The sequence below is a fragment of the Halomonas ramblicola genome, assembly GCF_030409215.1.
Lineage (GTDB): Bacteria > Pseudomonadota > Gammaproteobacteria > Pseudomonadales > Halomonadaceae > Halomonas > Halomonas ramblicola.
This window is the reverse complement of record NZ_JAUFPL010000034.1, coordinates 56,875-112,718: the sequence shown is the minus strand read 5'-3', so window position 1 is coordinate 112,718 and position 55,844 is coordinate 56,875. Positions and strand designations below refer to the sequence as shown.

Sequence of the window (55,844 nt, the reverse complement as noted above, 5' to 3'; positions counted from 1 at the left end):
CGGATGGCGAGATGGCCCTGCAAGCCTATCGGCAGATCTGGCCGGCGGACTGGGTAGTGGGAGTCTATCTGCCCCTTCGCCAGGTCGAGGCGCCACTGGCCCAACTGATCCGTCGCCTGGGAGGGCATGGCCTGCTGTTGGCACTCCTGCTGCTGCCGCTCATCGGCTGGCTGCTGTGGCTCGTGCTGCGTCCGCTCCATCGGCTGGAGGGGCAGCTCGACGAGATCGGCCGTGGTCAGCGGCAGCGCCTCGCGCTCGATACCCGCATGTGTGAGCTGAGTCGCATCGTCGAGGCCTACAACCGCACCGAGGACGAGCGGGAGCAGGCACTCGCCCGGCTCCATGATCGCCAGGCGTTTCTCGATGCGGTGCTGGCATCCTCGCCCCAGGGCATGTTCGTCACCGATATGGACGGACGGATCACCTACATGAACCAGGCCCTCGTCGAGCTGACCGGCTATCGCGAACCGTGGTCCGACGGCCTTGGCTGGGTCAGGCCGGTCCATCCCGAGGACCGGCCCTCGGTGACCGATCAGTGGCGTTACAGCCTGGCGAGCGGCGAGGACTTTCTCCGACAGTTCCGCTACGTGCACCGAGATGGCGAGGAACTCTGGCTCGAGGTGCATGCCGGCCAGGTGGCACTGGATGGACATACCATCGGTTTCGTCGGGTCGGTCAAGGATATTACCGAAAGACGCCACCAGGAGGCCTTACGACGCTGGGAAGCCGAGCACGATCCCTTGACTGGCCTGCTCAACCGCCGCGGTTTCGATCGCCGCCTGGAGGAGGCACTCGCCGACTGGCAGGAGACCGGGACGCCGGCGGCCCTTCTGATGTTTGACCTGGACCATTTCAAGCGAGTCAATGATGAGGGCGGACACGCCCTGGGGGACGAGATGCTGCGGCGTATCGCCGAGGCGGTTGGCCTGACGGTGCGGCGCAGCGACCAGCTGTCCCGTCGCGGGGGGGACGAGTTCGGCGTTCTGTTGCCGGGCTGCACTCGGCATCAGGCCGTGCGCATCGCGCAGACACTCTGCTCCAGGGTGGAGGCAATCGTCGTCGAGCATGGGGGACGCGAGTATCGGGTCACCCTGAGCATTGGCGTCACCCTCTTGCGTGAGGGGGATCGGACGGTCACCGAGGTACTGCAGCGGGCGGATGCGGCAAGCTATCGTTCGAAGGCGAGTGGGCGCAATCGGGTCACGGTGGCGTGAGACCCGTGGCCCCATCGAAGGCCGCCCTTTCCATGACCAATGCCCTGCGCGCCTGGCGAATCAGCCAGAGCCCGGCCAGCGAGACGCCGGCGAGCAGCGCGAAGAGGGTGGTGTAGTGGCCGATCAGGCCGTGCAGTGCCGTGACCAGGGGCAGGCCGAGCAGCACGCCGCCGTAGGTGAACACCAGGCAGCCGCCGGCGGCGTCGGCGATGCGGCTGGGCGGGGCGAGCTGGGTGATCTCGGCCATGAAGACGCCGTTCCAGCCCAGCGACGACAGGCTCAGCAGGCAGAGCAGCGCGGCCACCAGGGCATTGGGCCAGGCCGGCGTCATGGTGGCCACCAGCAGGGCGCCGGCGGCGGTGGTGCAGGCGATGATGGAAAGCGTGGTCAGGCGGTCGCCGAGCCGGTCGCCGACCCAGCCCCAGCCGATGCGCCCCACCACGCCGCTGACCTGCACGGCGGCCATCACCAGCCCCGCCTCCACCAGGCCGAAGGCCAGGTCCTCCACCAGCAGCGCCACGGTGAAGGCCGACACCGAGAGCTGGATCGCCGAGAAGCACAGGCTAAGCAGGGCGACGTGGCGCAGCGAGCGCTGGCGCCACACCACGGCGAGCCCCGCGAAGGGCGTGGTCAGCCAGGGCGTGCGCGGGTCGCGCCGGTCGTCCCAGCCCGGTCGGGCCCGCTGCAGCGCGGCGATGCCCAGCGCCGCCAGCGCGGTGAGCGTGAGCAGCCCGGCCTGCCAGCCCACCGCCAGGGCCAGGGCGGGGGCGCTGGCGCCGGCGATCACCCCGCCCAGGGGCACGCCGGACTGCTTCAGCGAGAAGATCAGACCGCGCCGCTCGGCGGGGGTGAAGCGCACCAGCAGCACCGAGGCGGAGGGGTTGGTCATGCCGTAGCCGAGCCCCGCGATCAGCGAGGCCAGCGCGAAGGTCGGCAGCGAGGGGATGGCCAGCAGGGCCGCCCCGCCGCCCAGCAGCGCCAGGGAGAGCTGGCTGGTGCGGCACGGGCCCAGGCGCCGGGTGAGCGGGCCGCCGACCAGCGAGGAGAGCATGGCGCCGGCGAAGATCAGGCTGACCTGCAGGCCCACCGTGGCCGAGGAGACGCCCAGCGCCGCCGCCAGTGCCGGGGCGATGGCGGCGGGGAACAGCGCCACCAGCGACGAGAAGGCCAGCACCAGGGTGGTGGCCAGCAGGACGACGACCGGCACGCCGTCAGCTCACCCGTTCCCGGGGCACCTGGCGCAGGTGGCTGGCGGTCTGCCCCCCGGGCAGGGCGGCGACCAGATCGGCGGCGGCGAGCAGCCGGGGCAGGTCGATGCCGGTTTCCACGCCGCCGCCCTGCAGGGCATAGAGCAGGTCCTCGGTGGCGGTGTTGCCGGTGGCGCCCGGGGCGAAGGGGCAGCCGCCGAGGCCGGCGCAGGCGCTGTCCACCGCCGTGGCGCCGTGGTGGATGGCGAACAGCGCATTGGCCACCCCCATGCCGAAGGTGTCGTGGCCGTGGAAGGCCCAGTCGAGCCCGTGGCGGGCGTGACGCTCGCGTAGCCGGGTGAAGTGGTCGGCCACCTGGTAGGGGCTGGCGCGTCCCGTGGTGTCGCACAGCGCTACTTCCAGCGGCAGCTCGCTGGCCATTGTGAGCGCCTCGCCGAGCACGCGATCGACCCGGGGCCAGTCGATGGTCCCCTCATAGGGGCAGTCGAAGCTGGTGCCCAGGTCGAGGCGCAGCCGGGTGCCCTCGGTCTGGCGCAGGCGCTCGATCACCCGGCCGAGGTCGGCCAGCGACTCGTCGACGCTGCGCCGCACGTTGCTGCGGTTGTGCGACTCCGACACCGAGACCACATAGACCACCTCGCGGATGCCATGGTCCAGCGCCAGCTCGGCGCCCCTGAGGTTGGGCACCAGCGCCGAGAGGCGCAGCCCCGGGCGGTCGGCGAAGGCGGCGACAAGCTCGCCGGTATCGGCCATCTGGGGGATGGCCTTCGGGCTCACGAAGGAGCCGATCTCCAGGCGGGTCACGCCGGCGTCGAGCAGTGCCGCGATGCAGCGCTGTTTCTCGGCGGTGGGCAGCGGGTCGCGGATCGACTGGAAGCCGTCGCGGGGGGCGACCTCGACGATCTCCACGCTGGCCGGTGGGGTCAGGGACGTCATGCCTTGGCCTCCTTGGATGACGGGGTGGAGCGCCCGCGCAGCCAGTTGATCACCCCGCCGGCGAAGAGGATCGCCACTTGACGCGGGCTCAGCTCGTGGGCCAGCACCAGGGGTTTACCGTCCAGGCGCGCCCGGACTTCGCCACCGGCGGCGAGCTGGTCGGGCAGGTCATCGATGACCAGTGTCTGGCCCGGGGCGAGGCGGTCATAGTCGGCCGGGTCGGTGAAGGTCAACGGCAGCACGCCGAAGCAGGGCAGGTTCTGCCAGTGGATGCGCGCGATGCTCTTGGCCACCACCAGCTGGAGGCCCAGCAGGCGCGGCACCAGGGCGGCGTTCTCGCGGCTCGAGCCCTGGCCATAGTTGTCACCGCCGACGATCGCGTGGCCGGCCTCGCCGCGCTCTCGGGCGCGAGCTACATAGCCCGGGTCCAGGGCCTCGAAGGTGTGCTCCGCCGAGGCGAAGACGTTGCTCCACAGCGGTAGCACCCGGGCCCCGGCGGGCATGATGTCGTCGGTGGAGACGTTGTCGCCGCTCTTGAGCAGAATGGGTGCCTCGATGCGCGTCGGGAGCGGGGGGATTGGTGGCAACGACGGCGTGTTGTCGGTGGCCAGCAGGGTCACTTTGTGCGCCTGTTCTGACGGCAAGGGGGGGACGAACCAGGACTCCCGGGTGGTCATGTCGCTGGGTTCGCGTGGGTGCGGACAGGGCATGGCGAGGGTACGCGGGTCGGTGATCACCCCGGTGAGTGCCGAGGCGGCGGCGGTTTCGGGGCTGCACAGGAAGACGCTGTCCTCGAGTGTGCCGGAGCGCCCGGGGAAGTTGCGCGGCACGGTGCGCAGGCTGTTGCGGCCCGCCGCCGGGGCCTGGCCCATGCCGATGCAGCCATTGCAGCCGGGCTGGTGCAGGCGGGCGCCGGCCTCCACCAGGGCGGTGAGGTGATCCTCGGCGATTAGTGCCGCCAGTACCTGGCGGGTGGAGGGGTTGATATCCAGCGAGACGTTGGCGGCCACACTGCGGCCCTTGACGATCTCGGCGACCACCGCGAAGTCGCGGAAGCCAGGGTTGCCCGAGGAGCCGATATAGGCCTGGTAGAGCGGCTCGCCGGCCACCTCGCTGACCGGCACCACCTTGTCGGGACTGGAGGGCAGGGCGATGAGCGGTTCCAGGGCGGACAGGTCGATGTGCTCGAGGCGAGCGTAGCGGCAGCCCGGGTCGGCGGCGAGCGGTGTCCAGTCGGCCTCGCGTCCCCGCGAGCGCATAAACTCACGGGTGACCTCGTCGCTGGGGAAGACGCTGGTAGTGGCGCCCATCTCGGTGCCCATGTTGGCCAGCACATGACGGTCCATGGCGTCGAGTGAGGCGAGCCCCGGCCCGTGGTACTCGAGGATGCAGTTCTTCGCCCCGGCCACCCCGTGGCGCCGCAGCAGCTCGAGGATGATGTCCTTGGCGCTCACCCAGTCAGGCAACGCGCCTTCCAGATGCACACCGATGACTTCGGGCATCGGCAGGTAGAGCGGTTCGCCGGCCATGGCCATGGCCACCTCGATGCCGCCGGCGCCAATGGCCAGCATGCCCAGTGCGCCGGCCGCGGTGGTGTGGCTGTCGCAGCCCACCAGGCTCTGGCCGGGGATTCCGAAGCGCTCCATGTGCACCGGGTGGCTGATGCCGTTACCCGGGCCGCTATACCACACGCCGAGGCGTTCGCAGGCGCTCTTCAGGAAGAGGTGGGCGTCGGCGTTGATATGGTCCTGCTGGATCAGGGTATGGTCGATGTACTGCACGCTGGGATCGGTGCGCACTCGATCGAGGCCCATGGCGTCGAGTTCGAGCATCACCAGGGTGCCGAGGACGTCCTGCAGCAGCGCCTGGTCCATGCGCAGCGCAATCTCGCTGCCCGGCGTCATTTCCCCATCGATCAGGTGTGCAGCAATCAGCTTGTGGCTCAGGGTATCAGCCATGGGAAGTCGCCTCTTCGTCGTGGTCGTGGCGCAGGCGCAACAGCGCGCAGGCGGCATCGATCAGGAACTGCAGGCCGAGGGCGGCGAAGCCGATGGGCAGCAGCGCATAGGGATAGACCATGGGGGTGCCCAGCGCACTCGAGACGCGCTCGCCGTGCTCCAGCGCCTGCAACGCCATGATGCCGCCGCGCCACACCAGGATGGCGCAGAACACGGCGCCCAGTAGCCCGGTGGCCAGGTCGATGGCGCTGCGCAGGCGCACCGGCAGCCTGTCCTTGAAGTAGGTGATACGAATATGGGCGTCGTGGCGCTGGGCCTCGGCGGCGCCGATCACGGCCAGGTAGACCAGCAGGAAGGAGTTGATCTCCAGGCTCCAGCTGGTCGGGGCCGCGAAGGCGTAGCGCATGATGGCGTCGTAGCAGATCGACACCATCATGAACATCAGCACCGCCATCGACGTCCAGCGCAGGGCGGCCAGCAGGCCGTCCCAGCTGCGCAGGGCAGTCGCGATCATGTCGTTCTCCCCTATTCCTCACCCAGGGCCAGGGCGATGGCGCGGTTGCCGACCTCCTCGCCGACCTCGCCCTTCCAGTGGTCCCAGACCTCCTCGGCGCCGGCGTTGAAGGTCTCGATGTCCTCCTCGGTGGGCTCGATGATCTCGACGCCGGCCTCCTCCACCTGGGGCCAGTACTCGTTGGGATAGATGTCGTTGTTGCAGTGTTCGATGAAGTTCTCGTCGTACCAGTCGGCGGCCTGCTGCAGCACGGCGCGCACCTCGTCGTCGAGGTTGTCCCAGGTATCGCGCAGCATGAAGGGGGCCACCGAGAAGGCGGTGATCGGCAGCTTGTAGCAGACCTTCACCTGCTCCTGGAGGCTGCGGCCGATCACCGTGGAGATGTTGAAGACCCCCGCGTCCACGGTGCCGCGCTGCAAGGCCATGTAGGTCTCCGAAGAGGGAATGCGGGTGGCGCCGATGTTGTAGGGCTCGAAGGCCTTGGTGGCCTCGAAGCCGACGATGCGCACCTTCTTGCCGCGCACCTCGTCGAGACTGCGGATGGGGCTCGCCTCGGTGCTCCACAGGTACTCCGGCTCGAGGATGCCGCCGCCGGAGGTCAGCATGTAGAGGTTGTCCTCGGCCAGCACCTCGTTGATCAGTTCCATCAGCGGGCTGCCCTGGCGCAGACGCTCAGGGTGGCGGTAGAGCTCGCCGACCACCCCGGGCAGGCCGGTGACGCCGAGGATCGGGATCGAGCGGGTGACATAGGAGAAGGTATGGAACATGAAGTCGATGCTGCGCGAGCGCAGCGCCGGCAGCTGCTCATCCACCTTGAGCAGCTGGCCGGAGTCGTAGAAGTCCACCGACAGCGCGTCGCCGCCGTTCTCCTGGAGCATCTCCACGAAGCGGTTGGAGCCGTAGGTCAGCGCCTTGTAGGAGTCGGGCAGGTAGGTGACGCCGGTGAGCGTGGTGGCGGCATGGCTGCGCGGCGCCAGCAGGCCCTGGGTGCCGAACAGGGTGGCGCCGGCGGTGGCGAAGGTGCCGTACTTGAGGATCTGGCGACGGGATAGGGTCATGGTGTCTCTCCTGCTTGTTGTTGTCACGGATGGCTTTACTTGCACTGACACACCGGGGCTACATCAGCCCCGGCAACCACAGGCTGATGCCGGGGAAGAACACGAACAGCATCAGCACGAGGAACTGCACGGCGACGAAGGGCAGGGCGCTCCTGATGATCTCCTCCACCGAGAGCTCGGGGCAGACCCCGCGCAGGGCATAGAGGTTGAGCCCCACCGGCGGCGTGACCACGGCGATCTCCAGGTTGAGCACCATGACGATGCCGAACCACAGCGGATCGTAGCCCAGGGCGGTGACCAGCGGCAGCAGTACCGGGGTGGTCACCACGATCAGCGACACGGCGTCGACGATCATGCCCAGCAGGATCAGCAGCAGCATCACCGCCAGCAGGATCGCCCAGGCGGGCAGCCCGCTGGCGGTGAGTGCCTCGGTGAGCAGCTGGGGCACGCGCACCATGTTGAGGTAGTCGCCGAAGATCTTGGCGCAGCCGATGATCAGCAGGATGGCGCCGCTGATCCGGGCGGTGGTGCCGAGGATCCCCAGGAACTTGCCCCAGCTGAGGCTGCGGAATACCAGGGTGGCGATCAGGAAGGCGCCGGCGGCGCCGATGCCGGCGGCCTCGCTGGGGGTGGCCAGGCCCGAGTAGATGGAGCCGAGCACGGCGATCACCAGCAGGGCGGCGTGCCAGATGTTGGCGAGGCTTGCCCAGCGCTGCTTCCAGGTGAAGCGCTCCTCGCTGGCCGGCGCCTCGGCCGGGTTCAGGCGCACGCGGACATAGATGAACAGCGACAGCGCCAGCGCCAGCACGATGCCGGGCACGATGCCGCCGATGAACAGGGCGGCCACCGAAACGCTGGAGACCGCGCCGTAGATGATGAAGGGTACGCTGGGCGGGATCAGCATGGCCAGGGCGCCGGCGCTGACCACGGCGCCGGCGGCCAGCGAGCGGCTGTAGCCGCGCGACAGCATCTGCGGCACGGCGATGGAGCCCACCGCGGCGACCCCTGCCAGGCTCACCCCGGAGACGGCGCCGAACATCGCCGAAGCGCCCACCGAGGAGATCGCCAGGCTGCCACGCAGCCAGTTGAGCCAGCGCACCGCGGCGGTGAACAGGCTTGAGCCCACCGGCGTGGCGCCGAGGAAGTTGCCCATCAGGATGAACAGCGGCAGGGCGATCAGCTCGAAGGCATTGAGCTGGCCGAACAGCGAGGAGGGCGCGAAGAAGAAGGCCAGCGAGCCGCGGGCCATGTAGAGGCCGACCAGGCCGGAGAGGCCCAGGGCCAGGAAGATCGGGAAGCCGATGGTAATCAGCCCCACCAGCACGACCAGGACGATGACGGGATCCATGGCGGTCTCCTCAGATCACGCCGTCGGCGCGCAGGGCGTCGAGGGCGTCGGGGGCCAGTCCCAGCCAGCCGGAGAGGATGGCCTCGGTGTGCTCGCCCAGCTCGGGGCCCACCCGGTGCACGCGCCCGGGGGTATCGGAGAGCCGCGGGAAGACGTTCTGCATGGGCAGCGGGCGGCCGCTCCGGTCGGGCACCTCGACGATCGATTCGCGGGCCTGGAAGTGCGGGTCGGCGAGCATGTCCGGGGCGCGGTAGACGAGCCCCGCGGGCACCCCGGCCGCGGCGAGGATGTCGACCACCTGCTGGGCGTCATGCTGGCGGGTCCAGGCCGCCACCAGGTCGTCGATGGCCTGCTGGTGCTCGCCGCGGGCGCGGTGGGTGGCATAGTCGGGGTGGTCGGCCAGGCGCGGCTGGCCCATCGCCTCGCAGAGGCGGCGGAAGACGCTGTCCTGGTTGGCGCCGATGATCACGTCGCGGCCGTCGCGGGCCGGGTAGGCGTTGGAGGGAGCGATGCCCGGCAGGAAGCTGCCGCTGCGCTCGCGCACCTTGCCGGCGCGGGCGTATTCGGGGATCAGACTCTCCATCATTGCCAGCACCGACTCGAAGATCGAGCTGTCGACCACCTGGCCGCGCCCGCTGCGGTGGCGCTGCTGCAACGCCATCATGGCGCCCAGGGCGGCATGCAGGCCGGCGAGCGTGTCGCCGATGGAGATGCCCACGCGCACCGGCGGCCGGTCCGGGTAGCCGCTCAGGTAGCGCAGCCCGCCCATGGCCTCGCACACCGAGGCGAAGCCGGCCCGCGAGGCGTAGGGGCCGTCCTGGCCGAAGCCGGTGACGCGGACCATCACCAGTCCGGGGTTGTCGCGGGAGAGTACCTCGTAGCCCAGCCCCCAGCGCTCCATGGTGCCGGGACGGAAATTCTCAATGACCACGTCGGCCTGGCTGGCCAGCTCGCACAACAGCGCCTGGCCACGCGGCTGGCGCAGGTCCAGGGTCAGCGACTGCTTGTTGCGGGCGATGACGTTCCACCACAGCGGTTCGCCGCTGTCGGGGTCCGCCTCGCCCCACTGGCGCATGGCGTCGCCCTTGCCCGGCGGTTCGATCTTGATCACCTGGGCGCCGAAGTCGGCCAGGACCTGGCCGCAGTAGGGCCCGGCGATCAACTGGCCGAGTTCGAGGACCTTGATGTCGTCGAGGGGGGTCGGGGATACGGTGTCATGCGGGGTCATTGTTGTTGTGGTGCCTCTTGTGGATCAGTGGGTGGACGCCGCCTGGCGCGGGGGCATCGGGTGAACGGACATGCAGGGCCTGGGCGGCCAGCAGGTGGGCGCGCATCAAGTTCTCGGCCCACGCCGGGCTGTCGGCGGCGATCGCCTCGAGGATCTCGCGGTGGTGGCGCATGCTGCGGCGCAGGTTGGCGAGGTCGTAGTTGCCGAAGTTGCGGCGGATCACCGAGGTGCGCACCACGCTCTCGAGCACGGCGGCCAGGCGCTGGTTGTCGCTGGCCAGGATCAGTTCGCGGTGGAAGTCATGGTTGAGCAGGGCGATCTCGTTGCGCACGCCGGGGTCGGTCTCGACCCGTTCGACGAGGGTCTCCATGCGCGCCGCCAGGGCCTCGAGGTGCTGAAGCCGTGCCGCGTCCATGCGCTCGCTGGCCAGGCGCACCGCCATGGGCTCCAGCACCAGGCGCAGCTCGAAGACCTCGCGGGCGTCCTTCTCGGTCCAGGCCACCACCCGAGCGCCATGGTGGGGGATCGCCTCCAGCCAGCCCTCGGAGACCAGCTCGCGCAGCGCCTCGCGCACCGGGGTGCGGCTCACCTCGAGCTCGCGGGCCACGCTGGCCTCGCGGATGTACTCGTGGGCCCGGTAGTGGCCGTCGAGGATCCGCTGCTTGATCACGTCGTGGACCTCGGCGGTGGCCGTACGGACGACCGGGGCGGGCTGTGCCTGGAGCGTTCGCGTCATCGCTGCCTCGCAAGTTGCATGCAATGTTGAGAGTAGATCAGCATCCTGCGCCTTATCACTAGACATTGGTCGATTATTGCATGCAATTTTGGCTCAGGCGGTAGAAGGGTTGCCTGGCAGCGGGGCCTGGCAGTCGGCATCCGGCACGGAAGACCGGATGCCGGGGTTTCCCTGGATTCGGTGGCGTGGCGTCAAGGGTGTGCGCCTGGGTCAGCCATCGGCCAGGCGCTTCTCGGGAACGAAGAAGGGGCGGGTGAAGTCGGCTGCGCCGGCGAGTCGAAGGGCGAGCTCCTCGAACAACGAGATGCGCACTCCGCCATGGTACAGCGCGTAGTAACCGATCGTGGGCAGGCGGGGGGTGGTCTCGAGGATCTCCAGCCCCTGCTCGCGGGCGAAACGCTGGACACAGAGTCTTGGCAATACGCTGATGCCCCGCCCCGCCGCCACCAGACCCACCAGTGCCAGCAGGTTATCGGCGGTCAGGGTGGCGACGGCCATGCCCTGATGGGAGAGCCAGCGATTGATGTCCTGCGCGAACCCTGAGCGCTTGCCCTGGCTGATCAGGGGGTGGCGTTCGAGCGCCCCGATGGGGATGGGGCGGGGGCCGTCCACCAGGCCCTCTCTGGCCATGAAGGCCATCTCCACCTCCTCCAGCAGCCGGGTTTCCACCCCCGGCTGGGCGAAGGCCTCGGGGACCTGCGGTATCACCACCAGGTCCAGTTCTCCATCCTGAAACTGCTGGTACAGGGTACGGCTCATGTCGATGGTGATGTCCAACCGGATGTCGGGACGCTCGGTGGTGTAACCCCGCAGAAAGCCCGGTAGCCAGGTGAGGGCGGCCAGATCGGTGAAGCCGATACGCACACGGTGCAGCGTGCGCTCGGGATGCTCATTGAGCTCGAGGATCCGCTTCGCGCCGTCGAGCGTCGCGTAGGCCAGCTCCAGTAACCGTTCGCCCTCTTCGGTCAGCCGCGCGTTGCGTCGTGAGCGGTCGAAGAGGCGCAGGCCGGTGGCCTGCTCCAGCTCGGAGATGCGCTTGGAAACGGTGGACTGCGTCGCGTTGAGGCGCTGGGAGGCGCGCTCGAAGGTGCCGAGCTCGACCACCTGGACGAAAGTTTCAAGCTGCTTGAGGGTCAACATGGAATCGCCGAATGATGAATGTTGCGACTCTTAATATATGCAATTTATTCGCTTTTTTGAAAGTGTGGAGTGTTTTTAAGTAGTGGGTGAGTGCTCTGCAGCGTCAGGCCAGGGGCTGGCCCCCGGCGATCGACCTGCATGGCTCTCAAACCATAACAGTAACAAGGAGTAAGGCGATGAAGACTCACCCCATGTCGGTGCGGAAGGTGGTGCTGGGCGCTATGGCGACGCTGCTGGCGAGTGGCCTGAGTACGGCGACCCTGGCGGCGGACTACCCCGACAAGCCGATCCAGATGATCGTCTCGTTCGGTGCCGGGGGCAGTACCGATACCATGGCGCGGATCTTCGCCAAGTACGCCGAGGAGGAGCTCGGCCAGCGCATGGTGGTGGTCAACCGGCCTGGCGCCGGCGGCGAACTGGGCTGGGTACACCTGGCCAACGCCGACCCGGACGGCTACACCATTGGCCTGATCAACTCACCCGCAGTGGAGGTCTACCCCTTCACCCGCGAGGAGACCGTCGGTTACTCCCTCGATGAGATCCGTCCGCTGGCCAATGTGATCACCGACCCGGGCGTGCTGGCGGTCGCGGCCGACAGCCCCTACCAGTCCCTGGATGACTTCGTCGAGGCGGTGAAGGACGATCCGGAATCGGTGGTCATTTCCCACGAGGGTGTCGGGGGTGACGACCACCTCGCCGCACTCAACTTCGCCGAGGAAGCGGGCATCGACCTCAATTTCGTGTCCTACAACGGCAATGCCGAGGCGACTGCCGCGCTGCTGGGCGGCCACATTACCGCCTTCGAGGGCAACATGTCGGAAGCGGCGGCCCAGATCCAGGAAGGCAAGGTGCGTGGGCTGGCGGTATGGGCCGACGAGCGGGTCGAGGCCATCGCCGGCGTCCCCACCGGCATGGAGCAGGGTTATGACGTCCAGTCCGCTGCCTCGCGTGGCTTTGCCGTGCCGGCGGATGTGCCCCAGGAGGTCTATGACACCCTTCTGGCCGTTACCCGCGATGTCGTCGACAACCCAGAATTCCGCGCCGAGATGGAGCAGCTCAACATGCCGGTCAATCCCATCTACGGGCAGGATTATGTCGACTTCATCCACGATAGCCACGACCGGTTGAAGGCGCTCTGGGAGAAAGATCCCTGGATCGAGCAGTGATCGTTTGCTTGGAGAGATAGCCCCATGACGCTTGACGCTATCGACCGTTGCGTGGCCGTGCTGGTGGGAGCGATCTGTGCGGCTGCGGTGGTCGCGGGCCTGGGCATGCGCGGCGACGCGGGGGTCTTCCCCGTGATCGCCGGCACGCTGGGGTTACTGGCCAGCGCAGGGATCGCTCTGGGTACCCTGCGCGGTCGCGCCCCCGACGATCTGCCACCCTCGTTGCCCTGGCCGCGATTCCTCGTCTGGTGCCTGTGCGTGCTGGGACTGTTGGGATTGATGGTGACCGCCGGTGCTTTCGTCGCGCTGCCGCTGTTCCTGCTGGCCAGCCTTCGCTGGCTGGGCCACTTGCGATGGCCGGCGGCCCTGGTGATTGCCGTGGTGTTCTCGGCCGTGATCTACGTGGTCTTCGTGTATCTGCTGTCCGTGCCACTGCCCGCCGGCTGGCTGGCACGCTAACGGCGGCCTGCGACCTCACTCGAGAGGCTCCCTATGGATGTATTGCTTCCTGCCCTCGGCAACGTGCTGACGCCGATGGCCCTGCTTACACTGTTTCTCGGCACCCTGGCCGGCATGACGATCGGCTCGCTGCCGGGGCTCTCCTCGACGATGGGCGTGGCGCTGTGTATCCCCATCACCTTCAGCATGCCGCCGGACCTGGCGCTTATGCTGCTCGGCGCCGTCTACGTCAGCTCGGTCTATGGCGGCTCGGTGACGGCGATCCTGTTGCGCACCCCGGGTACGGATGCCTCCATCGCCACCGCGCTCGACGGCTATCCGCTGGCCGCGGCCGGGCGCGGCGGCGAGGCGCTGGGCATGGCAACCCTCGCCTCGCTGTTCGGCGGTCTGTTCAGCGTGGTCGTGCTGATCGCCATCGCGCCGCCGCTGTCGACGGTCGCGCTGGCCTTCGGTCCCCAGGAGTACACCGTGCTGGCGATCTTCGGGCTGGTGACCATCGTCGGCGTGGCGTCGGACCGTCCGCTCAAGGGAGTGCTCTCGGCGGCGGTGGGGCTGGTGCTGGCCAGTGTGGGACTGGACGCCTTCACCGGCATGCAGCGCTTCACCTTCGGTTACAGCGAGTTGTTCGAGGGCGTGCCGCTGCTGCCGGTGCTGATCGGGCTGTTTTCGGTTTCCCAGGCCTTCAATCTCTGTGTGCCCGAAGGCGGTGGTGTGCTGGCAGGCAAGGGACAGCAGCTCAAGGGGCGCCGCCTGCCGATGTGGCACGACATCCGCCGCAGCTTGCGTACCCTGCTGCGCTCCTCGGTCATCGGTTCGGTAGTGGGCATCCTGCCCGGGGCCGGTACCAGCATCGCCTCCTTCATCTCCTACAGCGAGGCGCGTCGTCATTCCCCGACGCCCGAACGCTTCGGCAAGGGAGAACTGGAGGGGGTGGCGGCCTCGGAGTCGGCCAACAACGCCGTGACCGGCGGTACCCTGATTCCCACCCTGACGCTGGGCATTCCCGGCAATGCGGTCACGGCGGTATTCGTCGGCGGCCTGACCATCCACGGCATGATCCCGGGGCCGAGCCTGTTTACCGACCACGCCGAGACGACCTACACCCTGATCCTGTCCCTCTTGCTGGCCAATGTGCTGTTCGCTGTTCTGGGGCTGTGGCTGTGTCGCTACCTGGTGGTGGTGACCAAGGTACCGGGTGCGGTGCTGGGACCGATGATCCTGGTGTTCAGCGTGATCGGCACCTATGCGCTGCGTAACGAGGTCTTCGACGTCTGGCTGGCGGTGGCCTTCGGCGTGGTGGGCTTTTTCATGGAGCGCTGGCGCTACCCCGCCGCGCCCCTGGTGATTGCCCTGATCCTCGGGCCCATCCTCGAGGTCAACTTTCGCCGCTCGATGCAGATCTCTCACTGGGACCTGACCACCTTCTTCACTCGGCCACTGTCACTGACGCTCTGCTTGCTGGTGGTGCTGGCAGTGGCATATCCGCTCTGGAACCAGTGGCGCCGTCGCCGCAGCGTCCAGCACTGACTCCCACTGCTTTTTCTATGAAGGTCAGGCACTCCTGTCCCTGATCGAAGGAGATATCATTCATGACGACGACTTCGGCCCCTATTATGTCCATACCCCAGACCATCCCGGCGGAGGGGGTCTTCCTGCCGGAAGACCTTCTGAGCCAGGTACGGGAGTCCTTCCTGCACGTCGATGCCTGCCCCTTCACTGGCAAGCGAGTCTTCTTCGAGAATGCCGGCGGTTCATTGACACTCAGGTCGGTCGTCGAGCGCGGCGCCGAGGTCGCCGGCATTCCCGATAATGAGCACCGCGACAATCCCGCCTCCCGCGCCGTGTCGGAGATCGTTTCTGCCGGGCGCAATGATCTGGCCAACTTCATGGGCGCCAGCAGCGGCGTCATCTTTGGCGGTGAGACCGGCACCGAGTGCCTATTTCGTGTGATCCGGGCAGCGGCGCTTTCCGCCGAGGAGGGTGGCAGCATCGTCGCCAGCTCGGTGGAGCACCCTGCAACCTATGATGCTACCGCCCAGTGGGCGCGCCGCACCGGTCGCGAGTGGATCGAAGTACCCTTCGATGTTGAGACTGGTCAGGTGACAGCAGCACATTACGCCGACTGCGTGCGTCCGGACACCCGCCTCGCGACCATCCTGCATACCAGCCCGATAACCGGTATGAGCATGGACATTGCCGAGATCGTGCAAGCCATCAGGGCCGTGGCCCCCGAGTGCGTGATCATCGTCGACGGCATCCAGCACGCACCACACGGGGCTCTAGCCGTCGACGCCTATGGTGTCGACGCTTATGTTATCTCTCCTTATAAATCCTTTTGCCGCCTCAATAACGGTTACGCTTGGGTTTCCGATCGCCTGAGCGTGGTCGATCACGACCGGCTATTGGGCAAGCCCGCGGATGCCTGGGAGTTGGGCAGCCGTGATCCCTCGGCTTTTGCCGGCTTCAGTGCGGTGACCGATTACCTCGCCTGGCTGGGCGGACACTTCACCGAGGAGTCGTCACGCCGCGCCTGCCTGGTGGCCGCGGGTCGGGCAATGCAAGCCCACGAGCGCGCCCTGGTGCACCGGCTGCTGCACGGCGGCGCGGGCCTGCCGGGGTTGTGCGACTATCCCGGACTGCACCTGATTGGGCCGGCGGATTCCCCATACCGCGAGGGGGTGGTGTCGTTCGCCGTCGAGGGGGTCGAGGCCAAGCAGGTCGTCGCCGAGCTCGGGGAGCGGGGCATACGCGTCCACGCGCGAAGCGACGACGTCTTCTCCGGCAACATCCTGCGTCCGCTGGGGCTGCAGGCGGTCACTCGAGTCTCGCTGGCACACTACAACAGTGCCGATGAGGTCGACGCCTGCCTGGCGGCCCTGGCCGAGGTGCTGCCGCGGTCGTGAGCATCCGAGTCGCGGTCGTGGCACTACGACTACACGAAGTCCGGATCGTCGGTTTTAAGGATGATGTCGCCCTCCTCGCCGGGCACGGCGATGGAGAACTCGCCGCCGCCGAGGTAGGTGACGGCGTGGCCCTCACGGGTGCGCAGGGCCGGCTGGCCGTGGACGGGGCCGGCGTGCTGGAGCTCGCTGAGCTCCCGGACGCTGACGAAGACGTCGATCATGTACTCGCGGCCCTGGTCGTCGAAGGCCATGATGGTGCGTTCGTGTTCGCTCATCGCGGAGACTCCCCGGTCGGTGCTGCCTGTCAGTATCGGATAGCGTGCCGGGGAATGGCGAGTCGTCGGCGTCGGGCGGGGGAGGGCGCCGCCCGGGGAAGGCGGCGCCGGGGCTGGCTCAGGCCGCCAGGCGGCTGGCCACGGCGTCGAGGAAGCCCTGCATGTCGACCAGGGTCTCGGCCTTCGGGTCGCGGGTCTTGCCCTTGAGGTCGCCGGTGATGATGCCGGCGTCCACGGTGTCGATCAGCGCCGCCTTGAGGCGGATGGCGTAGTCGTGCAGGGCGTCGCTGGCCTCGCGCTCGGCCAGCGTCTCCAGGGCGTTGGCCACGGCGAAGATCAGCGCCGAGGAGTTGAAGTGCGCCTCGCGGCCGTCTGTCTCCAGGTACTTGAGGTAGAGGTCGTGGGCGGTGCCGTGGGGCGCCTCGAAGAGCATGGTGCCGTCCTTGCTCTCGATGATCGAGCTGGCGGTGGCCAGGCTGCCGCCGAGCGCCGCGGAGATGTCGGAGAAGATGTCGCCGTCGAGGTTCTGGGCCGGGTAGAGGGCGTTGCGCGGCGGGTCGGTGATCATCTTGGTGAGCTGGCTGGAGGGCCGCATGATCATGAACGACGGCGGCGGGGTATCGGCCTTGGCGAGTTCGCGACGCACCTCGGTGATGACGGCGCTGAACACCTCGTCGTAGTCCATGTACTCGCGCTTGAGGCCGAAGTAGACCTCCTTGCGCTTGCGCGAGGCGTCGCGGAATACCTGGGTCACCCAGTCCTTGATCGCCTCGCGGTCGTTGGACATCAGCAGGATGGGGTCGCCCTTCTTGACGTGGCGGGCGTGCTTCTCCTCGCCGTCGACGACCACCTTGAGGATGCCGTCCTCCTCGGCGGGGGCGTTGAAGCTGCCGTACTGGTCGCCGCCGCCGGCGCTCATCCGCGAGATCGATACCTGGGCCTTGCGGTCGGGGATGCCGTAGCGCTTGAGCTCCTCCACCAGCTTGTGGAGCTTGCGGCCGGTGGTGTTGTCGGGCACGCCCCACAGCGCGCGCTGCGGCGGGGTGGCGACGATCCGCGCGGCCTGGGCGTCGATCAGCTCATAGAAGTACTGCAATCCAAGCGATTCCACCTGCTGGCGGTAGTGTTGCTCGTAGATGCCCTCGATGGCGGCGCGCATCACGCCGTCGTAGCCGGCGATCACGGTGTCCTTGAGGCCCAGGTAGATGTCGCGCTTCTCGTCGATGGCGCGCTGGAAGAAGCGATGCGCCCAGGCCTTCACCGCCTCCAGGTCGTTGGTGGCCAGCAACCAGGGATCGCCCTTGCTGACCTCGCGGCGGTGCAGTTCCACCGGGTCGCCGCTGGCGCCCACGAACATCAGCTTGACGATGCCGGTGGCGCGGGAGAGCTCGTTGTAGCTGTCCTTGCTGCCGCCGGTCTCCATGGTCTCGACCTCGAGGTCGCGGTCGACCCAGTCGGGGCGCTTGAACTGCAGGTTGCGGAACTGGATGTCCTCGCGGGTGATGTTGCCGCCGATGCCCTTGCGGATGGCGCCGTTGGGCGACTTGGTGGCCAGCGGATGCAGCTTGGTGCCGTCGAGGTCGGGATGCTTGGCGAGCAGCTCGCCGAGCTGGGCGCGGTTGACCGTCATGCCGGCATTCTTGACGCCCACGCCATGGGCCTTGAGCGCCTCGATGGCCTCGAGCACCACCTGGCCGTTGGTGACCAGGCGGTTCTCGGCGGAGAGATCGACCTCGATCAGCTCCATGTCGAGACGAGAGGTCACGAAGGTGTCGAGGATCCTCTCGAAGGCGACCTGGGCCATCTCGTCGCCGTGGAGGATGACCAGGGGGGAGTCGACTCTGATCTTGCTGCTCATGGCCTCATCTCGTGTTGCACGCAGGAAGGTGGGCACAGGGTACGCCGGAAGGGGCCGCGGCGCCATGCCTCGAAGGGCGACCAGGACGCGGCGCGGCGGGGAGGGACTATCAGGTGCCGCTGCCCGCCCAGCGCTCGTCGGGGTGCACCTCGTTGGCGGGCAGCACCGGGTCGTAGCCGTCGTGGCGCAGCGCCTCGATCACCTCGCGGGTGTGCTCGTTGCCCAGGGTCTCCAGGGTGGCCTCCACCTCGGTGGCGCGCAGCGAGAGGTCGGTGAAGGTGCGGTGGTGGGCGATGTGGATGACGTTGGCGCGGTGCTCCGCCAGGTGGCGGGTCAGCTCGGCGAGCGCGCCGGGCACGTCGGGGATCGCCACCCGCACCCGCACGATGCGTCCGCTGCGCACCAGGCCGCGCTGGATCACCGAGGAGAGCGCCAGCATGTCGATGTTGCCGCCGCACAGCACCAGGCCCACCTTGCGCCCGCGATAGCGTTCGGGCTCGGCCAGCACCGCGGCCAGGCCCGCGGCGCCGGCGCCCTCCGCCACGGTCTTCTCGATCTCCAGCAGCAGCAGGATGGCGCGCTCGATCTCGGGTTCGTCCACCAGCACGATGTCGCGGACCCGTTCGCGGATGATGGGCAGGGTCAGCTCGCCGGGCTGCTTGACGGCGATGCCCTCGGCCAGGGTGGCCTGGCCACAGTGGATCGGCTCGCCGGCCAGCGCCTGCTGCATGGACGGGAAGCGGGTGGTCTGCACGCCCACCACCTCGATATCGGGGCGCAGGCTGGTGGCGGCCACGGCGTTGCCGGCGATCAGCCCGCCGCCGCCGATGGGGATCACCAGGGCATCCAGGTCGGGCACGTCCTCCAGCATCTCCAGGCCGATGGTGCCCTGGCCGGCGATGATGCGTTCGTCGTCGTAGGGATGCACGAACACCAGGCCGCGCTCGGCGGCCAGGCGGTGGGCGTAGTCGCCGGCCTCGGCGACCCCCTCGCCCTCCAGGTGCACCTCGGCGCCCAGCTGCCGGGTGTTGCGTACCTTGAGGTTGGGGGTGTTGCGCGGCATGACGATGGTGGCGCGGATGCCCAGGCGGGCGGCATGGTAGGCCACCGCCTGGGCGTGGTTGCCGGCGGACATGGCGATCACGCCGCGCGAGCGCTCCTCGCCGTCCAGCGTCAGCAGGTGGTTGAGGGCGCCGCGCTCCTTGAAGGCGGCGGTGAACTGCAGGTTCTCGAACTTCAGGTAGAGATCGCAGCCGGTGATCCGCGACAGGGTGCGCGAGAGCAGGCAGGGGGTTCGCTCCACGCTGTCGCGGATGCGCACGGCGGCGGTGCGGATGTCGTCGAGGGTCACGCTCATGTCGGAGGCTCTCCTTTGCCGGGAAGCTGTCATGATGCGACGCCACGGCGTGGATGTCGAAACTCGGCGCATCGGATAGAGTCCATGCCATGGTCAACCCTGGAGGAGACGAACATGAACGCCAGCAAGATCCTGGAGCAGTTGATGCGGCAGGCCGGCGGCAAGTCGGGTAGCGGAAGCGGTGGTGTGGACGTCAAGGGCATGCTGGACGGCCTGTCCCGCCAGTTGGGCGGCGGCTCGGCAACGGGCCAGCAGGGCGGTGGCAGCGGCGTCGATGTGAAGAGCCTGCTGGGCGGCGGCGCCCTGGGGCTGCTGGTGGGCTCCAAGCGCGGCCGCAAGCTGGGCGGCAAGGCGCTCAAGTACGGCGCCATCGCCGGGGTGGGCGCGCTGGCCTGGAAGGCCTGGCAGAACTCGCGCGATAAGGGTGGCGACGCCGCCGACGGGGGCGACCCGGTGGAGCGCCTGGGCGGCCAGGCCCGCGAACGGCGCAGCCTGGAGCTGCTGCAGGCGATGATCATGGCGGCCCGCGCCGACGGCCACATCGACGACCAGGAGCGGGAACTGATCGCCGGGCAGATCGATGCCCTGGGCGCCGACCGCGAGCTGCATGACTGGGTGGAGCGCCAGATGCAGGCGCCGCTGGACGCCCAGGCCCTGGCGGATGAGGTCGACTCGCCCCAGGCGGCGCGCGAGATGTACCTGGTCAGCGTGGCGGTGATCGATGACCAGAATCCCATGGAGCGCGCCTGGCTGGACCAACTGGGGCAGGCCCTGGCGCTGCCCCGCGAGCTCACCGGCGAGCTGGAACGCCAGGCCCGGGAGGCCGATTGATGGCCGACCCCTTGCTGTGGCTGGCCTCCGGTCTGGGCCTGGGGCTGTCGCCCTGGGCCGCCGGTACCCTCGGTTCCCTGCTCGGCCTGCCCCTGGCCTGGTGGCTGCTGGGGCGCCGGTGGCGTGTGCAGCTCGCCGTCACGGCGCTGCTGCTGGTGGCGGCGGTGCCGGTCTGCCACCTGGCGGAAGCGCAACTGGGTGGCAAGGACGACGGGCGCATCGTGCTCGACGAGATCGTCGCCTTCCCGGTGGCGGTGCTCGGCCAGGCGGCGGCTCGCCAGCCCTGGGCGATGGCCGGGGCCTTCGTGGTCTATCGGGGCTTCGACGCTACCAAGCCGCCGCCGGTGAACGGGGTGGAGACGGTGCCCGGCGGCCTGGGCATCGTCCTCGACGACACGCTGGCCGCGGCCATGACCTGGCTGGTGATGGCTGCCGGCCTCGGCCTGTGGCGGCGCCGTCAGGCGTCGTCCTGAGCGGCCGGCGGGAAGCGCACCTCGAAGCCGCGGGCGTCGAGCTGGCGGATCTCGACGGGGCGCCCCTCGGCGTCGAAGTCCACCAGGCCGAGGCCGCTGCCGTTCCACAACCGCTCGCCGGCGCGGGCGCGATCCGGGTCGCGGGGGGTGATCGCCATGCGCCGGCGCTGGGTGAACCAGTTGAGCGGCGAGCGCGGCGCGTAGAGCCAGCGGTTCGCGCGGTCGAACCAGTCCAGCAGGGTGTCCGGGAAACTGTTCTTGATGCCGCTGGAGGTGATCTGCCACAGCCGCGGGCCCTGCCGTCGCTGGCGGATGCGGATGTCGTAGGCGAAGGAGTAGTGCACGTCGCCGGAGAGCACCACGTAGTTCCCCGGGGTACGCGAATGGCGGAAGATGTTGAGCAGCACGCTGGCCGCGCCGCGATGGGCCATCCAGTTCTCGGCGTCGACCACCAGCGGCTTGCCGGCCAGGGTGAACAGCCGCTGCACCACCTCGATCAGCTTGACGCCGAACATCGGCGCCGGGGAGACGATGATCACCGAGGGGGTGTCGAGCAGGGCCTGCTGGAAGTCGCTCAGCGCCTCCCAGTCCATCAGCCCCGAGGGGCGCCTGGGGCTGCGCTCGCTGCGCCAGCGCCGGGTACGGGTGTCCAGCACCTGCAGCGGCGGGTCGCCGGGTACCCGGTACTCCCAGCCCTCGAAGCGCAGCAGGCGCTGGATCAGGGCATCCTGGTCGGTGCCGTCCAGCCAGCCGTCGTTGCCCGTGGCGGCCTCCAGCAGCCGGGTGCAGTCGGCCAGTGGCATCGCCAGGCGGTCCGGGTCGTTGCCCCAGCCCTGGCACAGCAGGTAGCCGATCAGGGCGTTGCCGATGATGCGCCGCGAGAAGGGGTGGCCGTAGGCGGTCCGTTCCCAGTCGGCGGTGAGGTTCCAGTCGTCGGTGATGTCGTGGTCGTCGAAGATCATCAGCGTCGGCAGCCGGGCCAGCAGGCGCGCGCAGGCCGGCAGTCCCGTAACGAAGGCCTCGATGGTATCGAGCTCCTCGGCAAAGCGCGTGTGGTCGTCGGCGTCCAGGGCCGGCTCGGTCATCTCGATGAGCCGCCAGGGCACCGGCGACCACACCAGCAGGTACATGGCCAGCACCTCGGCCAGGGTGACCAGGTGGTTGCGGGCATTGGCCGAGGTGAACACCGGCTTGCGCGCGCCGCCGAAGAAGCGCTCGCGCAGGTTCTCGGAGCTCTCCACATCGGGCAGCAGCGACTCCCGAGCATAGTAGTGGGCGGCCGCACTGTGCAGGGCGTGACTGTCGTCCACCACGGCCCCCTCCAGCGGCTCGTCGAACAGCCCCAGTCGGCGGATCAGGGCGTGGATGGCCACCAGCGTGGGGCCGGCCACGTCGTCGGCGTAGACCTGGTCGCCGGTCATCAGCAGCCAGGCCGGCCACTCCGCCGGGGCGTCGCGACGCTCGGCCAGCCACGCCTCGGCGCGCACCAGGCCGTCCGGCCCGTCGTGGTGGGGCTTGCGGCACGAGCCGTGGAGCAGCCGGTGGTGGCGGTCGGCCAGCACGAAGGCGGGCAGGCCACCGTCGGCGTCCAGCAGCTGGGGGGCCCAGTCGGCGATGCCGGGCTCGGCGTCGCCGTCGCGGATCCTCAGGTCGTAGGCAATGCTCACGCCGCGGGGCAGCGGCGCCTCCAGCGGCAGGTCGATCAGCAGCAGCCAGGCGTGGCGCCCCACGGGCAGGCGCCGGCAGTGGTCGTCGCCGATCGCCAGGCGGCGCGGTGCCTCGTCGCCGGGGGCGAGGGCGAGCGTCAGCTCGAGCGGGCGGCTCGCGGCCAGCCACAGTACCAGGCGGTCGGGGGCGAGGCGGCGCAGCAGGGGGCCGGCGAGGATGTCGGGGAGTGCGGTGTCGTCCATGGGCGTGGGGAGGCAGGGGTCCTTTGGGGTCGCCTGATGACCGACAGGCGGCGGGGAGAGAGGTTCCAGGATTCCCCAGCGGGGCCCGCTCGGCAAGGGGGCGCCGGCGGCGAATAGCGTTGAACGTCGCCCTGGCAGGGCGGCGGGAATGCTCTAGATTTTGAGGGAACCGACTTGAACGGTCATTCAGGTGTCATGTCGAGGTCATCCGGGTGTCACGCCCCAGGCGACATAAGGGGACGGCATGTCATGCCTTCCGGATGTCTTTGGCGCTCAAGGAGAACCCCACCATGTCGATCACTCGCCGACGCTTCCTGCAGGGCTCGCTCGCCGCCGGGGCGGCCGCCTCCCTGCCGTCCTTCTACATCAACAAGGCGCTGGCGCAGCAGGAGCCGCTGCGGATCTACGCCTGGGCGGGCTACTTCAACGACCGCATGCTCGAGGACTTCACCGAGAAGACCGGCATCCCCGCCACCTTCACCCCCTACGGCACCAACGACGAGCTGATGAACTCCCTGCGCGCCAGCGACGGCGAGGGCTTCGACGTCATCATGCCCACCGTGGACCGGGTGCCCGGCTACCTGGACTACGACCTGATTCAGCCCCTGGACGAGTCGCGCATCGACTGGGACGGCGCCCTGGAGAGCGCCATCGAGGGCTCGCGGGTGGGCGGCGTGGTGGACGGCAAGCGCTACTTCGCGCCCAGCGACTGGGGCACCGAGGCGATCACCTGGCACCGCCGCTACGTCGACATCGACCGCGACGAGCTGAGCTACGCCGACCTGTGGAACCCCGAGCACGGCCAGGGCGTGACGGTGCGCGGCCACTCGGCGCTGGTGGGCATCGGCCTGTGGCTGGAGCGCGAGGGCCGGCTGCCGCACCCGCTGCTCGACTCCTACAGGAGCGAGGAGGTGATGCGCGCCAACTTCGACGTCATCCTCGAGGAGGCGATCAAGCACAAGGAGCTGCTGGTGCAGTTCTGGAACACCGAGAACGAGGCCCAGGCAGCCTTCCGCACCAACGGCGCCATCATCGGCCAGACCTGGGACTCCACCGCCTTCCGCCTGCAGCAGGAGGGCGAGGACATCGCCTATGGCGCGCCCCGGGAGGGGGCCCTGGCGTGGATGGAGGGCTTCGTGATTCCCAAGAACGCCCGCAACCCGGACGCCGCCTACGAGCTGATCAACTGGTACTACACCCCCGAGGCCGGCGCCATGTTCGTCGAGGCCACCGGCTACAACTCCACCGCCAAGGGCGCCACCGAGCTGCTGCCCGAGGAGACCCGCAACTTCTTCACCGAGTCCTACACCGAGGAGGACCTGGAGAACCTCTGGTGGTGGCCGATCCAGGAGCCCTGGTACGTGGCCCTGCGCAACGAGTACCAGGACCGCTACCTGTCCGCCTGACCCGTCCTGACCACGAGGTGACCATGGACGGCAGCGTCCGCCTGGAGGAGGTGGTGATGCGCTTCGGCGACTTCACCGCCATCGACGAGACGTCGCTCGCCATCGGGTCGGGGGAATTCTTCAGCTTCCTCGGCCCCTCGGGCTGCGGCAAGACCACCCTGCTCAACATCGTCAGCGGTTTCCTGACCCCCAGCGCGGGGCAGGTATACATCGGCGGCGCGCCCATGGCCGGGGTGCCGGTGAACCGGCGTCCCACGGCGATGATCTTCCAGAACCTGGCGCTCTTCCCGCTGATGATGGTGTTCGAGAACATCGAGTTCGGCCTGGAGGTGCGCGGGATCGACCGTCGCACCCGCCGCGAAACCGCCGAGCGCCTGCTGGCGCTGGTGGCCCTGGAGGGCGTGGGGCCGCGCCGGGTCACCGAGCTCTCCGGCGGCCAGAAGCAGCGGGTGGCCATCGCCCGGGCGCTGGCCGTGGAGCCGCGGGTGCTGCTGCTCGACGAGCCGCTCTCGGCGCTGGACCTCAAGCTGCGCCAGCACATGCGCAGCGAGCTCAAGGCGATCCAGCGCAAGACCGGCATCACCTTCATCTACATCACCCACGACCAGGGCGAGGCGCTGACCATGTCCGACCGGGTGGCGGTGATGTCGGCGGGGCGCCTGCAGCAGGTGGCCGATCCCATGACCCTCTACCGCCAGCCGGCCACCGGCTTCGTGGCCGCCTTCGTCGGCGAGAACAACCGCCTGGAGGGGCGGGTCATCGACCGCCAGGGCGAGCGGGTGCGCCTCGATGCCGGCGCCCTGGGCGAGCTGATGGGACGCACCGGACCGGAGGTGACGCTGGCGAACGGGACGCCGGCGGCGCTCTACGTGCGCCCCGAGCAGCTCCGGCCGGTGGAAGGCCAGGCCGCGGCCCCGACCCTGGTCGCCCGCGTCGAGGCGGTGAGCTTCGAGGGCGCCTGGGTGATGGTGGCGACGCGCCTGGAAGGCTCCGGGGAGGTGCTGCGGGTGCAGCTCGGCAACGAGGTGTCGCGGCGCTATGCCGATGCCCTGACGCCCGGGCAGCGCCTGACCCTGGGCTTCGATCCGGCGGATGCGGTGGTGCTGCCGCTGGATGGCAGCCCGCGCCTCGATGCGGCCACCGGCGAGGTGGTGGCGGGGGCCGATGCTTAGGCAGCTCTCCGCGCGCTTTGGCGGGCCCCTGGCGGCGGCCATCCTGGTGCTGCTGGGGATCTGGCTGATCGTCATGGTGACCCTGCCGCAGCTGCAGATGATCGACTATTCACTGCGCCCCAACCTGCTGCCCGACCAGCGGGGCGGCCTCGAGGACGGCTGGACCCTGGCCAACTACGCCACCCTGTTCGCCAACGACATTCACCGGACGATCTTCTTCAAGACGCTGTGGTCCAGCGTGCTGGTGACCCTGCTGACACTGGCCGTGAGCTACCCGCTGGCCTGGTACCTGGCCAAGGTGGCCACCCCGCGGCAGGCGGCGCTGTGCATCCTGCTGCTGATCATCCCCTTCTGGATCAACGAGATCCTGCGCACCTACTCGTGGTTCATCATCCTGGCGTTCCGCGGGCCGCTCAACGAGGTGCTGATGATGCTGGGGCTGATCGACCGGCCGATCCGCTTCCTCAGCGGCGACGCCGGGGTGATGGTGGGCATGGTCTACGCCTACATCCTGTTCATGGTGTTCCCGGTCTACAACGCCATCGAGAGCCTCGACGACAACCAGGTGCGCGCCGCCCGGGACCTCGGCGCGGGCACGCTGCGCACCCATCGGCGCATCGTCATTCCCCACGCCAAGCCGGGCATCGCCACCGGCTGCATCATGACCTTCATGCTGGCGGCGGGCAGCTACGCCGTGCCGGCGCTGCTCGGCTCGCCGGGCAGCCGCTGGTTCACCCAGATCATCTACAACTGGTTCTTCGAGGGTGGCAACTGGAACCAGGGGGCGGCCTACGCCTTCCTGCTGCTGGTACTGTGCATCGGCTTCATGTCGCTGGTGATGAGGATCTTCAGGGTCGGCCTGGGGGATATCGCAAAATGAGTTCCCGCACCCTGATGGCGCTGGCCCTGCGCGGCTACGTGGTGGTGTTCTTCGCCTACCTCTTCCTGCCGCTGGCGATCATGGCCGCGGCGACCTTCAACGACAGCCGCTTCCCCACCGTGACCCCCTGGGACGGTACCACCCTGAGATGGTTCGGCGAGCTCGCCGCCGACGGCGCCATGTGGCAGGCGCTCGGCAACAGCCTGCTGGTGGCCGCCGGGGTGCTGCTGCTGGCGGTGCCCATCGGCATCGCCACGGCGCTGTTTCTCAACAGCGTCTCGAGCCGCGCCAAGCCGTTCCTCTATGCGCTGATCCTGTCGCCACTGCTCACCCCGGGGGTGATCATCGGCATCTCCACGCTGATCTTCTGGCGCCAGTGGGGCGTGGGCGGTGGCGTCTTCCTCACCGTGCTCGGCCAGGCCACCTTCATCGCCGCCTACGTGATGCTGATGGTCACCGCCCGGCTGCAGCGCTTCGATCGCACCCTGGAACGCGCCGCCCTGGACCTCGGCGCCAGCCCCTGGCAGGCGTTCCGGCGCATCCTGCTGCCCTTCCTGAAACCGGCGATCCTCTCGGCCGCGGTGATCGCCTTCCTGCAGTCCTTCGAGAACTACAACACCACCCTCTTCGTGGTGGGCTACGACACCACCCTGACGGTGTACATCGCCTCCAAGGTGCGCACCGGCCTGACCCCGGCGGTCAATGCCCTGGGGCTGATCCTGATCCTGGTCACGGTGCTGCTGGCGGTGGCCTACGAGGTCAAGCGGCGCCGCGAGGCGGTAGCCCCACCACGTTGACCAGGATCAGCGGGCCTCCCCGGTGAGTCGCCCCGCCAGGGCGAAGACGTGGTCGTCCTCGACGCCGAGTTCGTGCAGTGCGGCGGCGAGGTTGAGCAGGTAGTCGCTGTTGGGGCCGCTCGGCCCGTGGGCGGTGGCGATCTGCTCGGCGATGGCGTCGAGCGGGGCCTCGCCGAGGAAGGCGGCGTTGTCGGCGCCGGCCAGGTAGACCAGCCCTTCGGCGCTCTCGCCCGCGGCGTCATCGAAGTGCAGGCGCGTGACCTCGCGGAGGTAGCCGTTCTTCTCGCGCACGTCCAGGGGGGTGAGCACCTCGGGGGCGATGCGGTAGGCCATGCCGTGGCAGGCCACTCCCGGACGGCGCACCAGGGTCACCACGCGCCCCGGCGCCTCGGGCGTGCCGCGGTGATCGTGGGAGCCCTGCCAGAAGCGTCGCACCCAGCCGTGGATATGGGCCGGGCGGCGCTCGATATAGGGGAAGTCCGCTTTCCAGATCAACGAGCCGTAGCCGAACAGCCAGATGGCCGAATGGCCGGCGAAGGGGTTCCTCTGCTGGTTCTGCCGGGTGGTGTCGAGCATCATCGTCGGGGTGTCGTTTGGCGAGTGTCGGGCCCATGATCTTGCCAGGCCCGGCGCGGCAAGTGCACCCGGGAGGGGCGCGGCCACGCCAGGAACCTGGTGGCGGGGTGCCTGTCACAACCCGATGAAGGGTAACAAAAGGCATTGGAAAATAAGGGGTTGTCTACCAGGTTGAGGGCGGGCAAGCCAGTACCAATCGCCGAATTCGTTACGGCAAGGAGTTGTTCATGAAAGCGATCACTCGCGATGAACTCAAGGTCATGAACGAAACCGTGCATGAGGATTTCGTGCTCATCAATGTCCTGCCACGCGACGCCTTCAACAAGCAGCACATCCGCACCTCGATCAACATCCCCGTGAAAGACGAGGACTTCGTTGGGAAAGTCGAAGACGTGGTTGGCAGCAAGGAGCGCAAGGTCGTTGTCTACTGCGCCAACTTCGATTGCGATGCCTCTCCCAAGGCGGCGAAGAAGTTGGAGGAAGCCGGCTTCACCCAGGTCTACGACTACGAAGGCGGAACCCAGGACTGGTTCGAGAAGCGCCACGCAGCCTGACCTCCCGTCACAGGACCGGCATCTCGGGCGGCTTGCATAAGCCGCCCGTTTTTTCTGAATCATCGCACTTTGGCGTGAAACCTGTCGGTAGGAGGGCACGGTTCGACGCCTCGACTTTGCTGCGCGACTGGAGGCCGCAGGCCTCCCGATCGAGCCCCTTCAGCGTTGGCGGTACCGCCGGGCGCCTATCGGCGCCAGTCGCCCGGGGGACCCGGCCTCCTACAGCGCGGCTTCACGCTGATTTGCGAAGAACCTTTTTTCTTCGGGTGCGCCAGACATGGCGCGCAGCGCCTGACTGGCGCTCCGCAGGCTGGGCCCCGGTGCTCAGCCTGCCGCGCTCGTCAGCCCCACCACGCTGACCAGGATCAGCACGGCGCCCAGCACCCGGAAGTAGAGGTTCGCTCGGCCCTCCACCATGTAACGGTGGGCGCGCTCGCCGAGCAGGTGACCGACCAGGGCGCAGGGCAGCAGCCACAGCTGGTGGACGAGCTGCAGGTCGACGCCGGCGATCACGAAGGAGGTCATCTTGATCAGCACCAGGATGAACCACAGCACGAAGAGGGTATCGCGCAGCTGGTGGGCGGCGACGTGGGTGGCGAACACCGCGACGATCAGCGGAGCGCCGATCAGCGAGGTGCCGCTGACGTAGCCACCCAGCGCCAGCAGCAGGGTGTCCACCCAGCGGTTGCGGCTGCGGAAGGGGCGGTCGAGCACATAGCCCACCGCATAGACCATCACGATCACGAAGATGATGCTGGTCATGATGTCGCCCGGCAGGGTGAGCAGGCCCACCACCCCGACCAGCTTGGGGACGATCATCACCTTCATGGCCCTGAGCAGGTAGCCCCAGTCGATATTGCTCTCCGCCGGCTTGCCACCCCCGTTCTCGGCCACCAGTTGCCGATGGCCGCGCCAGGCGATCCAACTGGAGAAGATCAGCAGGTGCAAGGCGATGATCGGCAGGAACACCAGCGGCTGGTCGTGGACCAGCAGCAGGAAGGGCAGCGAGAGCACGGCGCCGCCGAAGCCGAGGCTGGTCCTGACGAAGCCGCTCCAGACGAAGATCAGCCCGATCAGCAGGTACTGCCAGACCTCGAGTCCCGCCATCAGCGCGCCTCCCCGGGCAGGCGCCCCGCCAGGGCGAAGACGGGGTCGTCCTCGACGCCGAGTTCGCGCAGGGCGGCGGCGAGGTTGAGCGGGTAGTCGCGGTTGGGCAAGCCGTAGTCGAACAGCCAGATGGCCGAATGGCCGGCGAAGGGGTTCCTCTGCTGGTTCTGCCGGGGGCTGTCGTGGCTCATGGTGGGGGAAATCGTTAGCCGGTGAAGCATGACATGATGCGTCGCCCGCCGTCCGATGTCGAAGGGCGCCGCCTCGAGCGTGGGCAGGGCGGGCGGTGCAGGGAACCGCCGGGACGGTTAGACTCGGCTGATGCCAGGGGCGTCGGCCCCGCCGAGACCACAACAACAGCGCGGCATGTCGCCAGCGCCCGGGCCGTCACCGCGCCGACGGGGCCATGGCATGTCGGGAGTGCACGCCATGTCAGAACGGGAATTCGACTATATCGTGGTGGGGGCCGGTACCGCCGGCTGCCTGCTGGCCAAGCGCCTGAGCGCCGATCCGGCCAACCGGGTGCTGCTGATCGAGGCCGGCGGACGCGACAACTACCACTGGATCCATATTCCGGTGGGCTATCTCTACTGCATCGACAACCCGCGTACCGACTGGCGCTTCCGTACCGAGCCGGACCCCGGGCTCAACGGCCGCTCGCTGCTCTACCCCCGCGGCAAGACCCTGGGTGGTTGTTCCAGCATCAACGGCATGCTCTACATCCGCGGCCAGGCCCGCGACTACGACCACTGGGCGGAGGTGACCGGCGATACCGCCTGGCGCTGGGAGAACTGCCTGCCCGACTTCATCCGGCACGAGGACCACCACCGCCTGGACGCGGGCGGCGATGCCGATGGTGCCCATCGCGACTTCCATGGCCACGGCGGCGAGTGGCGGGTGGAGAGGCAGCGCCTCAAGTGGCAGGTGCTCGACGACTTCGCCACGGCGGCGGTGGAGGCCGGGATCCCGCGGACCCGCGACTTCAATCGCGGCGACAACGAGGGCGTCGACTACTTCGAGGTCAACCAGCGCAGCGGCTGGCGCTGGAACACGTCCAAGGCCTTCCTGCGCGAGGCCGAGAGGCGCGACAACCTCACCCTCTGGCACTCCACCCAGGTGCTGCGCCTGGAGGTGGAGAGGGGCGAGGACGGTGCGCCGCACTGCCGCGGCGTGCGCGTCGCGCGGGGTGGTGAGGAGCTCGTGGTGCACGCCGGGCGCGAGGTGATCCTCTGCGCCGGGGCGATCGGCTCGCCCCAGCTGCTGCAGCTCTCCGGTATCGGCCCGGCCGAGCTGCTCGCCGAGCACGAGATTCCGCTGGTGGCGGAGCTGCCCGGGGTCGGCGAGAACCTCCAGGACCACCTGCAGATCCGCTCGGTCTACAAGGTGACGGGGGCCACTACCCTCAACACCCTGGCCAACTCCCTGCTGGGCAAGGCGCGCATCGGCCTGGAATACGCCCTGAAGCGCTCCGGCCCCATGAGCATGGCGCCCTCCCAGCTGTGTGCCTTCACGCGCAGCAGCGACGACCACGCCCACCCCAATATCCAGTATCACGTCCAGCCGCTGAGCCTGCCGGCCTTCGGCCAGCCGCTGCACGACTTCCCGGCGATCACCGCCAGCGTCTGCAATCTCAACCCGACGAGTCGTGGCACGGTGCGCATCACCGGCCGCGACCCGCGCCGGGCCCCGGCCATCGCGCCGCACTACCTGAGCTCGCCGGAGGATCGCCAAGTGGCGGCGGACTCGCTGCGCGTGACCCGGCGCATCGCCGCCCAGCCGGCCTTCGCCCGCTATGCCCCCGAGGAGTTCAAGCCCGGTCTGGAGTACCAGAGCGACGAGGAACTGGCGCGGCTGGCCGGCGACATCGGCACCACCATCTTCCACCCGGTGGGCACCACGCGGATGGGGCGCGCCGACGACCCCCTGGCGGTGGTGGACCCGCACCTGCGGGTGCGCGGCGTGGCGGGCCTGCGGGTGGTGGACGCCGGCGTCATGCCCACCATCACCAGCGGCAACACCAACTCGCCGACGCTGATGATCGCCGAGAAGGCGGCGGCCTGGATCCTGGCCGGGGAGTAGGCCGCGTCATTTTTCGGTCATCGGTGGCAAATAGTGTTTGACGTGTGCCCGTCGAGGGGGCATCCTGCGCGCAGTTGGTTGGCAAGTCGTAACACCCCAGGTAGGCATCGAAACGCTCGTGCGCATCGATTTTCCCGGTGAACGTTCCTTGTTTTACCCACTGCAACTCGGGTATTTCCCGGCAAATCAAATGCATAGATCGAGGTATTCGATAATGGCTACCGGTACAGTCAAGTGGTTCAACGACACCAAGGGTTACGGCTTCATCTCTCCGGACGACAGCGGTGACGACCTGTTCGCCCACTTCTCCGAGATCCAGGCAGAAGGCTTCAAGTCCCTGCAGGACGGCCAGAAGGTCTCCTTCGAGGTGACCCAGGGCAAGAAGGGCCTCCAGGCCTCCAACATCAAGGTCATCGGCTAAGCGCCACTCGACCCGGATGTGACCGCCTCTCGGCGGTCGATGAAAGGCCCGCGCAAGCGGGCCTTTCGTGTGGTGGGGCAGGCATTTCTTCATAGTTATTTGTGGAATAAGAGGATTTCCACAAATAACTTTTTGCTATACGAAAGGGGCGGCACAATGGGCGCCTGACTTTATCGGTCTCAAGAGCCCCCATGCCCCTGGATACCTGGATCTCCCTCGTCGTCGTCCTCGCGGTCTTCCCGCTGATGGCCCTGACGCGTCTCGGCCCCGACCTGGTGCTGATGGGCGCCCTGGTGCTGTTGCTGACGCTCGGGGTGCTGTCGCCCGACCAGGCCCTGGCCGGTTTCTCGAGCCAGGGCCTGTTCACCGTGGCCTTCATGTACGTGCTGGTGACGGCGATCCGCCAGACCGGCGGCATCGACCTGATCATCCGCTACCTGCTGGGTCGCCCGCAGGGCGAGCGCCGGGTGCTGTCGCGGTTGCTGCTGCCCACCGCCGCGCTCAGCGGCTTCCTCAACAACACCCCGGTAGTGGCCACCTTCATCCCCGCCGTGCTGAGCTGGAGCCGGCGCATCGGCGTCCCCGCCCATCGGCTGCTGATGCCGCTGAGCTTCGCCTCGATCCTGGGCGGCACCATCACCCTGCTCGGTACCAGCACTAACCTGGTGGTGCACGGCCTGCTGCTCGAGCGCAATCCCGACCTGGCCATGGGCCTGTTCGACCTGGCCTGGGTGGGCGTACCGGTGGCGCTGGTCGGGCTGGCCTACCTGGTGCTGCTGGGGCCGCGGCTGCTGCCGGCGCGGCGGGGCGCCGCCGAGGCCTTCGAGAACCCCCGCGAGTTCACCATCGAGATGGAGGTGGACCCGGCGGGGCCGCTGGTCGATCGTACGGTGGAGGAGGCCGGCCTGCGCCACCTCTGCGAGCTGTTCCTGGTGGAGATCGAGCGCGACGGCAACGTGGTCAGCGTGGTGGGCCCCGGCGAGCGGCTCAAGGGCGGCGATCGCCTGGTGTTCGCCGGCACCAGCGACGGCGCCGTGGAGCTGCAGCAGGTGCGCGGCCTGGTGCCCTCGCGGCACGGTGACTCGAGCCTGGAGAAGGAGTTCAAGGAGCGGCGCCTGGTGGAGGCGGTGGTCTCCGACCAGTGCCAGTTCGTCGGCCAGCGCATCCGCGACGGCCACTTCCGTACCCTTTACGGCGCCGCCGTGCTGGCGGTGTGCCGCGGCGGCGAGCGGGTGGCCGGCAACCTCGGCCAGGTGCGCCTGCAGCCGGCCGACGTGCTGCTGCTGGAGGCACGGCCGCCGTTCATCGAGCGTCACCGTCAGTCCCGCGACTTCCTGCTGATCAGCCAGGTGAACGGTTCGGCCCGGCCGGTGCACGAGAAGGCCTGGCTGGCGTGGAGCATCCTGGGTGGCGTGGTGCTGCTGGCGGCCCTGGGGCTCACCAGCCTGATGAACTCCGCCATGCTGGGCGCTGCCCTGGTACTGCTCACCGGCTGCTGCTCGGTGGGCGCCGCCCGCCGTGGCCTGGACACCCAGGTGCTGCTGACCATCGCCGCCTCCTTCGGCCTGGGGGCGGCCCTGGAGAGCACCGGTGCGGCCAGTGCCCTGGCCGCGGGTGCCCTGGGCCTGGCCGACGGCAATCCCTGGGCGTTACTGGTCGTCACCTACCTGGTGGTGGCCCTGCTCACCTCGCTGATCACCAACAACGCCGCCGCGGTGATCTCCTTCCCGGTGGTGATGGCCGGGGCCGAGAGCCTGGGGGTCAGCCCCATGCCGTATGTGGTGGTGGTGATGCTGGCCGCCTCGGCCAGCTTCCTGACCCCGATCGGCTACCAGACCAACCTGATGGTGCACGGCCCTGGCGGCTACCGTTTCGGCGACTTCCTGCGGGTGGGCGCGCCGCTCAACCTGCTGACCGCCGCGGTGGCGCTGACGCTGATTCCGCTGATCTGGCCGTTCTGAGCGACGGACCAGCCCCGAGCGATGCCACTATCGGCGATAGTCCTGTTGCCATGCCGGCGGGGCTCGCCGCCGCGGGGGCTTTGCGGTAGGGTGAGGCCTTTTCCGAGCGGAGACGAGCTGTCATGAGCGAACCCGGTGAGCTGATCCTCGAGCCTAGGGGCGGCAAGGCCGCCGACGCCTGCGTGTTCATCCTCCACGGCCTGGGCGCCGACGGCCGCGACTTCGAGCCCCTGGTGCCGGCGCTGGAGCTGCCGGAGGACGCCGGGGTGCGCTTCATCCTGCCCCATGCGCCGCACCTGCCGGTGACCATCAACGGCGGCATGGTGATGCCGGCCTGGTACGACATCAAGGAGATGAGCCTGGACCGGCGCGTCGATGAACCCCAGCTCAGGGCTTCCGCGGAGCGTATCCAGGCACTGGTGCGCGAGCAGATCGAGGCCGGTATCGACAGCCGCCGCATCATCCTGGCCGGCTTCTCCCAGGGCGGCGCCGTGGCCTATCAGGCGGCGCTCTCCTTCGAGGCGCCGCTGGGCGGCCTGCTGGCCATGTCCACCTACTTCGCCACCGCCGCCGGCATCCGGCTCGCCGAGGCCAATCGCGGCCTGCCGATCGAGGTGCACCACGGCAGCTTCGACCCCGTGGTGCCCGAGGCGCTGGGCAAGGCCGGCTTCGAGGCGGTCGAGTCGCTCGGCTACCCGGCCCGCTATCGCCAGTACCCCATGGCCCATGCCGTCTGCCCCCAGCAGGTGGTCGACATCGGCCGCTGGCTATCGGAGCGGCTGGCCCGTTGATCCCCCGAGGGGGCCGGTGGCGTGTGCCGAGCCCCATTCTGGGGTAGGGTGAGGGGATGAGCCGGGAAGGCTCGTCCTTCATATCGGCGGGGAACCCCAGGGCCAGGGCATGGAACGACTCAAGGAGACATGGAAACGCTGGCTGGCCGGCGGCGACGCGACCGAGCCATCCCTGTGCCGGTTGTTGCTGGAGCACTACCCGGGCGCCGTCATGCTGCTGGATGCCGACGGGGTGGTGCGCCAGGTGAATCCGGACTTCGAGCGCCATGCCGGCCATCCTGCCGAGCGGCTGCTGGGGCGCCGCGCCGTGAGCCTCGACATCGATCCCCTCCACGGCGATTTCGCCCGCGCCCTGGAGCGCTGCCTGACCACCCGCCGCCCCTGGCAGGGCGTGCTGCTGTGCCGACGCGCCGACGGTTCGCTGCGCCACCAGACCACCATGATCCAGCCGCTGGCGGATGGCGATGCCACGCCACTGCGGCTGCTGGTGGTCCAGTACGACGTGACCGGCATGCGCGAGCGCGAGCTGCGCGATCGCCAATTGCTGGCCCGGCTGGACAGCCTGGTCTCGCAGGTGCCGGGGGTGCTGTTCCGGCTGCGTCAGTCGGCCGACGGTCATCTGGAGTTTCTCTACCTCAGCGAGCGGGTGGCGGAGCTCACCGGGCTTGGTGCGGATCGCCTGATGGGCGATGCCGAGCCTTTCCTCGACCGCCTGCCGGCGGACTATCGTGAGCGGTTGACGGCTGCCCTGGCCCAGTCGGCGGTGAGCCTCGAACCCTGGCAACTGGAGTTCCGCCTGTCGCTGCCAGCGGGCGAATGCTGGCTCGAGGCACGCGCCGAGCCCCAGCGGCGCCGCGAGGGCGGCACCCTGTGGGACGGCATGATGTTCGACATCACCGAACGCAAGCGGCTGGAGGAGCGCGTCCAGCGACTGGTGGGCACCGACATGCTCACCGGGGCGCTCAACCGGCGCGCCTTCTTCGAGCAGGGCGAGGCGGCGCTGGCCCGTGCCGGGCGCCTTGGCCAGCGATTGTCACTGGCCATGCTCGATCTCGACCACTTCAAGTACCTCAACGACACCTATGGCCACCCCGCCGGCGACCTGGCGCTGCAGGCCTTCGTCCGGACCTGTCGCGATAGCCTGCGGCCCTACGACCTGATCGCCCGGATCGGCGGCGAGGAGTTCTCGGTGATGCTGCTGGACAGCACCCCCGAGGAGGCCTGGACGGTACTGGAGCGGCTGCGACGGGCGGTGGAGGCGATCGAGCTGGAGGTGGATGGCCGGGTCATTCACTTCACCGTCAGCCTGGGGGTGACCGTCCTTGAACCCGGGGCGACCCTGGAAGGCGGCCTGGCGCTGGCCGACCAGGCGCTGTATCGCGCCAAGCGCGACGGGCGTAACCGCATCGGGGCGCCCGCGTGGCTAGGGCCCTCCGGCACCGGCGATGACGGGGCATGAGCCTGGCGCCTGGCCATCGCGGCTTGAAGCAGCCACTATCATCCCTATACCTGTTCATAGCGTGACCCACCGACCAGGAGGAAGCAGTATGTCCGGACTCTCCGTCGATTTCCGCCTCCCCGTGGGCTGCCCGAGCTGCGGCAGCCACCTGATGCGCGTCTCCCAGGTGAAGAACCCCGACGACAAGGTGTTCTGCGCCTCCTGCAGCCGTTACGTCTGCCTCTACCACGAGGCCTGCACCGTGCTCGAGAAGGGGCCGGGCAGTGAGAGCGAGGCGTTGATCGAGGCGGCGGTCAACCGCGGGCCCTGATGCCCCCTGCCCGTGGGCAGGGGGCATCGCCATGGGCTACAGCAGCTCCTCGCCGGCCAGGGCCAGCCGCGAGCGCTCGACGCTCTTCAGGGTGACGTGGCCGGCGTGGGGCCAGTCGCGGAAGCGCTGGGCCACGGCCGCCATGCCGCAGGTGTTGGCGGTGAGGTAGGGGGTGTCGATCTGGCCGACGTTGCCCAGGCAGACGATCTTGGTGTTGCGCCCGGCCCGGGTGACCAGTGACTTGAGCTGCTTGGGCGTGAAGTTCTGCGCCTCGTCGATGATCAGGAAGGTGTCGTTGAGGGTGCGCCCGCGCATGAAGCCCGGGGCGCGGATCTGCACCCGCGAGCCGAGCAGCTGGCGGGTGGCGCCGTTGTCCCAGCTGGAGGCGCCGTCCTCGTCGCGCAGCAGGTTATCCATGTTGTCGTGGAAGGCGCCCATCCAGGGCGACATCTTCTCCTCCTCGGTGCCGGGCAAAAAGCCGATGTCCTCGCTCATCGAGATCGGCGCCCGGGTGAAGACGATGCGCTCGAAGCGCTTGCTGTCCAGGGTCTGCTGGAAGGCCGCGGCCAGCGTCATGAAGGTCTTGCCGGTGCCGGCGCTGCCGGCGATGGTCACCAGGTCGATCTGGTCGTCCATCAGCAGGTTGAGGGTGAAGTTCTGGCGGCTGTCATGGGCGTGCACGCCCCAGACGCTGGCGCCGTGGCGGTAGTTGGTGAGCAGCTGCAGGGTGGCCTGGTGGCGGCTCACCGTGCGCACGATGGCCTCGAAGTTGGCCTCGCCGTCGGCGTCGGCCACCAGCATGCCGGGATGCCACTCGGCCGGGATCTCGCCGCTCAGGTGGTAGAGGATCGCCTCCCCGTGGCGTTCCACCCCCACCTCCAGGGCCAGGCCGTTCCACAGGTCGCTGCCGGCATCCGGGTAGACGCGCACCCCCTCGAGCATGGCGTCGCTGTCGTCGAAGGCCCGATCGTTGAGGTAGTCCTCCACCGGCACGCCCAGCGCGGCGGCCTTGACCCTCAGGTTGATGTCCTTGGTGACCAGGATCACCGAGGCGTCGGGACGCTCCTGGTGCAGGCGGCAGGTCTCGGCCAGGATGCGGTTGTCCGGGCTGTCGACCAGGGGGTCCAGGGGTTCGAGGTCGTGATAGCAGAGCAGTCGCAGGTGCCCCTCGGGCCCAATCAGCCGCGCAATGGGGATGCCGTCGCGGATCTGGTCCACGTCGACGTTGGCGGTGAGGTCGGACAGGGTGCGACTGACCTGGCGGGCGGTGCGGGCGATCTCGCGGATGCCATTCTTGTGCTTGTCCAACTCCTCGAGCACGGTCATGGGAATGACTACCTCGTGCTCGTCGAACTGGTAGAGGGCGGCGGGGTCATGGAGCAGTACGTTGGTGTCCAGGACGTACAGCCGGGTGGCCTTCTTGTCGATGCGTACCATCGGCGCAGCTCTCCTCATGTCGCGGGACGGACGTCGAAAAAGATGACGTCTCCGTGTCGACACTGTCAGCGCCTGATTGCACTCCGGTGACAGGCAGCCGACGGCGTCACTACGTTATCGCGGTGGCTCACCTCCTCTCGTCATGGCTCCTGCGTCATTGGACCGTCGTGAAGCGGTAATGTCAGCATGGATGCCGGCCTCCGGTGCTGCAATGCGGTAGGTCAACGCTGCCTCAGCGTACCGTCTCGGTATCCCGGTAGACGCTCTCCACGTCCAGGGTGGAGCGGGCGCCCAGGGCATCGAAGTGCGCGTCGAGCCACTCTCCGGCGGCCTGGCGGCCCTGGTCGCGCAGGTGACAGAGGAAAGGCCATTCGGCGTTGAGCTTGCTCGATACCGAGAGGTCGGCCAGGGCCCCGTCGCCGCCGATGCGGTGCAGCAGGGTGCCGGCATAGCAGCCGATGTCGATGCCCTGATCGCCCAGCAGCCGCTGCAGGGTATCGATCAGGCGTACCTCCTTGATCAGCGAGGCGTTGAAGGTGATCTCGTTGAGGCGGTTGAGGATGTCGGCGGCGGTGGTGGGTAGCTCGGGGCGTTGGATGGGGTTGATCTGGACGATGACGATGTCCCGGGAGGCGCAGTGCTGCATCAGCGGCAACAGCGTCGGATTGCCCATGTAGCCGCCGTCCCAGTAGGCCTCGCCGTCGATCTCCACGGCCCGGAAAAGCGTCGGCATGCAGGCCGAGGCCATCACCGCGTCGAGGCTCATCTCCTCGCGGGAGAAGATGCGCTGCTTGCCGCTGCGCACGTTGGTGGCGGCGACGAACAGCTTGAGGTCGGGGCAGCGACGCACGCGCTCGAAGTCGACCCGCTCGGCGACGAGGTGACGCAGCGGATTGAGGTCCAGCGGATTGAGCTGGTAAGGGGAGACCAGTCGGCTCATCAGGTCCAGGGCGAGGTAGCCGGGCGAGTGGTCGAGGCTCCAGTTGCCGAGCCAGACGTCCAGCGGGGTGCGCCGCACGGGGCTGGCCATGCCGGCGTGACTCACCGCCTTCCAGAAGTCGTGCAGGGCCTCGCGGGCGGTCGCTTCGTCGCCGCGGGCCAGGGCGTCGGCGATCACCACGCCGTTCATGGCCCCGGCGCTGGTGCCGCTGATGCCCTCGATCTCGAGGCGCGGGTCCTCCAGCAGGCGATCCAGCACGCCCCAGGTGAAGGCGCCGTGGGCGCCGCCGCCCTGCAGGGCCAGGTCGATCCGCTTGCGTTCGCGCATGGCTCCCTCCCGTGGTGCCGTCTCCTCGCCCCAGCATATGCCGTGGCGGGGGGAGGGAGCCAGACCCCAGTGGGCGATCAGGCCTGGAGCACCACCCGGTCGCCGTCGAAGTCGACCGGCCAGGTGCGCAGCTTCACGTCATCGTCCTCCAGGCACTGGCCGTCGGTGAGGCGGAAGTGCTGCTTGTAGAGCGGCGAGGCCACCACCGGCTCGCCCTGGCGGTCGCCGACGATGCCGCGGGCGATGACATTGGCGCCGGAGAAGGGGTCGTGGTTGTCCACGGCGTAGAGCTCGGTGGCGTGGCCGGGCAGGTAGAAGAGGGCCACCTGGGCGGGGCCCCCGGCGGTCTCGATCCAGGCGGCGACGCCGGAGAATTCGACCAGGTCGTCGCGGTCACAGAGGGCTTGCCAGGTCTGGGTCATGGTGCTCGCTGCTGCAGTTGCGGTGGTCATGAAAGGGACTCCTTCACGCAGGGCGGAGCTGCCCGCGCTCGCTGGTCATGATGATGTCCGGGTCCGGGCGTTCGTCGTTGACGAAGCTGCGGAAGCGCTTGAGCTTCTCCGGGTCGCTGATGGCGCCCGCCCACTCGCACTCGTAGGTGTCGATGACGGCCTGCATCTGGCTTTCCAGCTCCTCATTGATGCCCAGGCTGTCGTCGAGGATCACCTCCTTGAGGTAGTCCAGGCCGCCCTCGAGGTTCTCGCGCCACACCGAGGTGCGCTGCAGGCGATCGGCGGTGCGCACGTAGAACATCAGGAAGCGGTCGATGGTGCGGATCAACTGCTCGTCGTCGAGGTCGGTGGCGAACAGCTCGGCATGGCGCGGGCGCATGCCGCCGTTGCCGCAGACATAGAGGTTCCAGCCGTTCTCGGTGGCGATGACGCCCACGTCCTTGCTCTGCGCCTCGGCGCACTCGCGGGTGCAGCCGGAGACGGCGAACTTCAGCTTGTGGGGCGAGCGCAGCCCCTTGTAGCGATGCTCGAGCTTGATCGCCATGCCCACGCTGTCCTGCACGCCGTAGCGGCACCAGGTGCTGCCCACGCAGGACTTCACGGTGCGCACCGACTTGCCGTAGGCGTGGCCGGTCTCGAAGCCTGCCTCGATCAGCTCGCCCCAGATCGCCGGCAGGTCCTCCAGGCGCGCGCCGAACAGGTCGATGCGCTGGCCGCCGGTGATCTTGGTGTAGAGGTCGTACTTCTGTGCCACCTGGCCCAGCACCACCAGCTTGTCGGGGGTGATCTCCCCGCCGGCGATGCGCGGCACCACCGAGTAGGTACCGTTCTTCTGCATGTTGGCCATGAAGGTGTCATTGGTGTCCTGCAGCGGTACGTGGGCCGCATCGGTGATCGGCTCGTTGTAGCAGGAGGCCAGGATGGAGGCCGCCGCCGGCTTGCAGATGTCGCAGCCGAGCCCCTGGCCGTGCTTCTCGATCAACTCGCCGAAGGTCTTGATGCCCTCCACGCGGACGATGTCGTAGAGCTCCTGGCGGGTATGGGCGAAGTGCTCGCAGATCGACTGGTCGACCTCCACGCCGCGACTCTCCAGCTCATGGTCGACGACGCTCTTGAGCAGGGCCGCGCAGCCGCCGCAGCCGGTGCTGGCCTTGGTCTCGCCCTTGACGGTGGCAAGGTCCACGGCCCCGGCATCGATGCTGGTGCAGATATCGCCCTTGGTGACGTTGTGGCAGGAGCAGATGGTGGCAGTGTCGGGCAGGGCGTCGGGGCCCAGCGCCGGCGCGCCCTCACTGGATGGCAGGATCAGCGAGGCGGGATCCTCGGGCAGCTCCAGGCCGTTGGCGTAGTACTGCATCAGCGACTCGTAGTAGTCGTTGTCGCCCACCAGCATGGCGCCGAGCAGTTTCCTGCCGTCGCTGGAGACCACCAGCTTGCGGTACTCCTGCTTGATCTCGTCCAGGTAGCGGAACATCCGTGCGCCGGGGTTCTGGTTGCCGTGGGCGTCGCCGATGGCGCCCACGTCGACGCCCAGCAGCTTGAGCTTGGTCGACATGTCGGCGCCGCGGAAGGTCTCGGGACTGCGTTCCAGGACGTCGGCCATCAGGGTGTCGGCGGCGGCGCGGGCCATCCGGTAACCGGGGGCCACCAGGCCGAAGATGCTCTGGTTCCACAGCGCCACCTCGCCCACGGCGAGGATCGCCGGGTCGCTGGTCAGGCAGCGGTCGTCGATCACCACGCCGCCGCGTTCGCCCATCTCCAGGGCGCAGTCGCGGGCCAGCTCGTCGCGCGGGCGGATGCCGGCGGAGAACACGATCAGGTCGGTCTCCAGCACCTTGTCGTCCTGGAACACCATGCGATGGGCGGCGTCCACGCCGTCCTCGATGTGCTGGGTGGCGCGTTCGGTGAGTACCTGGACGCCCAGTGCCTCGATCTTCTCGCGCAGCAGGGTGCCGCCCTCGGTGTCGACCTGCATGGGCATCAGGCGCGGGGCGAACTCCACCACGGCGGTGTCGAGATTCAGGCCGCGCAGGGCGTTGGCCGCCTCCAGGCCCAGCAGGCCGCCGCCCACCACCACGCCGGTGGCGGCGTTCTCGGCGGCGGCGCGGATGGCGTCCAGGTCGTCCAGGGTGCGGTAGACCAGGCAGCCCTCGCGGTCGTTGCCGGGAATCGGTGGCACGAAGGGGAAGGAGCCGGTGGCCAGCACCAGGCGGTCATAGGGATAGCGGCCCTCGGGGGTCACCACCTCGCCGGCGTCGCGGTCGATGGCGGTGACCGCCTCGGCCAGGCGCAGTTCGATGCCGTGCTCGGCGTAGTAGTCGGCGGTGGAGAGCGCCAGGGAGTCGGCGTCGCGACCGCTGAAGTATTCGGAGAGGTGGACCCGGTCGTAGGCCAGGTGGCGTTCCTCGCCGAACACGGTGATGGCGTAGCGCTCATGGGCGCCGCGTTCGACCAGCTGCTCGACCAGGTGGTGGCCGACCATGCCGTTACCGATGACGATCAATTGCTGTTGCGTGGACATGTTATGCGGCCTCCTTTGCGGGGCTTGGCGATGAATCGGATTCGTCGAGCAGGGCGTCGGCGTCGGCCGCGCCCAGCAGCAGCGCCTGACGGCAGGCGGAGAGGTCGGTGCCGGCCAGGGCCTGGGCGAAGTACCAGGGACCCATGGCGGTGTCGCCATAGAGCACCGCTCCCTCCAGGCGGCCGTCGCGCAGCAGCAGGCGCCGATAGTCGCCCTGGGCCGGGTCGCGATAGACGAGCACCTCGTGGTCGGCGTCGGGATCAATGGGTCCGAAGGCGTAGAGCGCCACGCCGCTGATCTTGAGCTTGGTGGCGGTGGGCGCCTCCGCGTAGCCGGCCACGGGTGGCGCGTCCGGATGCTGGCAGAGACGGTCGGCAAGCACCTCGACCTGGCGCCAGATCGGCTCGACCAGGCCGTAGAGCTGGCCCTCGAACTGGCAGCACTCGCCCAGCGCGTGGATCGCCGGGTCGGAGCTGGTGAGGTGCTCGTCCACCAGGATGGCGCGCTCCACCTCGAGGCCGGCCGCCCGGCCGAGCTCGGCGTGGGGCACGATGCCGATGGCCACCACCACGCAGCCCGCGGACAACCGGGTGCCGTCCTCGAGATGCACCTCGGCGACATGCCCCCGGCCGTCGTCGACCAGTTGGGCGATGTTCGCCTCGGTGTGGATGGTCAGGCCGCGACGGCTCAGCTCGTCCTCCAGCAGGGCGGCGGCGGTGGCGTCGAGCTGGCGGTTCATCAGGCGGTCGTCGCGCTGGATCAGGCTGACGTCCATGCCGCGCTTGCGCAGTCCCTCGGCCGCCTCCAGGCCCAGCAGGCCGCCGCCGATCACCACGGCGTTGCCGCCGCCCTCGGCGGCGCGGGTCAGCGCCGCGGCGTCGTCCAGGTCGCGGAAGGCGTGCACGCCCTCGAGGTCGAGGCCGGGCAGCGGGGGCATGGCCGGGCGCGAGCCGATGGCCAGCACCAGACGGTCGTAGTCCAGACGGCGGCCGGCATCGGTGGTGAGCCGCTGCGCCGCGCGATCGATCTCCTCGACGCGCTCGCCGAGCACCAGCTCCACGCCCTGCTCGGCGTACCAGTCGGCCTCGCGCAGGGTCAGGGCGTCGCGCTCCATCTCGCCGGCCAGCAGCGGCGAGAGCAGGATGCGGTTGTAGGCCGGGGTACGCTCCTCGCCGATCACGGTGATGCGGGCGGGGCGGTCGTCGCGCTTGAGCAGGGCCTCCACCAGCCGGTGGCCGGCCATGCCGTTACCGACGATGACCAGATGGTCCCGGGTCGGGTCGTGGGATCGCGATGGCATCGGATTGACCTCCCGAAAAAAGAAAAGACGCCCCAGGCCGCCCCGGTGGGGTGGCGAGAGACGTCGTCGTCAAGAAGAAGGGCGATCGCCATTGATCGCTGCTGACCCGTGAGTTTCAAGAATCCGGCCAGTATGCCGCTATTGTCGATTTAATCCTTTAATTTCAATATATTGTTTTGTGGATTGAGAGGGGCGTGGCGGATCGCTTCGGCCTGTCGATGCACATCAGGGGTGCAGGGCGGCGTCGAAATGCGCGGGACTGTAGCACTCCGCCAGGGTGGCGGGGTCGAGGTGCCGGCCGTGATGGGCCAGCGTCTCCTCGAGGGGGGCGACCAGGCGCTCGGCGGCGGCCGGGTCGGGGCGCAGGGTGGCCCGGCCGGTCAGGCGTTGGTGGATGGGCGCGGCGTCCAGGGGCAGGGCATCGAGATGCGCCACGGCGCGGTCGAGATAGGGCGGCAGGGCGAGCCACCCCAGGGTACGGTGGCGATGTTCGGGAGACGCCTCCAGCCAGGCGGCGGCCGCCTGGAGGGCGCGCAGTAGGGCGGCGAGGGTGGCCGGATAGCGGCGTGCCCAGGAGCGCGTCACGCCCAGCACCTTCTCCGGTTGGTCGGGCCACAGCTGGGCGCCGGTGGCGACGAGGCGGCCCAACCCGCGGTGGGCGGCCAGGCTGCCCCAGGGCTCGCCGGCGCAGAAGCCATCGATGATCCCCGTTTCCAGGGCCTCGACCATGCGCGGCGGGGGGAGCACCACCAGTTCCACGTCGGCGACGGGGTCGAGCTCGCCCAGCCGTAGCCAGTCGCGCAGCTGGTAGTGCTGGCAGGAGAAGGGATAGACCATGGCCAGGCGCAAGCGTGGGTCGGCCTCCTGGCCGCGCCGCCAGCGGCCCAGGGCGGCGGCGCTACTCCGCGCCGTCTCGCCGAGCTCGGCGCCGCTGGCCTCGCTGAGGGGCGTGGCGAGCACCAGGGCGTTGCCGTTGCGGGAGAGGGTGAGGGGCGCCAGGGTGTCGCAGGGCGCGCGCCCCAGCCCCTGGCTCATGGCCAGCGGCAGGGGGGCGAGCATCTGGGCACCGTCGAGCAGGCCGGCGGCGACCTTGTCGCGCAGCGTCGACCAGGCGTTCTCGCGGGACAGGGCCACCTCCAGGCCCTGCGCCGCGAAGAAGCCGCCTTCCCGGGCGACGACCAGCAGGGCGGCATCCAGCAGCGGCACGAAGCCCAGCGTCAGGCGGGAGAGCTCCGGTGGGGTGGCAGTGGCGGTCATCATTGGTCTCCCTTGGGCAGGTTCAGGCTTTCGAGGACGTCGATGACGCTGTCGGCCACCACGGCGATGCGCTGGCCACGGTCCATGGCCAGCTTGCGCAGCATGCGGTAGGCCTGGGCCTCGTCGCAGCCCTGGTGCTTCATCAACAGCCCCTTGGCGCGTTCGATGCGCTTGCGCTCGCTGAGCTCGTTGCGGGTCTTGTCGAGCTCGCTGCGCAGCGACTGGAAGGCGTCGAAGCGGGCGATGGCTACCTCGATGATCGATCGCACGCGGCCCGGCACCAGGCCGTCCACCACATAGGCGCTGACCCCGGCCTGGAGGGCGGCCTGCATGGTCTCGGGGTCGTGTTCGTCGGCGAAGAACACCACCGGGCGGGGATTCTCGCGATTGAGCAGCGACATGCTGTCCAGGGCATCGCGGTCGGGGGATTCCATGTCGATGATCACCACGTCGGGTTGGTGGCGGTCGACCATCGCGTTGAGGCTGGCCGGGGAGCTCAGCCGGCAGATCACTTCGTGGCCCTCGTTGACGAGGGCCTCCTCCACCATGGCGGCGCGGACGACCTCGTCGTCGACCAGCAGGACTTTCAGTGAGGATGGCATGGCGTGTGGCTTGCTCCGTCTCGGTCTGGCATGTCGGTGGCACTTTTTTGGCATAACCATGCAATCACCGTTCCAGGCATTGCTGGGCCATTTCGCGGGGATGGCTCACCGGATGTGGGTCAGGGTGGTGCAGTGCAGCGATCCCGGGACCCAGGATGGTGCGATCCTCGGCCGGCCGGGGCGGCAGGCGCGGAGGGCCGGCGAGCCTCGAGGCCCCCCGCGGCGCACCTTCGGGACAGGATGGCATGGATCCTGCTAGTACCTGGGCAGCAGGATGGGGCCAACGTGGGTCCCGTCCACCAGACAACGGCGTCCGGCACCCCGTCCTCACAGCAGGGCGGGACCGGGCGTCTTTCGTTTCGGAGGTGGAGGAAACGCCATGCACCAGGCACGAACGACCTGCCCCTACTGCGGCGTCGGCTGCGGCGTGATGGCATCGCTTGACGGTGAGCGGATCGTCGACGTCACCGGCGACACCGATCACCCGGCCAACTTCGGCCGGCTGTGCGTCAAGGGCTCGGCCCTGCACGAGACGCTCGGCCACCACGGGCGACTGACCCGGCCACGGGTCGACGGCGTCGAGGTGGACTGGGACACGGCGCTTTCCGCCGTGGCCAGCCGCCTGACGGAGGCTCGACGCGCCCACGGCGACGAGTCGGTGGCGGCCTACCTGTCCGGCCAGCTGCTCACCGAGGACTACTACGTCGCCAACAAGCTGTTCAAGGGCTTCCTCGGCACGCCGCACCTGGATACCAACTCGCGGCTGTGCATGGCCTCGGCGGTGGCCGCCTACAAGCGCTCGCTGGGTGCCGACGCCGTGCCGTGCAGCTACGAGGACCTGGAGGAAGCCGAGCTGGTGGTGCTGGTGGGCTCCAACCTGGCCTGGAACCACCCGGTGCTCTACCAGCGCCTCAAGGTGGCCAAGACCCGCAACCCGCTGATGCGGGTGGTGGTGATCGACCCGCGGGTCACCGATACCTGCGAGATCGCCGACCTCTACCTGGGCATCCGCCCGGGCAGCGACGCCCGGCTGTTCAACGGCCTGCTGGCGTGGATGGCCGACAAGCGCAGGCTCGACCCGGTCTATCTGGAGAAGCATACCCGGGGCATCGAGGAGGCGCTGGTCGCCGCTCGCGAGGAGGATACCTCGCTGGCCGCCGTGGCCGCCGACTGCGACGTCGACCCCGAGCGCCTGGAAACCCTCTACTACTGGTTCGCCAGCCAGCTGCACGTGGTGACCCTCTACTCCCAGGGCATCAACCAGTCCTCCAGCGGCACCGACAAGTGCAACGCCATCATCAACTGCCACCTGGCCGGCGGCAAGCTCGGCCTGCCCGGCGCGGGCCCCTTCTCGATCACCGGCCAGCCCAACGCCATGGGCGGCCGCGAGGTGGGCGGCCTGGCCAACCAGCTGGCCGCCCACATGGACTACCACACCCCCGGGGCCATCGATCGGGTGACCCGCTTCTGGACGACCGAATCGCTCGTCCCGACCCTGCCCGAGGGGCCGGGGCACAAGGCCGTGGAACTGTTCGAGGCCATCGAGCGCGGCGAGGTCCAGGCGGTGTGGATCATGGCCACCAACCCAGCGGTGAGCCTGCCGCGGGCCGACCGGGTACGGGCGGCACTCGAGAAGTGCCCGCTGGTGATCGTCTCCGAGTGCATGGCCGACACCGACCTGCTGCCCTATGCCGATATCGTGCTGCCGGCCTCCTCCTGGTCGGAGAAGGACGGCACCGTGACCAACTCCGAGCGACGCATTTCCCGCCAGCGTGGTCTGCTCCCGCCGCCCGGCGAGGCGCGCCACGACTGGTGGATCCTGGTCGAGGTGGCCAAGCGCCTGGGCTTCGGCGAGGCCTTCGATTATTCACACCCCGGCGAGATATTCGACGAGCACGCCCGGCTGTCGGGATTCGAGAACGATGGGGCCCGCCTGTTCGATATCTCGGCCCTGGCCGGGCTCGACCGCACCGCCTACGACGCCCTGGCGCCGGTGCAGTGGCCGGTCAACGCCGTGGCGCCCCACGGCACCGCGCGGCTGTTCGAGGACGGCCGCTTCGCCACCCCGGATGGCCTGGCCAGGCTGATCCCGGTGCGGCCGCGCGGCCCCGAGCAGGCGCTCAGCGAGACCCGGCCGCTGCGCCTCAACACAGGCCGGGTCCGCGACCAGTGGCACACCATGACGCGCACCGCCCGGTCGCCGCGGCTGATGAACCATCGTGCCGAGCCCTTTATCGAGATCACCCCGGAGGATGCCGACGCGCACGGCGTCGTCGACCAGCAGCTGGCGCGGCTCTCCGGCGCCGGCGGCGACTACCTCGGCCGGGTGCGGGTGGCGCGCGGCCAGCGCCGCGGCGAGGTGTTCGTGCCCATGCACTGGACCGACCGCTTCAGCGGGGCGGCGCGCATGGGCAGCCTGCTGGAGGCCCATCTCGACCCCGTCTCGGGCCAGCCCGAGTCCAAGCATGGCGCCGTGGCCCTGGCGCCGCTGCCCATCGCCTGGGAGGCCACCCTGCTGGTGGCGCCCGACCTGGCCGAGGGAGACGGCTGGCGTGACGGGGCCGCCTACTGGGCGCGCATTCCCCTGGCCCACTGCCAGCGCTGGCAACTGGCCGGCGAGCCGCGGAGCGCAGGACGCGACTGGCTGGCCTGGGTGCAGCGGGCGCTGCCGGTGACGCCGGCGCTGTGGTGCGAGGACCCGGCCGGCGGCCGGCTGCGCGCCGCCGGCATCGACAACGGCCGGCTGCGCTGGTGGCTGATGGTGGGGCCACCCACCGAGCTGCCGGGCCTGGTCTGGCTCGACGAACGTTTCGCCGAGGCCCAGCGCGGCGAGGCCCTGGCGGCCGACCGCCGGCGCCGCCTGCTGGCCGGTTGCGACGACGGGGCCGCCGATACCGGCCCGGTGGTGTGCAGCTGTCACCAGGTGGGACAGAAGGCCATCGTCGCGGCGATCCGCGACGGTGACAGCAGCGTCGAGGCGCTGGGCGCCCGGCTGGCCTGCGGCACCCAGTGCGGCAGCTGCGTTCCCGAACTCAAGTCCCTGATCGAAGAGGAGAGGGCCAATGCGCACTCTGAATCACGGCCCGAAGTCGTTGATGTCGCTTGAGCCGGCCCGCGTGGCGGCCGGGCTGCTGGCGCGCCTGGCCGAGGGGGCCGGGCGCTGGCTGATCGGCCTGGCCCATCGCGAGGCACCGGCTATTCCGTCGCTGGGCGAGGGGCAATGCCGTCCTGGTACCGTCTACCTGGTGGGAGCGGGCAGCGGCGACGCGGAACTCCTGACCCTCAGGGCCGCGCGCTTGTTGCGCGAGGCCGATGCCGTGGTCTACGACCGCCTGGTGGGCGATGCGGTGCTGGCGCTGATCCCCGCCGGTCGCGAGCGCTACGACGTGGGCAAGGCCAGCGGCCACCACAGCGTGCCCCAGGCGGAGATCGGCGCACTGCTGGCGCGCCTGGCCGCCGAGGGCAAGGCGGTGGTACGCCTCAAGGGCGGTGACCCCGGCGTGTTCGGGCGCATGGGCGAGGAACTCGCCGCCCTGGCCGAGGCCGGCATTCCCGCCGAGATCGTGCCGGGGATCACCGCCGCTTCGGCGGCCTGCGCCGCCATGGGCATCCCGCTAACCGACCGTGCCCATGCCCAGCAGCTGCGCCTGGTCACCGCCCAGCAATGTCGCGAGGGGGGCGAGCCGGACTGGGAGTCGCTGGCCCGCCGCGACGAGACCCTGGTGTTCTATATGGGGCTGGCCAAGGTGGCAGCTATCTGTGCCGGCTTGCGCGGTGCCGGGCTCCCCGACGACTGGCCGATCATGCTGGTGGCCAACGCCAGCCTGCCCGGGCAGCGTTCGCTGGTCGGCACCCTGGCCGATATGCCCGAGCGGCTGGCCGCCGAGCCGCTGCCCTCGCCCTGCCTGATCGTGGTGGGCAGCGTGGTCGACATGGTGGCCACCTCGCCGGTGGCGTCGGCGTGCCTGCTGTCGGACGGGGTCGCGAACCACTGATGTTTCAATAAGTTGCTTCCTGACCGCCCGGCTATTCTCCAGGCGATTCTCCCCTCCAGGCGGCGTCATGTAACGCCGCCTTTGCATTCCTCGGCCTCGCCGCTACTGAGCTGTTTCCCCGACTCTTTATCCCTCCGGAGCGCCTCGCAGGCCGTTGCGATGCCCAGGCCTGTTTCACGCCCTTAACACTATTCCTCGCGTGCCGAGCGGCGGCAGGCCGACGTCAGGCTGTGTAACGCAATGTTAAAATAATTTAATCAGTTGTTTTTGAAAGGTTTTTCATGGCTCCTGCGGGGGGTGCTGGCATGGATCGTGCTCAAGGGATCAGTGACTGCGAGCGGGTATCGACGTTCAAGGGCTGACTGCCTTCGATGCAGTGACACCGGTTCGCAGTACGACGCAGAAATGCAACGAAGGCCCAGTCGAACTGAAGTTAGGAGCAGCGATCATGAAAAAGTATTTGGTAGTTGCAGGCACGCCTCTGGTGGCGCTGGTGATGGCGGTCTCCACCGCCCATGCCAACCCGAGTGCGACCTTCTCGGATAATGCAGATCAGGATGTGGATTCCAACGCTGTCGCCGTGGGTGGCAATAGCGGTAGTGCCGATGGTGGGGCTGGTACTGGCCTTGGCTTCGGTGGCGCAGGGAGTGGTGGAGATGCCAGTGCCGTTGGCGTCTTCGACGACAGCTCCGATGACAATGAGCTTTCCGGAGGCACCGGCGGTGACGGTACCGGCGGTTATGGTGAAGGCACCGGCACCGGCGGCAATGGCGGCTCCGTAGGCCGTGGCGGCGATGCCTGGGCCATGAGCGAGTCCTACAACACCTCTACCAGCGTGATCTCGCTGCAGGAGATGAACTCCACCGTGATCGGTGCCGGCATCAATATCAACGGTGGCACAGGTGCTACTGGGGCCGCGGGCGGCACCGGTGGTAGCGCGACAGCAGCGAATATCGGCATCGGCGCCGGCGGCACCGGCGGTGCCGGCACCGGCGGTGCCGGTGGCCTGGCGGCTGCCGTTGGTGGTGAAGGCGACGATGGCGGCAATGCCAACGGCACCGGCGTCGGCCTGGGTACCGGCACTGGCGTCGGTGTAGGCGGTGGCACTGGTTCCGGCGCCGGCGCTGACTCCGATTCCCTGGCTGCCAATATCGCCGCTATCATCGCCGACGACGACGTCGATGATGACAACACTGCCGGTGGCGCCCAGGATGCTGCAGCCGACTCTGCGGCTACCGCTAGCGCCTCTTCGGGCGATGGTGGTGCCGGCAGCGGCACCGGTACCGGTACCGGTACCGGCGAGGGGGCTGCCCTGGCCGGCAACGGTGGCAATGGCGGCAACGCCGATGCCATGGCCGGTAACGGCGGTAACGGCAATGGCGGTGGCGGCGGTGGCGGCATGGCCACCAATGGCGATGCCTACGCCTATGCCGGCAACGGCGGCAACGGCGGTAACGGTGGCGATGGCGGTGCTGCCAGCCTGGCCACCGGGGCGGCCAATGTGTCCGTCGCCGCGGGCGGGGTGTTCGGTGGTATCAGCAACATGAACGTCTCCACCGGCCTCTATAACTCCCAGGTCGCCGGTACCAATGTCGCGGCTCACAGCAATGTGAGCATCGGCAACTGAGGGGCAGCGAGCGGTAGTAGCGCTGCTGAACCGGGAGCCGGTGGGTCCCCCACCGGCTCCCTCGGTGAATCAGCCATCTGGACCGGATACCAGGGAGTCCTGGCCATGAAAGCGACATCAGATCATTCAATGGGATATCGTCATCGTCCCCTCTCGATACTTGCGGCGGGGGCAGCACTGATGCTGACGCTGGGTACATCGGTCTCCGTTCTGGCCGATAGCCGGCAAGCGTCGTCGCAGGGCTTCGCTGCCATGGAAAGCCTGGCGGCAGGAGAGCTTCGCGAAACGCGCGGCAAGGACCGGCATATTCTGCAGCTCAATAATGTCCAGAGCATCCAGGAGATGCAGTCGACGGTCAGTGACTCGTCGTTCAATGTGGTGAACGGCAATATGGTGTCGGGCAACATCAACTTCGATGCCAACGCCATGGGCGGCTACAGCGGCACCGGGATCTTCAGCGCGGTGACCGGCAATGGCAACTCCATCAACAATGCCGTCGGCATCAGTGTCTTCATCTCGGAATGACGATACGGTCATTCACCATCCATGACCGCGTGGGGGAGACTATGCGCATACGGATTCTCACGGCACTGTTCGCCGCCGGCTTGATGCTGGGGCCGATGATGGCGCATGCCGGTCCGGTGACCATCGCCGGGGCGTTCGGCCGTTTCCAGGTGGAGGCGAAGAGCCTGCAGGAGCTGGGCTGGGACAGGGTGGTACGCCAGGAGTATGACTTCAGCTGCGGATCGGCGGCCGTGGCGACCCTGTTGACCTATCACTACGACCGGGACACCACCGAGGCGGAGGTCTTCGAGTGGATGATCCGCGCCGGCGATGCCGAACAGATCCAGCGGCATGGCTTCTCGATGCTGGATATGAAGCGCTATCTGGATCGCCAGGGCCTGAACTCCGATGGCTTTCGCATCGCCCTGGACGATTTCGTCAGGATCGGTGTGCCGGCGATCACTATGGTGGATACCGGTGGCTACAAGCACTTCGTGGTGGTCAAGGGTATCGACGAGCGTAATATGCTGGTGGGCGACCCGGCGGCAGGCACGGTCGTGGTGCCCAAGGAGCACTTCGAGCATCTCTGGAACGGTACCGTGCTCGGTGCGCGAGCCGAACTGGAAGTCGCTCAGCAGAACTTCAATCACGAGCGGGACTGGGCCGTGCGGCCCGACTCGCCGGTCGAGCAGGGCGTGCATCGTTCGAGTCTGGGTGCCACCTTCCTTACCCTTCCAGGCAGGAATGAGATGGGGCGCTGAAGTCGAGTGCCCTCGAGGAGTCAGCCAATGAACGCCGATGTGTATGAAGGGGAGAAGCGAACCAGGCGTGGCACGCCGCTGTGCACCGTCATGGGGACGTGCCTGCTGGTGGGCAGCGTGCTGTCATGGTCCGCCTCTGGAAGCGAGGAAATAGGGGGCTCACCGGATGACGTCTATCATCGCGGCGTGGTGATGGACGAGAGCGAGATGGCGCAACTGCGCGGTGGCTTCAATATCGCGGGCATGGAACTGGATTTCGGCGCCGAACTGCGTAGCCTGATCGACGACAAGGTGCAACTGGTGACGCGCCTCAACTTCACCCGCACCGGGGAGCCCCGGGTCCTCTCCCAGACCTTCGAGGACCTGACGGGGTCTGCCATACGCGTGGGACCCGATTCCGGTATCAGGGTCACCGAGGTCACGCCCGACAATGTGAATCTCTCCGGCCTCGAGAACTTCTCGGGCATCACCCTGCAGGATGAACAGGGCTTTACGGCGGCCCTTCACAACATCTCCCGGAATGCTATCCTGAGCGGCGTGATCAGTAACGCCTCCGGCAAGAACATCCAGCAGGCGATCGACGTCAGCGTGCATCTCAGCAACGTCGGTGAGCTGCGCGCCGCCAAGCAGCGGGCGGCCATCATCGACTCCTTTTCCGGCATCATTCGTTGAGCTGTAACGCAGAGAGGCTGCCTCGATGGCAGCCTCTCCTTGTGTCTGCGCTCAGGCAGGCATGAGTGGCCTAAAAGACATTCATGCCGAACGGCATGCGCAGCGTCAGCAGGGTATCCGGGGCATCGTCGGTGATACCGAACTCCAGGCCCAGGTTGACGGAGACGTCCTGGTTGAACTGGTAGGACCAGCCCAGCAGCATCGAGCCGACATTCAGGGTATTGGAGCTTTGTCGCACGGAGTTTCCATCCTCGTCGACATACTCGGTATCCGTCTCGCCAATGAAGTCGTTCTTGTAGCCCAGGGTGAAGGAGGTTCTGGGATTGATTGAGTAGGCCATACCGAAGCTCAGCCGCACGGCATCGCCGGGATCGACTTCGCCCACGCTGATGTCACCGGCACGCTTGCCGACATCGTCCTCCAGGTTGAAGGCGTAGCCCAGGTTGGCGAAGTAGACGGCGGGCGCCGAGGGGAAGAGCATGGTGAGGCTGGGTTCGATGGAGTGGAAGCCGGTGCCGGTGGGTAGCTCCTGGGGAACGCCCGCACTGTTGCGGCGAATATCGAAGGGACCCTCGCCGGTGGTCGACTTGTAGCGCAGGTTGCCGATGAAGAAGGGCATGCCGCCCTGGCCGCGGTTCAGCTGGTAGTGGGCGGCCAGTTCTATATCGCCCAGGCTGTTGCCCGATAGCTCACGATCGAGATCGAAGGAAGGGTCTACCTCGGCGACGGTGACGCGCTCCGTTTCGTCTCGATAGACATAGGGCAGCTTCATCTCCAGTTCCAGCCGGTCGGTGACGCCCAGCCGGCCGGTCAGGGCCGCCGTATAGCTGTCTCGGTCCAGGTCCTGGGCGGTGAAGACGCCGATCAGCAGGGTACTCAGGACCTCGACGCCTTCGAAGGTCATTCGGTTGATGCTCTCGTGGGAGTACTGGAACTCGGGTTCCAGCACCAGCCTGCCGCGTGGGGTCAAGACACCGCCGAAGTCGGCGATGGCCTGGACCTCGGGCTGCAGCTCCTGCTCCGGGGGCTGCTGCCCCACGGGCTGTGCCGGCGCGGTGCCCTGCCCTTGGGATGCGGGCTGGGCCCATGCCAGGCTACATCCCAGTAGCGATACGAGACCGGTGGCGGAGACGACTTGCTTTGTTGTGAATGCCATGCGGTGGTTCCCTTGTTGCTTGGTGTTGTCATTGCCTGGGGCAGACGGCACTGGGGTCAGAGTGACGGCATCGGGATGACCCTGGGTGGCAGGTCTGCTTCTTCATCATCGGCCGATACGCCATGTCGATCAATGCCGTGCTTGTCGATCAGTCGATAGAGAGTGACCCGGGAGACGCCCAGCTCCCGTGCCGCATGCAGTATCTTCTGCTTGTTGCGTGCCAGGGCGGCCCCGATCGCCTCCCGTTCGGCGATATCGCGCGCCTGCTCCAGGGTGACGGCCTGCCGAAAGGCTGACTGGCGCCGCTCGAGGCCCAGATCCTTTGGCGCGATCAGGCGCTGGTCGCACATGACCATGGCCCGTCTTACCCGGTTGACGAGTTCGCGGATGTTGCCTGGCCAGTCATATTGCCGCATCAGGATCATGCTTTCTTGGCTGAAACCACGGACTCCGGCCGATCTTTCGCGTGAGAATTTCCGGAAGAAGAACCTCGCGAGGGGTTCGATGTCTTCCGGCCGTTCTCTCAGCGCCGGTGTGCTCACCTGCAGGACGTTGAGGCGGTGATACAGATCCTCGCGGAAGCGTCCTTCCTCGACGGCCTTCTCCAGGTCGACATGGGTCGCGGCGAGCACGCGTACATCGACAGGGAGTTCCTTCAAGCCACCCACCCGCATGACACGATGATTCTCCAGAAAGCGTAGCAGGTTGACCTGCATGTCAAGCGGAAGATCGCCGATCTCATCGAGAAACAGGGTGCCGCCGCTCGTCGATTCGATGATACCGGCCTTGCCGTGATTGGCACCGGTGAAGGATCCCTTCTCGTACCCGAAGAGTTCCGACTGGATCAGGCCGGATGGCAGGGCGCCGCAGTTGATCGTGTTGAAGGGGCCCTCGCGACGCATCGAGTGTTCGTGTATCGCACGTGCCGACAGCTCCTTCCCGGTACCCGACTCCCCCGTTATCAATACTGGTGCATCGACGGCGGCGATCTTGTCGATTGCCTGGTAGAGCCGGGTCATCATGGTGGAATTACCGACCATGCTGTACTCGTTGGCGCGATGTGATGACCCGGTGCCCCCGATGTCGTCCGGTGGGGAGACGGCGACCATGTCCAGGGCAGACTCGAGCAGGGCGTTGGTCTTTTGTGGGTCCAGGGGAAGCGTTTGATAAGCGTAGAGGGCCTGATGTATGAACTGGCGAATATCCGGATGGTCGAGGAGGCTTCTGTCGAGGATGGCGAGCCAGCACATTTTCTTTCGGCAGATCAGCTCTTCCAGCGACCTTTGATAGCGAGCGATATTGGCGTCGAGAAGGATGACGCCGACGTGATAGTCATCTTCGGTAGCGTGACTCGTCACATCCTTGGGGGTTTCCGAATGGCTGATGGCCCAATCGTAGGGCATCATCGACTGAATGATGTCGCGAGACATCCATTTGTTTCCCACCAGCAACAGTCGTCGTGATGTATCCGTCATCATCATCGTTTCCTGTATCCTGAGACCGTCAGGTCGGTGACCAAGAAAAAAGGATGCACCTTGCCCGGTCTCTCTTGTCCTCGTAACCATATTGCTCATGCCCTCCTCCCTCACGAGGGAGAATGTCAAATGGTGTCGCCTAATGAGGACGATGTTGCGTTGGATAAAAGCGACAGTATAGGAGAGACATCCATCCTGGTATCTGGAGCTTAGTGCTATTGCGGTAACGGGAGCCACGGGAAGTATTGTCGCTTCGCCTTTTTATGTAAAGTAGTGTTACATTGTTGGGTGTTTTGGAAACAGACCTGATGGCTAGGTGCGTGAAGATATCTTGTTGTATCGACAGGGTTTAACACGATCAATATTCAATGGGTAGGCCGATAGGCTACTGAAATTGAATGAGAAAAATAGTACGATCGTATTGGCGAGCATGGTCGAGGAGGTGCTATCTGCATCATGCTCATCTGACGCCCGCCCCACGCCGCAATGCCCGGGTATCCCCAGGGATGCCGCGTCACTCGAGTAACGGTAGGGCGGGCGTCGAGGCGGACGAGCCCGATGCGCGTGGGCCACCCTTTGCCTGGGTTCCACGCTCGCTCAGTCACCGTTGTCGCCCTGGAAGGCTGCGAACACCTCCTGGCCGGTGAGGTTGTGGGTCTCGTTGGCGAAGGCATACCAGGGGGGCTTCTCGTCGATGAAGATCTGGGTGTCGAAGGTCCAGGCCTCGCCGCCA

The 55,844-nt window shown here is 68.1% G+C and carries 50 protein-coding genes (2 of these 50 only partly in view); 24 read left to right on the top strand and 26 right to left on the bottom strand.

The genetic code is table 11. The features are described 5' to 3' along the window. Nucleotides 1-1,214, top strand: partial view of a sensor domain-containing diguanylate cyclase gene (locus QWY80_RS17565; protein WP_290234482.1) — the 3' portion only. The gene continues 766 nt to the left of window position 1, outside the view; the window shows 1,214 of its 1,980 coding nt (coding positions 767-1,980); its start codon lies off the left edge, out of view; it ends in the stop codon at nt 1,212-1,214. On the opposite strand, the gene QWY80_RS17560 is transcribed toward QWY80_RS17565, so the two are convergent. The 9 genes from QWY80_RS17560 to QWY80_RS17520 form a co-directional block, all read right to left on the bottom strand. Continuing rightward, the gene (locus QWY80_RS17560) at nt 1,201-2,421 is read right to left on the bottom strand and encodes an MFS transporter (protein ID WP_290234478.1); all 1,221 of its coding nucleotides are present in this window, start codon (nt 2,419-2,421) and stop codon (nt 1,201-1,203) included. The genes QWY80_RS17565 and QWY80_RS17560 overlap by 14 nt on opposite strands. Before the next feature lie 4 nt (nt 2,422-2,425). Then, nucleotides 2,426-3,358 carry a hydroxymethylglutaryl-CoA lyase gene (locus QWY80_RS17555; protein ID WP_290234474.1) on the bottom strand — a complete coding sequence of 311 codons (933 nt, stop codon included), beginning with the start codon at nt 3,356-3,358 and terminating at the stop codon, nt 2,426-2,428. Beyond that, entirely contained in the window at nt 3,355-5,316 is a 1,962-nt protein-coding gene (locus QWY80_RS17550) for an aconitate hydratase (protein WP_290234471.1), read from the bottom strand. Before QWY80_RS17550 ends, QWY80_RS17555 begins: the two co-directional genes overlap by 4 nt. Further along, nucleotides 5,309-5,830: a TRAP transporter small permease subunit gene (locus tag QWY80_RS17545; RefSeq protein WP_290234468.1), complete on the bottom strand. Its 522-nt coding sequence runs from the start codon at nt 5,828-5,830 to the stop codon at nt 5,309-5,311. Before QWY80_RS17545 ends, QWY80_RS17550 begins: the two co-directional genes overlap by 8 nt. Nucleotides 5,831-5,841: 11 nt before the next feature. Beyond that, nucleotides 5,842-6,888 carry a TRAP transporter substrate-binding protein gene (locus QWY80_RS17540; protein ID WP_290234463.1) on the bottom strand — a complete coding sequence of 349 codons (1,047 nt, stop codon included), beginning with the start codon at nt 6,886-6,888 and terminating at the stop codon, nt 5,842-5,844. A gap of 58 nt (nt 6,889-6,946) precedes the next feature. Beyond that, nucleotides 6,947-8,236 carry a TRAP transporter large permease gene (locus QWY80_RS17535; RefSeq protein ID WP_290234460.1) on the bottom strand — a complete coding sequence of 430 codons (1,290 nt, stop codon included), beginning with the start codon at nt 8,234-8,236 and terminating at the stop codon, nt 6,947-6,949. Between the two features lie 10 nt (nt 8,237-8,246). Continuing rightward, on the bottom strand, nt 8,247-9,464 hold the full coding sequence (locus QWY80_RS17530) for a CaiB/BaiF CoA transferase family protein (RefSeq protein ID WP_290234456.1): 1,218 nt from the start codon (nt 9,462-9,464) through the stop codon (nt 8,247-8,249). Then, complete coding sequence (locus tag QWY80_RS17525) at nt 9,451-10,200, bottom strand: GntR family transcriptional regulator (protein WP_290234453.1); 750 nt, start codon at nt 10,198-10,200, stop codon at nt 9,451-9,453. The genes QWY80_RS17530 and QWY80_RS17525 overlap by 14 nt, the downstream gene beginning before the upstream one ends. 210 nt (nt 10,201-10,410) lie before the next feature. Next, complete coding sequence (locus QWY80_RS17520) at nt 10,411-11,340, bottom strand: LysR family transcriptional regulator (protein ID WP_290234450.1); 930 nt, start codon at nt 11,338-11,340, stop codon at nt 10,411-10,413. A gap of 176 nt (nt 11,341-11,516) precedes the next feature. On the opposite strand from QWY80_RS17520, the gene QWY80_RS17515 reads away from it, so the two are divergent. The 4 genes from QWY80_RS17515 to QWY80_RS17500 all read left to right on the top strand — a co-directional run bounded on the left by QWY80_RS17515 (nt 11,517) and on the right by QWY80_RS17500 (nt 15,868). Beyond that, on the top strand, nt 11,517-12,506 hold the full coding sequence (locus QWY80_RS17515; RefSeq protein ID WP_290234447.1) for a Bug family tripartite tricarboxylate transporter substrate binding protein: 990 nt from the start codon (nt 11,517-11,519) through the stop codon (nt 12,504-12,506). A 24-nt stretch (nt 12,507-12,530) separates the two neighbouring features. Beyond that, entirely contained in the window at nt 12,531-12,965 is a 435-nt protein-coding gene (locus QWY80_RS17510; protein WP_290234445.1) for a tripartite tricarboxylate transporter TctB family protein, read from the top strand. Between the two features lie 33 nt (nt 12,966-12,998). Further along, entirely contained in the window at nt 12,999-14,492 is a 1,494-nt protein-coding gene (locus QWY80_RS17505) for a tripartite tricarboxylate transporter permease (RefSeq protein ID WP_290234442.1), read from the top strand. Nucleotides 14,493-14,554: 62 nt separating this feature from the next. Next, nucleotides 14,555-15,868, top strand: coding sequence for an aminotransferase class V-fold PLP-dependent enzyme (locus tag QWY80_RS17500; RefSeq protein ID WP_290234439.1), 1,314 nt, complete (start codon nt 14,555-14,557; stop codon nt 15,866-15,868). A gap of 29 nt (nt 15,869-15,897) precedes the next feature. On the opposite strand, the gene QWY80_RS17495 is transcribed toward QWY80_RS17500, so the two are convergent. The 3 genes from QWY80_RS17495 to QWY80_RS17485 form a co-directional block, all read right to left on the bottom strand. After that, the gene (locus tag QWY80_RS17495) at nt 15,898-16,143 is read right to left on the bottom strand and encodes a hypothetical protein (RefSeq protein WP_290234435.1); all 246 of its coding nucleotides are present in this window, start codon (nt 16,141-16,143) and stop codon (nt 15,898-15,900) included. A 118-nt stretch (nt 16,144-16,261) separates the two neighbouring features. Continuing rightward, nucleotides 16,262-18,001 (bottom strand): isocitrate/isopropylmalate family dehydrogenase, encoded by a 1,740-nt coding sequence (locus tag QWY80_RS17490; RefSeq protein WP_290234432.1) that lies wholly within the window; start codon nt 17,999-18,001, stop codon nt 16,262-16,264. 109 nt (nt 18,002-18,110) lie between these two features. Next, a complete protein-coding gene (locus tag QWY80_RS17485; protein WP_290234429.1) occupies nt 18,111-19,358 on the bottom strand; it encodes a threonine ammonia-lyase in 1,248 nt (415 codons plus the stop codon). 114 nt (nt 19,359-19,472) lie between these two features. Between QWY80_RS17485 and QWY80_RS17480 the strand changes: the two genes are divergently transcribed. Further along, entirely contained in the window at nt 19,473-20,189 is a 717-nt protein-coding gene (locus QWY80_RS17480; protein WP_290234425.1) for a tellurite resistance TerB family protein, read from the top strand. Continuing rightward, the gene (locus QWY80_RS17475; RefSeq protein ID WP_290234421.1) at nt 20,189-20,662 is read left to right on the top strand and encodes a phosphatidylglycerophosphatase A family protein; all 474 of its coding nucleotides are present in this window, start codon (nt 20,189-20,191) and stop codon (nt 20,660-20,662) included. The genes QWY80_RS17480 and QWY80_RS17475 overlap by 1 nt, the downstream gene beginning before the upstream one ends. Here QWY80_RS17475 and QWY80_RS17470 read toward each other — a convergent pair. Then, on the bottom strand, nt 20,647-22,572 hold the full coding sequence (locus QWY80_RS17470; RefSeq protein WP_290234418.1) for a metallophosphoesterase family protein: 1,926 nt from the start codon (nt 22,570-22,572) through the stop codon (nt 20,647-20,649). The genes QWY80_RS17475 and QWY80_RS17470 overlap by 16 nt on opposite strands. A 290-nt stretch (nt 22,573-22,862) precedes the next feature. Between QWY80_RS17470 and QWY80_RS17465 the strand changes: the two genes are divergently transcribed. From QWY80_RS17465 to QWY80_RS17450, 4 genes are read left to right on the top strand one after another with little or no spacing between them, the layout of a single operon-like run. Next, nucleotides 22,863-23,978, top strand: coding sequence for an extracellular solute-binding protein (locus tag QWY80_RS17465; protein ID WP_290234415.1), 1,116 nt, complete (start codon nt 22,863-22,865; stop codon nt 23,976-23,978). A 23-nt stretch (nt 23,979-24,001) separates the two neighbouring features. Then, entirely contained in the window at nt 24,002-25,150 is a 1,149-nt protein-coding gene (locus QWY80_RS17460) for an ABC transporter ATP-binding protein (protein WP_290234411.1), read from the top strand. Beyond that, on the top strand, nt 25,143-26,030 hold the full coding sequence (locus QWY80_RS17455; RefSeq protein WP_290234408.1) for an ABC transporter permease: 888 nt from the start codon (nt 25,143-25,145) through the stop codon (nt 26,028-26,030). Before QWY80_RS17460 ends, QWY80_RS17455 begins: the two co-directional genes overlap by 8 nt. Further along, on the top strand, nt 26,027-26,827 hold the full coding sequence (locus QWY80_RS17450; RefSeq protein WP_290234406.1) for an ABC transporter permease: 801 nt from the start codon (nt 26,027-26,029) through the stop codon (nt 26,825-26,827). Before QWY80_RS17455 ends, QWY80_RS17450 begins: the two co-directional genes overlap by 4 nt. Nucleotides 26,828-26,833: 6 nt before the next feature. Here QWY80_RS17450 and QWY80_RS17445 read toward each other — a convergent pair whose 3' ends face one another. After that, nucleotides 26,834-27,406 (bottom strand): gamma-glutamylcyclotransferase, encoded by a 573-nt coding sequence (locus tag QWY80_RS17445; protein ID WP_290234404.1) that lies wholly within the window; start codon nt 27,404-27,406, stop codon nt 26,834-26,836. Between the two features lie 224 nt (nt 27,407-27,630). Between QWY80_RS17445 and QWY80_RS17440 the strand changes: the two genes are divergently transcribed. After that, complete coding sequence (locus tag QWY80_RS17440) at nt 27,631-27,957, top strand: rhodanese-like domain-containing protein (protein ID WP_290234402.1); 327 nt, start codon at nt 27,631-27,633, stop codon at nt 27,955-27,957. 324 nt (nt 27,958-28,281) lie between these two features. On the opposite strand, the gene QWY80_RS17435 is transcribed toward QWY80_RS17440, so the two are convergent. Together QWY80_RS17435 and QWY80_RS17430 are read right to left on the bottom strand one after the other, a co-directional pair. After that, nucleotides 28,282-29,064: a sulfite exporter TauE/SafE family protein gene (locus tag QWY80_RS17435; protein WP_290234400.1), complete on the bottom strand. Its 783-nt coding sequence runs from the start codon at nt 29,062-29,064 to the stop codon at nt 28,282-28,284. Next, nucleotides 29,064-29,255: a hypothetical protein gene (locus tag QWY80_RS17430; RefSeq protein WP_290234399.1), complete on the bottom strand. Its 192-nt coding sequence runs from the start codon at nt 29,253-29,255 to the stop codon at nt 29,064-29,066. The genes QWY80_RS17435 and QWY80_RS17430 overlap by 1 nt, the downstream gene beginning before the upstream one ends. Before the next feature lie 238 nt (nt 29,256-29,493). Here QWY80_RS17430 and QWY80_RS17425 point away from each other — a divergent pair, with 238 nt between their 5' ends. The 6 genes from QWY80_RS17425 to QWY80_RS17400 all read left to right on the top strand — a co-directional run bounded on the left by QWY80_RS17425 (nt 29,494) and on the right by QWY80_RS17400 (nt 36,085). After that, nucleotides 29,494-31,143: a GMC family oxidoreductase gene (locus QWY80_RS17425; RefSeq protein ID WP_290234396.1), complete on the top strand. Its 1,650-nt coding sequence runs from the start codon at nt 29,494-29,496 to the stop codon at nt 31,141-31,143. 214 nt (nt 31,144-31,357) lie between these two features. Then, complete coding sequence (locus QWY80_RS17420) at nt 31,358-31,564, top strand: cold-shock protein (protein WP_290234394.1); 207 nt, start codon at nt 31,358-31,360, stop codon at nt 31,562-31,564. Nucleotides 31,565-31,755: 191 nt separating this feature from the next. Next, the gene (locus QWY80_RS17415; protein ID WP_290234391.1) at nt 31,756-33,525 is read left to right on the top strand and encodes an SLC13 family permease; all 1,770 of its coding nucleotides are present in this window, start codon (nt 31,756-31,758) and stop codon (nt 33,523-33,525) included. Nucleotides 33,526-33,647: 122 nt separating this feature from the next. After that, the gene (locus QWY80_RS17410) at nt 33,648-34,316 is read left to right on the top strand and encodes an alpha/beta hydrolase (protein WP_290234388.1); all 669 of its coding nucleotides are present in this window, start codon (nt 33,648-33,650) and stop codon (nt 34,314-34,316) included. Nucleotides 34,317-34,425: 109 nt separating this feature from the next. Next, nucleotides 34,426-35,775, top strand: coding sequence for a sensor domain-containing diguanylate cyclase (locus QWY80_RS17405; protein WP_290234386.1), 1,350 nt, complete (start codon nt 34,426-34,428; stop codon nt 35,773-35,775). 88 nt (nt 35,776-35,863) lie between these two features. Beyond that, nucleotides 35,864-36,085 carry a hypothetical protein gene (locus QWY80_RS17400; protein ID WP_290234384.1) on the top strand — a complete coding sequence of 74 codons (222 nt, stop codon included), beginning with the start codon at nt 35,864-35,866 and terminating at the stop codon, nt 36,083-36,085. Nucleotides 36,086-36,121: 36 nt separating this feature from the next. Here QWY80_RS17400 and QWY80_RS17395 read toward each other — a convergent pair whose 3' ends face one another. The 7 genes from QWY80_RS17395 to QWY80_RS17365 form a co-directional block, all read right to left on the bottom strand. After that, nucleotides 36,122-37,522, bottom strand: a complete 1,401-nt coding sequence (locus QWY80_RS17395) for a PhoH family protein (protein WP_290234382.1) — start codon at nt 37,520-37,522, stop codon at nt 36,122-36,124. A gap of 232 nt (nt 37,523-37,754) precedes the next feature. Continuing rightward, nucleotides 37,755-38,789 (bottom strand): patatin-like phospholipase family protein, encoded by a 1,035-nt coding sequence (locus QWY80_RS17390; protein ID WP_290234380.1) that lies wholly within the window; start codon nt 38,787-38,789, stop codon nt 37,755-37,757. Between the two features lie 77 nt (nt 38,790-38,866). Beyond that, complete coding sequence (gene nirD / locus QWY80_RS17385) at nt 38,867-39,241, bottom strand: nitrite reductase small subunit NirD (protein WP_290234377.1); 375 nt, start codon at nt 39,239-39,241, stop codon at nt 38,867-38,869. Nucleotides 39,242-39,254: 13 nt separating this feature from the next. Further along, nucleotides 39,255-41,762 carry a nitrite reductase large subunit NirB gene (gene nirB / locus QWY80_RS17380; RefSeq protein WP_290234374.1) on the bottom strand — a complete coding sequence of 836 codons (2,508 nt, stop codon included), beginning with the start codon at nt 41,760-41,762 and terminating at the stop codon, nt 39,255-39,257. 1 nt (nt 41,763) lies between these two features. After that, nucleotides 41,764-43,062, bottom strand: coding sequence for an NAD(P)/FAD-dependent oxidoreductase (locus tag QWY80_RS17375; RefSeq protein ID WP_290234372.1), 1,299 nt, complete (start codon nt 43,060-43,062; stop codon nt 41,764-41,766). 225 nt (nt 43,063-43,287) lie between these two features. Next, nucleotides 43,288-44,322, bottom strand: coding sequence for a CmpA/NrtA family ABC transporter substrate-binding protein (locus QWY80_RS17370; RefSeq protein ID WP_290234369.1), 1,035 nt, complete (start codon nt 44,320-44,322; stop codon nt 43,288-43,290). Then, nucleotides 44,319-44,921, bottom strand: coding sequence for an ANTAR domain-containing response regulator (locus QWY80_RS17365; protein ID WP_290234366.1), 603 nt, complete (start codon nt 44,919-44,921; stop codon nt 44,319-44,321). The genes QWY80_RS17370 and QWY80_RS17365 overlap by 4 nt, the downstream gene beginning before the upstream one ends. 379 nt (nt 44,922-45,300) lie before the next feature. Between QWY80_RS17365 and QWY80_RS17360 the strand changes: the two genes are divergently transcribed. The 6 genes from QWY80_RS17360 to QWY80_RS17335 all read left to right on the top strand — a co-directional run bounded on the left by QWY80_RS17360 (nt 45,301) and on the right by QWY80_RS17335 (nt 52,480). Then, complete coding sequence (locus QWY80_RS17360; protein ID WP_290234363.1) at nt 45,301-48,027, top strand: nitrate reductase; 2,727 nt, start codon at nt 45,301-45,303, stop codon at nt 48,025-48,027. Next, nucleotides 47,984-48,916 carry a uroporphyrinogen-III C-methyltransferase gene (gene cobA / locus QWY80_RS17355; RefSeq protein ID WP_290234361.1) on the top strand — a complete coding sequence of 311 codons (933 nt, stop codon included), beginning with the start codon at nt 47,984-47,986 and terminating at the stop codon, nt 48,914-48,916. The genes QWY80_RS17360 and cobA overlap by 44 nt, the downstream gene beginning before the upstream one ends. Nucleotides 48,917-49,364: 448 nt before the next feature. Continuing rightward, a complete protein-coding gene (locus QWY80_RS17350; protein WP_290234357.1) occupies nt 49,365-50,543 on the top strand; it encodes a hypothetical protein in 1,179 nt (392 codons plus the stop codon). A gap of 105 nt (nt 50,544-50,648) precedes the next feature. Next, the gene (locus tag QWY80_RS17345) at nt 50,649-51,068 is read left to right on the top strand and encodes a hypothetical protein (protein ID WP_290234354.1); all 420 of its coding nucleotides are present in this window, start codon (nt 50,649-50,651) and stop codon (nt 51,066-51,068) included. Nucleotides 51,069-51,109: 41 nt separating this feature from the next. Beyond that, nucleotides 51,110-51,808 carry a C39 family peptidase gene (locus QWY80_RS17340; protein WP_290234350.1) on the top strand — a complete coding sequence of 233 codons (699 nt, stop codon included), beginning with the start codon at nt 51,110-51,112 and terminating at the stop codon, nt 51,806-51,808. Nucleotides 51,809-51,835: 27 nt separating this feature from the next. Beyond that, complete coding sequence (locus tag QWY80_RS17335) at nt 51,836-52,480, top strand: hypothetical protein (protein ID WP_290234348.1); 645 nt, start codon at nt 51,836-51,838, stop codon at nt 52,478-52,480. A 70-nt stretch (nt 52,481-52,550) separates the two neighbouring features. On the opposite strand, the gene QWY80_RS17330 is transcribed toward QWY80_RS17335, so the two are convergent. The 3 genes from QWY80_RS17330 to QWY80_RS17320 form a co-directional block, all read right to left on the bottom strand. Beyond that, nucleotides 52,551-53,636, bottom strand: coding sequence for a transporter (locus tag QWY80_RS17330; protein WP_290234344.1), 1,086 nt, complete (start codon nt 53,634-53,636; stop codon nt 52,551-52,553). Between the two features lie 56 nt (nt 53,637-53,692). After that, the gene (locus QWY80_RS17325; RefSeq protein WP_290234340.1) at nt 53,693-55,210 is read right to left on the bottom strand and encodes a sigma-54 dependent transcriptional regulator; all 1,518 of its coding nucleotides are present in this window, start codon (nt 55,208-55,210) and stop codon (nt 53,693-53,695) included. Nucleotides 55,211-55,708: 498 nt separating this feature from the next. Next, nucleotides 55,709-55,844, bottom strand: the 3' portion of a protein-coding gene (locus tag QWY80_RS17320; protein WP_290234337.1) for a GFA family protein. 296 nt of this gene lie beyond the right edge of the window; 136 of the gene's 432 nt are visible here — the last part of the coding sequence; the start codon falls outside the window, past its right edge — the gene reads right to left on this strand; its stop codon occupies nt 55,709-55,711.

Coding starts and splice junctions, on each gene's coding strand:
- QWY80_RS17555 (WP_290234474.1), bottom strand. CDS start 3,358: ATGACGTCCCTGACCCCACCGGCCAGCGTGGAGATCGTCGAGGTCGCC.
- QWY80_RS17550 (WP_290234471.1), bottom strand. CDS start 5,316: ATGGCTGATACCCTGAGCCACAAGCTGATTGCTGCACACCTGATCGAT.
- QWY80_RS17545 (WP_290234468.1), bottom strand. CDS start 5,830: ATGATCGCGACTGCCCTGCGCAGCTGGGACGGCCTGCTGGCCGCCCTG.
- QWY80_RS17540 (WP_290234463.1), bottom strand. CDS start 6,888: ATGACCCTATCCCGTCGCCAGATCCTCAAGTACGGCACCTTCGCCACC.
- QWY80_RS17535 (WP_290234460.1), bottom strand. CDS start 8,236: ATGGATCCCGTCATCGTCCTGGTCGTGCTGGTGGGGCTGATTACCATC.
- QWY80_RS17530 (WP_290234456.1), bottom strand. CDS start 9,464: ATGACCCCGCATGACACCGTATCCCCGACCCCCCTCGACGACATCAAG.
- QWY80_RS17525 (WP_290234453.1), bottom strand. CDS start 10,200: ATGACGCGAACGCTCCAGGCACAGCCCGCCCCGGTCGTCCGTACGGCC.
- QWY80_RS17520 (WP_290234450.1), bottom strand. CDS start 11,340: ATGTTGACCCTCAAGCAGCTTGAAACTTTCGTCCAGGTGGTCGAGCTC.
- QWY80_RS17515 (WP_290234447.1), top strand. CDS start 11,517: ATGAAGACTCACCCCATGTCGGTGCGGAAGGTGGTGCTGGGCGCTATG.
- QWY80_RS17510 (WP_290234445.1), top strand. CDS start 12,531: ATGACGCTTGACGCTATCGACCGTTGCGTGGCCGTGCTGGTGGGAGCG.
- QWY80_RS17505 (WP_290234442.1), top strand. CDS start 12,999: ATGGATGTATTGCTTCCTGCCCTCGGCAACGTGCTGACGCCGATGGCC.
- QWY80_RS17500 (WP_290234439.1), top strand. CDS start 14,555: ATGACGACGACTTCGGCCCCTATTATGTCCATACCCCAGACCATCCCG.
- QWY80_RS17495 (WP_290234435.1), bottom strand. CDS start 16,143: ATGAGCGAACACGAACGCACCATCATGGCCTTCGACGACCAGGGCCGC.
- QWY80_RS17490 (WP_290234432.1), bottom strand. CDS start 18,001: ATGAGCAGCAAGATCAGAGTCGACTCCCCCCTGGTCATCCTCCACGGC.
- QWY80_RS17485 (WP_290234429.1), bottom strand. CDS start 19,358: ATGAGCGTGACCCTCGACGACATCCGCACCGCCGCCGTGCGCATCCGC.
- QWY80_RS17480 (WP_290234425.1), top strand. CDS start 19,473: ATGAACGCCAGCAAGATCCTGGAGCAGTTGATGCGGCAGGCCGGCGGC.
- QWY80_RS17475 (WP_290234421.1), top strand. CDS start 20,189: ATGGCCGACCCCTTGCTGTGGCTGGCCTCCGGTCTGGGCCTGGGGCTG.
- QWY80_RS17470 (WP_290234418.1), bottom strand. CDS start 22,572: ATGGACGACACCGCACTCCCCGACATCCTCGCCGGCCCCCTGCTGCGC.
- QWY80_RS17465 (WP_290234415.1), top strand. CDS start 22,863: ATGTCGATCACTCGCCGACGCTTCCTGCAGGGCTCGCTCGCCGCCGGG.
- QWY80_RS17460 (WP_290234411.1), top strand. CDS start 24,002: ATGGACGGCAGCGTCCGCCTGGAGGAGGTGGTGATGCGCTTCGGCGAC.
- QWY80_RS17455 (WP_290234408.1), top strand. CDS start 25,143: ATGCTTAGGCAGCTCTCCGCGCGCTTTGGCGGGCCCCTGGCGGCGGCC.
- QWY80_RS17450 (WP_290234406.1), top strand. CDS start 26,027: ATGAGTTCCCGCACCCTGATGGCGCTGGCCCTGCGCGGCTACGTGGTG.
- QWY80_RS17445 (WP_290234404.1), bottom strand. CDS start 27,406: ATGATGCTCGACACCACCCGGCAGAACCAGCAGAGGAACCCCTTCGCC.
- QWY80_RS17440 (WP_290234402.1), top strand. CDS start 27,631: ATGAAAGCGATCACTCGCGATGAACTCAAGGTCATGAACGAAACCGTG.
- QWY80_RS17435 (WP_290234400.1), bottom strand. CDS start 29,064: ATGGCGGGACTCGAGGTCTGGCAGTACCTGCTGATCGGGCTGATCTTC.
- QWY80_RS17430 (WP_290234399.1), bottom strand. CDS start 29,255: ATGAGCCACGACAGCCCCCGGCAGAACCAGCAGAGGAACCCCTTCGCC.
- QWY80_RS17425 (WP_290234396.1), top strand. CDS start 29,494: ATGTCAGAACGGGAATTCGACTATATCGTGGTGGGGGCCGGTACCGCC.
- QWY80_RS17420 (WP_290234394.1), top strand. CDS start 31,358: ATGGCTACCGGTACAGTCAAGTGGTTCAACGACACCAAGGGTTACGGC.
- QWY80_RS17415 (WP_290234391.1), top strand. CDS start 31,756: ATGCCCCTGGATACCTGGATCTCCCTCGTCGTCGTCCTCGCGGTCTTC.
- QWY80_RS17410 (WP_290234388.1), top strand. CDS start 33,648: ATGAGCGAACCCGGTGAGCTGATCCTCGAGCCTAGGGGCGGCAAGGCC.
- QWY80_RS17405 (WP_290234386.1), top strand. CDS start 34,426: ATGGAACGACTCAAGGAGACATGGAAACGCTGGCTGGCCGGCGGCGAC.
- QWY80_RS17400 (WP_290234384.1), top strand. CDS start 35,864: ATGTCCGGACTCTCCGTCGATTTCCGCCTCCCCGTGGGCTGCCCGAGC.
- QWY80_RS17395 (WP_290234382.1), bottom strand. CDS start 37,522: ATGGTACGCATCGACAAGAAGGCCACCCGGCTGTACGTCCTGGACACC.
- QWY80_RS17390 (WP_290234380.1), bottom strand. CDS start 38,789: ATGCGCGAACGCAAGCGGATCGACCTGGCCCTGCAGGGCGGCGGCGCC.
- nirD (WP_290234377.1), bottom strand. CDS start 39,241: ATGACCACCGCAACTGCAGCAGCGAGCACCATGACCCAGACCTGGCAA.
- nirB (WP_290234374.1), bottom strand. CDS start 41,762: ATGTCCACGCAACAGCAATTGATCGTCATCGGTAACGGCATGGTCGGC.
- QWY80_RS17375 (WP_290234372.1), bottom strand. CDS start 43,062: ATGCCATCGCGATCCCACGACCCGACCCGGGACCATCTGGTCATCGTC.
- QWY80_RS17370 (WP_290234369.1), bottom strand. CDS start 44,322: ATGATGACCGCCACTGCCACCCCACCGGAGCTCTCCCGCCTGACGCTG.
- QWY80_RS17365 (WP_290234366.1), bottom strand. CDS start 44,921: ATGCCATCCTCACTGAAAGTCCTGCTGGTCGACGACGAGGTCGTCCGC.
- QWY80_RS17360 (WP_290234363.1), top strand. CDS start 45,301: ATGCACCAGGCACGAACGACCTGCCCCTACTGCGGCGTCGGCTGCGGC.
- cobA (WP_290234361.1), top strand. CDS start 47,984: ATGCGCACTCTGAATCACGGCCCGAAGTCGTTGATGTCGCTTGAGCCG.
- QWY80_RS17350 (WP_290234357.1), top strand. CDS start 49,365: ATGAAAAAGTATTTGGTAGTTGCAGGCACGCCTCTGGTGGCGCTGGTG.
- QWY80_RS17345 (WP_290234354.1), top strand. CDS start 50,649: ATGAAAGCGACATCAGATCATTCAATGGGATATCGTCATCGTCCCCTC.
- QWY80_RS17340 (WP_290234350.1), top strand. CDS start 51,110: ATGCGCATACGGATTCTCACGGCACTGTTCGCCGCCGGCTTGATGCTG.
- QWY80_RS17335 (WP_290234348.1), top strand. CDS start 51,836: ATGAACGCCGATGTGTATGAAGGGGAGAAGCGAACCAGGCGTGGCACG.
- QWY80_RS17330 (WP_290234344.1), bottom strand. CDS start 53,636: ATGGCATTCACAACAAAGCAAGTCGTCTCCGCCACCGGTCTCGTATCG.
- QWY80_RS17325 (WP_290234340.1), bottom strand. CDS start 55,210: ATGAGCAATATGGTTACGAGGACAAGAGAGACCGGGCAAGGTGCATCC.